We start from the raw sequence: 57,671 nt of genomic DNA, 5'->3' as shown, positions 1-57,671 counted from the left end.
CGCACGACGCGCTCGGCTGAGCCACGGCGCCGAGCCGCTCCGCCCCCACGAACAACGAAGCGGCCCGCCTGACTCAGCGTCAGACGGGCCGCTTCTCAGCGCTCAGGGTGCAGCGCTCTGTTCTCAGCACTCACGGCCGCGCCCCGCGCGGGGCCCGATCCGTGGCGCTGCAACCGGTCACACCGCGGTGGAGTCCTTCACTGCGGCGCGCTCGGTGGTGGCGGTCTCCATGTGGCGGAAGCCGGCGAGGGCTTCGCGACCCGGAGCCTTGGTCAGCAATGACACGACGACCGCAACGATGAGGCACAGCAGGAAGCCGGGCACGATCTCGTACAGCGGCTCCGGCAGTGCGCCCCAGAGGTTGGCGATGCCGTTGGTGGTCTGCTCCGCGTCGATGGCCTGGCTGCTCTTGCCCCACACGAAGGACACCACGGCGCCGGTCACCATGCCGGCGAGGGCACCGATGTTGGTCAGTCGCTTCCAGTAGAGGGAGAGCAGCACGATCGGGCCGAAGGCGGCACCGAAGCCGGCCCAGGCGAACGCCACGAGGCCGAGGATGGTGGACTCGGGGTCGCGGGCGATGTAGGCGCCGATGATGGCGATCACGAGCACGCCGATGCGGCCGAGCCACAGCTTCGCGTTCGCCGACAGCTTCACGCCGGTGCCCACGAGGTCCTCCACCAGGGCGGAGGAGGTGACCACGAGCTGCGAGGAGATGGTGGACATGATGGCTGCCAGGACGGCGGCGAGGACGATGCCGGCCAGCAGCGGGTGCATCATGATCTGGGCGAGGTCCAGCACCACGTTCTCCGGGTCGGAGAGGCTCATGTCCGGGTTCTGCTGGAAGTAGGCGATGCCGGCCATCGCGGTGGCGATGACGCCGAGCACACACAGGACCATCCAGCCGACACCGATGACGGTGCCCATGCGGGCGTCCTTGGAGGAGCGCAGCGCCATGAAGCGGATGATGATGTGCGGCTGGCCGAAGTAGCCGAGGCCCCACGCCGCGGAGGAGATGACGCCGATGACGGTGGCGCCGGTGACGAGGGAGCCGAAGTCCGGGTTCACCTGACCGACCGATTCGAACATCGCGCCGGGGCCGCCGACTGCGCCGATGGCGAGGGTCGGCACGATGAGGAGGGCGGCGAGCATGATCAGGCCCTGCACCATGTCAGTGTAGGTGGCGCCGAGGAAGCCGCCGAACATCGTGTACAGCAGGGTGATGCCGGCAACGAGGAGCATGCCGATCCAGTATTCGCCGCCGAAGGCGGAGACGAAGAACTTGCCGCCGGCTGCCATGCCGGAGGACACGTAGAAGGTGAAGAACACCAGGATGACGAGGCCGGAGGCGACGCGCAGGAGACGGGTCGTGTCGCCGAGGCGGTTGTCGAAGTAGCTGGGGATGGTGATGGAATCGCCGGCGACTTCGGTGAAGCGCCGCAGACGTGGGGCCACGAAGATCCAGTTGAGGGCGGCACCGGTGGTCAGACCGATCGCCATCCACCCTTCGACGAGGCCCGACATGTACAGCGCACCGGGCAGACCCATCATCAGCCAGCCGGACATGTCGGAGGCGCCGGCGGAGAGCGCGGCGGTGAAGGGGCTGAGGCTGCGGCCGCCGAGCATGTAGTCGTCGCCGCTTCGGGTCTTCCTGAAGGCGTAGAACCCGATGCCGATCATCGCGAGGAAGTACAATCCCACCGCGATGAGTTTGAACGTGAGGTCAGACACGAAGTCTCCTCTCGATTGGGGAGCGGGCCGTCTCGGCCCTCGTGAACGCATGTGACCCTATCGTGAAGACCGCCGCGCTTGTGCCGTGGGCCATTCGTGGGGAGCTTCGTCCCGTCCATGTGTCTCACATGCCGGAAGTCCGCAGGTCAGGGGCGGTGCGAGGGCGGGCATGACTCCGGGCACAGTGGACCGGGCTGCGTGGGTGATGGACCGCGGCGACGGGCCGACGGGTGCCGGCCCGCCGCCGGGCTCAGGGTCAGTGGGCGGGTCCCGTCGGCCCGTGGTGGCCGGCGCGGTCGGCGCGCTTCTGCTCGTCGGCGGCCTGGAACCACGCGTTCGAGCGCGGCAGGAACAGCAGGGCCAGCAGCACGAGCGTCAGCAGGGTGGTGAAGACCCCGGTGCCGGTCGCCGCCCCGGCCACGATCGGGTCGGTCTCCGTCGAGGAGGGGGTGGCGTCCATGATGATGCTGAACAGGGTGGTGGCGAGAAGCAGCCAGCGCGCCCAGTTCTGCTGTTCGCGGATCTTCAGCAGGGCGATCACGGAGACCACGCTGAGCAGAAGGGCCAGCGCGATGATCACAATGCCGACCAGCAGAAAGCCGATGCCGGCAGGGCCAGCGGCACCGATCGCCGGGAGGCCGAGGAGGAGAGCCGGCACACCGATCAGCATGACCAGCGCGGCAATGACGAGCCCGATGATCAGCAGGATCAGGTTGGTGACGTAGCTGATCGCGGCCTCCGTCGGCATGTGGCGGACGGCGAAGAGCTTCCCGAACCAGCCCGGCTCGGGGAGGAATTCGCGCAGGCTGCGCGGCAGGACGGGGAAGGTGAGACGGTAGCCGGAGAAGTCGAACGCGGACGACGGCTGGTCGGCAGGCTACTGGTTCGGCTGGGTGGGCGGCGGCTGGGCGGTCATGAGGAGCTCCTTTGCGCGGGCAGAGTCTCAGCTCATCCTCGCACTTTTCGGTAGTGTTCGAGGACTTCTGGCGCATGGTCAGCTTCCATCAGAGCGAGTGCCGGCCCTTGCCACACGGGCGGCTCCTGGGCGCCGGACAGCGCCCAGGCCGCCTGCCGCGCTGCGCCCAGCGCAACGTACTCTGCGGTCGCCGGCACGTGAATCGGCAATCCGAAGACCATCGGAGCCAGTTCCCGAACAGCGGCAGACTTCGACCCGCCGCCGATCAGAAGCAGACGATCGGCACTGCGTCCCGCCGCTGCTTCAACGAAGGAGACGGCATCCGCAAGGGAGCACAGCAGCCCCTCCACAACGGCGCGGGCAATGTCCTCACGGCGATGCTGACGGGTCAGTCCGTGCAGAGTGCCCGTCGCCGTCGGGCGGTTCGGTGCACGTTCACCGTCCAGATAAGGCACGAAGACCGCCCCGCGTGCACCAGGGACGGACCGCAGTGCAAGCTCGGACAGCTGGTCGTAATCGACTCCGAGCATCATGCATCCGAAGTCGAGAATCCGGGAGGCGTTCAGCGTGCAGGCGAGCGGCAGCCACCGTCCAGTCGCATCTGCGAAGCCGTTGACCGCACCGGTTTCGTCCCGTGCAACACTATCGGCGCGCATCGCCGCCACCCCCGACGTCCCGACGGAGACCGACATGTCGCCCTCAGCGAGCCCAAGGCCCAGTGCTGCCGCCATGTTGTCGCCGGTGCCGGGGGCGATCACAGCCCCGGTCGACGTCTCCCCCACGACCGCATTGGGGTGGTGCGCGATCGTTGGGCGGGCGAAGTCGCGCCCGAGTGCATGCACGGCCAGCTCCGGATCCCAGTCGTCCTGTTCGGGCGAGAAGTATCCCGTCCCTGACGCGTCACCACGATCAGTGAACCAGCCTCCGGCTGCGTCCAAATGGTGATTCAGCCAGTCATGAGGCAGTACCACGCGGGCGATGCGGGAGGCGTTTTCCGGCTCGTTGTCGCGCACCCACCGAAGCTTGGTACTCGTGATCGAGGCGACGTGCACCGACCCAGTTGCTCGGACTGCAGCAGCGGGCCCACCCAGTTCAGAGATGAGGTCGTCGGCTGCTCCGGCGCTGCGGGTGTCGTTCCACAGCAGCGCGTCGCGCACTGGCAGCCCCTGTGCGTTCAGCGCGACCATTCCATGCTGCTGGCCGCCGACGGCGACAGCATCTGCCCTGGGCATCAGCGGTCCGATGACTTCGTCCATGACAGCCGACCAGACCCGAGGATCGACCTCCGTGGAATCCGGATGGGCTGCACGGCGCTCCTCGATGACGTGGCCGCTGTCCGCGTCCACCAGGAGTGCCTTGGTGGACTGGGTCGATGAATCAATGCCGAGAACGAGTGCCATGACGGGCCTTTCTGAGACTGCGACTCCACAGTATCGATCGGGTGGAGGTGACCTTGCGGTTGCCGTGGATCCGCCTACACTGAGGCGACGGCAGGGGGCCGCTCTGCGGCATGGTGGAAGGGGAACAGTGCTCGAAACGCGGTACGACCTGCGGGCTCTGCTGCGAGCCGCAACGCTCTACTACGAGCACTCCCTCACCCAAGCGGACATCGCGAAGGACATGGGAGTCTCCCGTCCCCTGATCTCGAAGTACCTCGCTGAGGCGCGGCGCATCGGCCTGGTCCGCATCGAGATCGTGGACCCATTCGCCAGAGACAAGGCACCGCTTGAACTGAAGCTCGCGACCGTCCTCGGCCTCGCGCACGTCCGCATCTTCATGGGTGAGGACAGCGATCTGGAGATGCGGGGGCTCGCTGCTGAGCTCGCCGCCGAGCTGCGCGAACTGGCTCTGCCCCCAAAATCGGTTGTGCTGCTGTCCAGTGGGCAGACCATGTACTCCGTGGTGCTGACTGATCTGTTCCCAAAGCTGCCCGGAGTGACGCTCGTTCCCTCGGTCGGCGGACAGCGGGAGATGGAGCCCTGGTTCCAGACCAATGAGATCGTCGGCATGATGGCGCGCCGGACCGGCGCCACCGCGGTGCCGATCTACGCTCCGGCGATGCCGAGCCGTTCCCTCATGCGCACTCTTCTCAAGGAACCGGACTTCCAGGAGGTGCAGGCCCTGTGGGGCCGGGCAGATGCGGCGCTCCTCGCCATCGGCGCGCCGCTGCGCGCTCGTGATTCGGTCACCAGCGTGATCCCTGTGGAGAACCCCATGTTCGATCACGCTGTCGGTGATGTGAGCTTGAACTTCTTCGATCATGAGGGCCGCATCCTCGAGTTCCCAGGCAGTGACCATCTCGTCCATACCGGAGCCGACACGCTTCGCCGCGTCCCGAAGCGCATCGGCATCGCTCGAGGTGAGATCAAGGCGACCTCGATCCTTGCCGCGGCGCGCAACGGACTGATCAACTGTCTGATCACCGATGCCCGGACCGCTCGAGCGGTGATCGATGTGGCGGGCGACGACGCCTGACCGCACGGCGGAATCGAGTCGAGCTGAGCACGTTCCTCACACGATGGTGTTGCCGCCGTCGAGCAGCATATTGGTGCCGGTCACCATCGCAGCGTCCTTCCCGGCAAGGTAGGCGACCATCGCCGCCACTTCCTCGGGCTGTCCGAATCGGCCCACGGGGATCGCGGCCCGGGCTCGTTCGCCCTTCTCCCCGGCCCACGCCTTCTTTCCCAGCGGTGTCTCGATCACGGTCGGAGAGACGGCATTGACGGTGACGCCGCTGCGTGCCCACTCGGCGGCCAGCACCTTCACAAGGCTCACGATCGCCCCCTTGGAGGCTGCGTATGCGGCGTGGGAGTCCAGCGCGATCACGGCGGCCTGGCTCGCCATGCAGATGACGCGTCCGTAGCCTGCTTCGGTCATCACGCGCCCCGCGGCCTGGGCCATATAGAACGAAGCGTCTAGGTTCACGCGCATGGTCGTGGCCCACCTGTCAGGGGTGACGTCGAGAGCGCGGTCCAGGATCGCCACACCAGCGGAATTCACGAGGACATGCGGTGTGCCCATTTCGGAGACGACTCGGTCGACGACCTCGGTCGCGGCTGCCGGATCGGAGAGGTCCTTCTGGATTCCGGTGTGTCCGGCTCCAGGCAGGGAATTCGCCGCTTCCTCCACGGTGGAGGCGAGGTCGATCAGCGCGAGACGTGCGCCGCGAGCTGCGAAATGCTCCGCGATCGCGAGGCCGATACCACTGGCACCACCGGTGACGATGACGATCTGGTCGGCGAAGGTGTGGTCAGTCATTCTTCGGGTCCTCCTTGGCTTTGTCCCGCGCAAGGATCGCGCGCAGGGTTCGAGATGCACCGATCTGGTGCAGGGAGCGTAGGGTCTCGAGATAGGGCTCGGTGAAGCGCGGCTCGTCGGCCAGGCCGGCGAAGAAGTCCGGCTCCCGCAGGAACGCGAGTTCATCAGCGCCCAGCTGCGCCTGCGCATTCGCACGAACCCGTGACTCGGCGTTGTCGATGATCCTGATGGGCTGTCCGTTCTCGTCGGTGCCCTCGGCGTATCGCGCCCAGCTCGCGACGATGGCAGCCGACAGTTTCACCTGCCCGCCGCCGCGCAGGTTGTCCAGGATGACGGGAACAAGCCACTTGGGGATCCGATCAGAAGATTCCGCACAGAGCCGCGGCACTGTGTCTTTGACGGATGCATTGGTGAAGCGACGCAGAAGCTCCTGGGCGTAGACCTCCACATCGGTGTCCGGCAGTGCATCGAGGGTGGGCATGGCCTCCTCACGCATGTACCGCAGCAGGAAGTCGGCGATCAGCGGATCCGAGACGGCCTGATCCACCAGGTGGTAGCCAGCGAGGTGGCCGAAGTAGCAGAGCCCCTGATGGGAGGCGTTGAGCATACGAAGTTTGAGCTTCTCGTATGGGGTGACGTCATCCACCACCTGAACTCCCACGTGCTCGTAGGCCGGGCGGGGGCCGGTGAAACAGTCCTCGAGAACCCATTGGAGAAAATGCTCGGTGACGACGGGCCACTGGTCGTCGTACCCGAACCGATCCCTCACGTAGGCGACGTCGTCTTCGGTAGTGGCCGGGGTAATGCGGTCGACCATGGAGTTGGGGAAGGCGACGTTCGCACTGATCCATGCCCCGAGCTCCTCGTCCACAGCAGTTGCGTGGGCGGTGAACATCGCCTTTGCCAGATCGCCGTTGCCCTGAATGTTGTCACAACTCATCACCGTGAACGGGTCGACGCCGGCTGCACGACGCATTCGCAGCGCTTCGACAATCAGACCGAACACGGTCGATGGCTCGTGCGGATTCTCAATATCGGCCGCAACCGCGGGCTGCGCCAAGTCATATTCGCCAGTGACCTGATTGAAGTTGTAACCGCCCTCGGTGACGGTGAGGGAGACGATTCGAGTGGATGGATCGGCGAGCTTGCCAAGGGCTGCGCGGAGGTCCTCCGGCACCCAGATGTAGTCGATGATTGAGCCGATGATGCGAACGTCTTCGGTGCCGTCCGGGTGGCGGGTCAGCAGGGTGTAAAGGTAGTCCTGGTCGCGCAGAACATCGCGCATTCGACGATCTCCGGGCATCACACCCATACCGCAGATCGCGAAGTCCCGAGCTTCGCCGCGCTTGAGCAGGTCATCGAGGTACACGGCCTGATGGGCTCGATGGAATCCGCCGACTCCGAAGTGGACGATTCCAGCTATCAGCCCTAAGCGGTCATAGCCGGGAACCGTGATCGTGCGCGACGGGGTCACGGCGGTTCCCTCAGTGACGATCTCCGGCAGATTCTCAGTACACAGTCTCATCGTTGACATCCTTTTTCGAGAGAGGGTGTGCTCGGGTCGTTCGCACCCGGTGAGGGCATGGGAACATCTGTGGGGTCCAGGGTGGGTGTTCGTCGGCGGCCGACGGATTCCTGCGCGATAGCCAGAACCTCGAGGAATGCGGAGGCATCGAGAGCACTGCGGCCGATGAACAGCCCATCAATGCCGGGGATGCCGAGCAGGTCACGAGCGTTGGACGTGTTGACAGAGCCGCCGTAGATGACGGCAGCAACGCGCTCTCCTAGCGCACTGCGGAGCTCGCTGATCTGATCGGTGAGCTCGTCAACCGAGGGTTCGCGGCCCTGCTCACCGATCGCCCAGATCGGCTCATAGGCGATCACAACGCGTGACTGCTGTTTCGGACTGAGTCCGGCAAGAGCAGATTCCGCTTGATCGGTGATGACCACTCCGGAACGGCCCGAGCGCTGGGCAGCAGAGTCTTCTCCGATGCACACGAGCGGTATCAGCCGGTGGCGAAGTGCAGCAGCGGTTTTGAGGCGGATCTGTTCGTCGGTCTCGCCGAGGGCGCGCCGTTCGGAGTGTCCGATTTCGACGATGGAGGCTCCGGCGTCTGCGGCTTGCAGTGGGGAGATCTCGCCGGTGAATGCCCCGCAGTCCTCCCAGTGAGCGTTCTGAACGCCGAGGACGACCGGTGAGTCGGTGAGTTCCTCTCGGACGGCGTGCAGCGCTGTCACCGGTGGGATCACGAACGGCGTGAGACCTGAGAAGTCCGCATTGCGCAGGCCCGCAGCGAGCGTCATCGCCCAGGTCCGGGCGTCGGCGATGGTCTTGTTCATCTTCCAACTCGTGCCGATCAGCACCCGGCTCTCCCTTCGTCGGCGAGTAGCGGAACTCTCTGCTCAGAAGTCAACCACAGCCCGAGCGCGTAGTCGTAACATTTGTTACGGACAAGTGTCACCTGCCCGCTACTATGAATCCGGACACCGACGTTCCACCGCAGCCGGGACTGCGGCTGGCATCTGACATCAAAGGAGATCCACGAGATGACCACACCGGAAACGATGAAGGCCGTCGTCATGCACGGCCCCGAGGACTACCGCCTCGAGGAGATCGCGGTCCCCACGCCGGCAACCGATGAGCTTCTGATCAAGGTGGAGGCCACCGGCGTCTGCGCATCGGACCTGAAGTGCTACCACGGAGCAGCGAAGTTCTGGGGCGATGAGAACCGCGACCGTTGGGTGAGCAACGGTGTGACTCCCGGCCATGAGATCGCCGGCACCGTGATCGAAGGATCGGACGAAGCGCTGAGCCACCACCAGGTGAAGGTCGGCGACCGAATCGTGATCGAGCAGATCGTCCCCTGCGAGGAGTGCATGTACTGCCAGCGCGGCTGGTACTGGATGTGCGGTCCCCACGACATGCTGGGCTTTCGCGCCCATAACGGCGGCATGGCCGAATACATGATCGTGCCTCCCAACGCACGCCCTCACGTCATCGACTCCTCCATCCCCCCTCACCACGCTGCTTTCGCCGAGCCGCTGTCCTGCTCCCTGCACGCGGTGGAGCGGGCGAACCTGACCTTCGACGACGTCGTGGTCATCGCCGGTGCCGGACCGATCGGCCTCGGAGCGATCATCGGCGCTGCCCACAAGAGTCCCAAGCAGGTCATCGCACTCGACTTCGACAACGCCAAGCTCGAACTGGCGAAGAAGTGCGGGGCGGACCTCACCCTCAACCCGGGCGAGGTCGATGTGGTGGCAAAGATCAAGGAGCTCACCGGCGGCTACGGCGCCGATGTCTACATCGAGTGCACGGGCCACCCGTCGGCTGTGGGGCAGGGGCTCAACCTGCTGCGCAAGCTCGGTACCTACGTGGAGTACTCGGTCTTCGGCGAAGACGTGTCGGTGGACTGGTCGATCATCTCCGACGACAAGGAACTCGACGTCCTCGGTGCCCATCTCGGCCCGAACTGCTGGCCGCAGGCGATCAAGATCATCGAATCCGGCGTGCTGCCGCTTGATGAGATCTGCACCCACCAGTACGGCCTCGACGACGTGCAGACGGCCCTCGATCAGGTGGCGGACTCCGCCGGTGCCTCGATCAAGGTCTCGATCGTCCCCGGGCTCTGACGAGCCGCTTCCTCCCTTCTGACACGTCGACAGAAAGCTCCCTCATGACCGCAACACCAGTCCACCAGGAGACCTTCCTGGACCGAGTGGGGATCCCCCGCGTCCTCGCCCTCGGCTTCCTGGGCGTCCTGATCTTCATGACCGGCAACGGCATCGAGACCAGCTTCGTCTCCCCTCATATCGCTGAAGCATTCGGCAATCGCAGCCACATCGAGCTGGCCGCCGCCATCGTCACTTCGTACAGCCTGGCCACCCTGGTCGGCTCCTACCTGGCGGGTGTTCTCGCGGATCTGTGGGGGCCTCGCCGGGTCATGCTGCTCGGCACCGTGATCTGGGTGGTGTTCGAACTCGGGTTCCTGGGCAGTCTGCACCTCGCATCTGGGGCGCTGACGTTCCTGACCTACTTCTTCCGCGGGTTCGGCTTCCCCCTCTTCGCATTCGCGTTCCTCGTGTGGATCAACGCGGTGGTGGACAAGCGCCGCAACGGCGCCGCTGTGGGGTGGTTCTACGTGATGTTCACCGGCGGCATGCCCACGATCGGTTCGCTGGTGGCGATCCTGATGATCCCGTCGTTCGGCGGCGGCTACGCCGGCGAGACCTGGACCATGTTCGCCTCCACCTTCGTCGTGCTGGCAGGCTTTGCGCTCGCCTATTGGGGCGTGCGCGAACCGCATGGAGACATGCGTCTGGCTCCGGAGGGCACAGGCGCGGCCAAGGTTCTGTTCTCCGGGATCTCCCTCGCGTTCCATGACCGCCCGGTGTTCCTGTCCTTCTGGGTCCGGATCATCAACACCGCCCCGCAGTTCGGCATGCTGATCATCCTGCCGAACGTGATCGCCGACCAGCTCGGATGGGGGCAGTCCCGCTGGCTGCTCATGACCTCCATCGCGTTCGGGTCCAACGTTCTGTTCAACGCCTTCTTCGGCTGGGTGGGCGACCGTTTCGGCTGGGTGAAGACCGTCCGTTGGTTCGGTGTGCTCGGCTCGGCGATCGGCCTGCTGGCCTGGTGGTACGTCCCGCACATGGTGGAGCCCGGTACCACCAGCGGCTACGTCCTCTCGGTCCTGGCCAGCTGCCTTTTCGGCATCATGCTCGCCGGCTTCGTGCCGCTCGGCGCCATCATGCCGGCTCAGGCACCGGAGCACACCGGTGCGGCGATGGCGCTGTACACCACTGCTGCGGGCGGAGCCACGTTCCTCGGCGCTGCCGTTGTCGCCGTAGTCCTCCCCTTCGGAGGCAATGTCGGAGTTGTGTGGGCGTTCGTCCTGCTGTATTGCGCATCGTTCGTCATGACGTACTTCCTCGGTGTTGATCAGGAAGCCGCCATCGCCCGCCGCGATGCCGAGTTCGCTGCTGAAGCGGAGGCTGAGGCGGCCGGTGAGGATCCGATCGCGGCCCGCCAGCAACTCTCCTGATTCGTTCTTCCATCTGCTCGCCTTCAAGGAGGCCATCCGTTGACCTACGTCGTTCAAGAACCCAAAGAGTTTCCCCTGGACGCAGTGACCGGTCTGGTCGCTGCCCATCCCGCCGAACTTCTCCAGGTCCATGGCGGTGTCGTCCGCCGCCATCAGACCCCGAAGGGCCAGCCGGCCCTGGTGATCGGTGGTGGAAGCGGCCACTATCCGGCGTTTGCAGGCTGGGTGGGGCCGGGCCTCGGCCACGGTGCGCCGTGCGGCAACATCTTTGCCTCGCCTTCCAGCGAGCAGGTGTTCTCAGTCGCGAAGAATGCTGAGAACGGCGGAGGAGTCATCCTCGGTTTCGGCAACTACGCGGGCGACGTCCTCCACTTCGGTGTGGCTGCGGAGCAGCTGCGCGCCGAAGGCATCGACGTCCGCATTGTGAAGGTGTCGGATGACATTGCCTCCAACTCGCCGGAGAATCATCGTGACCGGCGGGGCATCGCCGGTGACCTGGTGGTGTTCAAGGCGGTCGGCGCAGCGATCCAGCGCGGCGCCGATATCGACGAAGCGGAGCGGATCGCCACCAAGGCGAACGACGCAACACGCTCCCTGGGCGTTGCATTCGATGGATGCACCCTTCCCGGCGCGGCCGATGCACTGTTCCATGTTCCAGAGGGACGCATGGCGATCGGTCTCGGCATCCACGGAGAACCGGGCATCGACGAGATCGAACGCCCCGATGCGAAGACCCTTGCCCGCATCCTCGTCGACGGAGCGACCAAGGAAATGCCTGAGGGGTGCGACGGCCGAAAGCGCGTCGCGGTTCTGCTGAACGGCCTCGGCCGAGTGAAGTACGAGGAACTGTTCGTTCTGTGGCGCTTCGTCAGCGAACTGCTGGCCGAGCGGGGCTTCGATGTGGTTCGCCCGGAGGTCGGCGAGCATGTCACCAGCCTGGACATGGCCGGGCTCTCCCTCACCCTGATGCATCTGGACGACGAGCTGGAGCAGCTGTGGCTGGATCCCGTCGACACTCCGGCTCTCCGTCGCGGCGGCGCAGTCGAGGGCCCCCTGGGCGAAGCGCGTGAGGAGGTCTTCCAGGTCGGAGAGCAAGTGATCCCTGAGGCATCGGAGGACTCCCGGGCGAGCGCTGGCCGTGTCGTCGACGTGCTCGACGCGCTCCAGGACCTGCTGGAGGACAAGGAGGAGGAGCTCGGCCGCATGGATGCGATCGCCGGCGACGGCGACCACGGCAGCGGCATGGTGATCGGCATTCGAGCCGCAGCAGCCGGTGCTCGGCGAGCGCGGGAACAGGGTGCCGGCGCGCGAACCGTTCTCGTGCAGGCAGGAGCTCGGTGGTCGGCTGATGGTGGAGGCACATCCGGCGCCTTGTGGGGAGCTTTCCTCACTGCTGCGGGGCGCCGGTTCTCCGACACCGAACCGATCACGGACGAGTTGATCGCACCGGCTCTTCTCGCTGGTGTGACCGCGGTGCGGGAGCTCGGCGGCGCTGAGCCCGGCGACAAGACGATGGTGGACGCCATGGTGCCGTTCGCATCGGCCCTCGAGGCGAAGCCGACCCCGGCGGGGGCTGCCATCACGGCGGCTGCGGAGGACGCCGCCTCCGCGGCCGAGGCCACGGCATCGATCACGGCGTCTCTGGGACGTGCCCGCTTCCTCAACGAGCGGTCGATCGGCACCCCGGATCCGGGCGCCGTTTCGTTTTCGATGATGGCTGCTCTGCTCGGCAGCCTCCTCAGCTCGAACTGACAGCTGGCTTCGGACCAGCAGCCCACAATCAACGATTTCGCGTATCAGGCGCGAGGAAAAGGAGACCACCATGGCACTGACACTCGTCATCGGCGGAGACAACGCCGGGGTTGACTACAAGAGCGCACTCAAAGCCCAGCTGGAGAAGGATCCGCGTGTAGCCCGCGTGATTGATGTGGGCGTGGACTCTGCGGACGACGGCACGTTCTACCCGAACATTGCGACTGCCGCTGCGGAGAAGGTCGCTGCGGGAGAAGCGGATCGCGCGCTCCTCTTCTGCGGCACCGGGCTGGGGGTCGCGATCGCTGCGAACAAGGTGAAGGGAGTGCGCGCCGTGACGGCTCATGACGTCTACTCGGTGCAGCGCTCTGTCCTGTCCAACAATGCACAGGTGCTCACGATGGGCCAGCGCGTGATCGGCCTGGAGCTCGCTCGCGAACTCGTCAACCAGTGGCTCGAGCTCACGTTTGATGAGACGTCGGCGTCGGCGGAGAAGGTGGACGCCATCACCCAGTATGAGAACTCCTGATCTCACCTGACATTGGGGACGGGGCACAGGCGCGGACCTGTGCCCCGTCCCCATTCTTCGTCAGCTCGCGGTCCCCTCCAGATCGATGCGCTGCGCACCGGTGTAGACGTTGAAGCGGCCGTTGTCGTCGTCGCGGCCGGCGCGGACGAACCCGGCGAGGGTCATGCCGAACCGTTCGGCCGTGTCGATCGCGAGGGAGGACGGTGCGGACACGCACGCCACGAACGAGATCCCGGCCATCGCGGCCTTCTGCACGATCTCGAACGACGCCCGAGAGGACACCAGCAGCACCCGGTTGCGGATCGGCATCTGCGAGTTCAGCAGGGACCAGCCGATGACCTTGTCGACCGCGTTGTGGCGCCCCACGTCCTCGCGGAGGACTTCGGCGGTGCCGTCGGGGGTGATGAGGGCAGCGGCGTGGACACCGCCGGTGCGCTGGAAGACCTTCTGCCCGTCGGAGAGCTGCGCCTGGGCGCGCAGCAGGTCCGCGGGCTTCACGGTGAAGTCGTCGGTGATGGAGTAGCGGGTCCTGTGGACCACGTCGTCGATGCTGATGGAGCCGCAGACGCCGCAGGCGCTGGAGGTGATGAAGGTCTTCTGCACCACGGGGAGGATGGTGCGCCCGTCGGCCCCCATCGGGGAGTCCGCTCCCCCACCGGCCGCAGTGGTGTCGGGGTGGCCGACGGGGCCGTGCCCACCCCGCGTCATCACGCCCGGTGCGGTGGTGAAGTCCATGACGTTGTACGTGTTGCGCTCGAAACCGGATTCGTCCTCCACCACGGCGCCGTCGCAGTAGCGGGCTTCCAGGATGTCCTCGCGGTGCTGGATGTACCCCTCGGCGTGGAGGAAGCCGTGGATGAGCTCGACATCGTGCCCGGGGGTGCGCATGGTCAGGGACAGCTTCTGGCCGTTGAGGCGGATGTCCAGGGGCTCTTCCACCGCGACCGTGTCCGGCTTCTCCGAGTGGTAGAGCTGGCCGTCCCGCAGCCGCACCGTCATCATGCGGCGGTTCGATGTCACGCGTCCCATGCCCACCAGCGTAGCCGTGCGGGCGCCGCTCGGGGCCCGGTCGGGCCGGGATTCCGCGGCGGGCTGAGAGTCAGTCGCGGTCCACGCGGATCCGCTCCGTCGGCATGGAGTCCTCGTTCGCGCCCGACGGCGACACCTGGTGGTGCGTGCGGAACGTCGCCTCCGCGCGGTGCACCGCCCGCGTCTCGTGCCGCGGCACGAGGCCGTCGAGGAACGCGAACTTCTCGGCGACATAGGCCGCTTCCAGGTCCCCGTCGGCGGAGGATTCGGCGAGGGTGCGCCACCAGTCGGTGAGGTCCGCCCAGCCGGGTGCCGCGAGCGCCCCGCCGTGCTGCTGGACGGCGATGGCGGAGCAGAGGGATGCGAAGCGGAGGCGCTGCATGAGCGGCCAGCCGGCGAGGTCGCCGAGGACGCTCGCGGCGGCGAACACGTCGCCGGCGCCCGTCGGGTCCACCGCCGGGACGGACAGGGCCGGGCAGTAGGCCTCCTCCCCGGTGTGGCCGTCGATGGCGTAGACGCCGCGGGCGCCGTCGGTGACGATGGCGAGCCCCACCTTCTCGGACAGTGCCCGCGCCGCGGCCGACGGGGACTCGGTCCGGGTGTACGCCATCGCCTCCACGGAGTTCGGGGTGAACGCGTAGCAGTGCTCCAGGGGGTCGAGGTCCTTCACGTCCCATGCGCCGGTGGAGTCGAAGCCGATGTCCGCCCACACTTTGGTGCCGCGCGCGGCGAGCTGCTCCCACCAGTGGTGCTCCCCGGCGAGGTCCACGAGGGCGGCTTTGGCGGATGGGGCGGCGAGGATCTGGGTGTCGAGCGATTCGGGCAGGTGGTGGCCGTGGGTGACCATGGCGCGGTCGTCATCGGTGGAGATGGCGACGGTGATGGGGCTGTGGAAGTCCGCGAACCGCTTCGAGGCGGACAGGTCGATGCCCTCCTGGTCGGCGAGGACGTCCCACATCCAGTCGGCCATGGCGTCGTCGCCGAAGCCGGCGGCGAGGCCCGTCCGCAGGCCGAGGCGGGCGGCGGCGGTGGCGAGGTTGGCGATGCCGCCGGGGCTGGAGCCGAGGCCTTCGCTCCACAGCTCCTCCCCCGGGTTCGGCATCCGGGACAGCCCGGAGAACACGAGGTCGTAGAACACGGTGCCGGACAGGATCACGTCCAGGGGGCGGTCGTCCGCGCTGCGGGTGGACGCGAGGGGGTCCCAGTTCCAGCAGGTGTCGCAGCGGCCGTCCGCTGACGGGGCGGGGGCAGCGAATGAGGCCGCCGACGGGCCCTGCTCATCCCCCGGTTCCGCCCCGCCAGACGGGTCAGTTGACGGCTCGGTCATGTCAGAAAGCTCCTTCCGTTGCCGCGGCAGCGACGGCTTCGTCCTTCACCAACGACGCTGCAGCCACCAGAGTCTGCACCGTGTCATCCAGGCGCACGGAGACCGTCTGCTTGCCGGCGCCGAGACCGTGGATGAGGGCGGTGCCCAGGGTGCGGCGCTTCTCTGGGTCCCAGAGGAATAGGCGCAGCTCGCCACCAGCACCTGCTTCACTAACAGTGAGTTCCACGGTTGCACGGTCCCTTCCAGCACCGGTCAGGTTCGTAAGCGCGATGGTCCCGGCGGGCAGGGGTGGCCGGCCCGCGAGGGGGACTCCGTCGGTCGCAGACTGGATGATCGATGTCGGCGAGAGTGTCGACTGCGCAGCAGTGCGCGGAATGATCGGTTCAACAGGGTTCGATTCGCCATTGGGCAGGCCCGGCAGAGTGAGAACGCCCCAACGGTAAGGGTCGGCCTGAACACCGGGGAAGGTGGACCAGCCGATCCGCGATTGGCCCGTGCGGTCAGTGGTATCGGAGTCGTACACGACCACGTTGAAGCCCATGGAGTCTGCACGAATCGCGTCCGGCAGAACCGTGAACGGAACCGTCACTTCGATCTCGTACCCGGTATACGGCTCCTTCACTCTGGCTGCGACTTCCACCCCGGGCGCAGTCTCCTTCAATGGGCCCTGGTGAGCGTCGCGGTCGCGGCCGGCCCCGAGCGGGTTGCCGTTCTCCGGATCATCGAGCTGAGGAACCACGGCAAGAATAAAGGTTGAGCCGGTGTGCTGAGCTGTTCCCTGCGGGTCGATCATGATCTCGATGGAGTCGGTGCGGAAGCGCTGCTTGTCGTCTTCGGCGACGAGAAGAGCGCCCTGCTTGTCGTCAGTGACGTCGACGTGAATGTGGAGGGCCTCGTCGTCGAACGACACCCAGGTGCTTCCTGATGCGTCCGCCTTCGTCACCTCTTCGCCTTCCCACAGCGTGCCGATGTCGATCGGATCGCCCGGGTATTCACCTTTGCTGCGCTTGCCGTCAACGGTGACCCCGCCGGTGCGCACTGCGGTCAGGTGCGGCACGAGGTAGAGGCCGTTCTCCAGTGCCGCGGTTGTAGAGGCAGTGCTGGTTGTGATGGTCACCGGGTAGACACCGCCGTCGGGGGCGCGGTTCGCGGTCGGCAGATCCGGGTTGGTGTTGGTGAGTGTAAGCGTCGCGGTGGTGGATTCACCGGCGGCGAGCGCGCGGACCTCATGTTGGGCGGGTTCGGCAGCGACGCCGTCGGGGAGGGTGAGCGCCACCTGGGCGTCCTGGACGGTGGCGGACCGGTTGGTGATGCGCAGCCCTGTCTCCTTGGAGAGGCCCGAGCCGAGGGCTCGACGAGTGGGGACGAGCGCATCGAGCTGCTGCATGTGCAGGGTCTTGGTCCAGTCGAGGAACTCGGCGATCTCAGGACGCGGTTCGAGGATCGCTTCGACGGCGCCTGCTACGCGCAGAGGGACGGTGTTCCACGCGGTGCCGCGGTTCTTGGTGGTGACGTTCACCCTGAGAGCGACAGCATCACCGGGAGTCGCGTCCTTGCTGGGAGTGACGGTGACACTGGCGGTGGCTGTGCGGCCCTTCGCGATCGTCGGGAATTGCGCGGGACCGCTGGAGGTCCAGCCGTCGGGCAGATCGATCGCAGCGCGGGCGTGTGGTACGGCGCGCTTGGGAGCGGACAGCGTGATGTCCACGGTGATGTCCTCACCGGGGACGGCGTAGAAGCTGCTGGCCGTGCATTCCAGAATGGTTCCGGCATCGAGACCGCCGTCAATGGGGAGCGTGGCTCCTCGCAGCAGAGCGTCACTGCCGGAGCGGGGGTCCGCGAGTGGGGTGCGGGAGTCGATGAGGGTGAACCAAGCGGTGGGAATCTTCGCCGGTTCCGTGGGGGTGGCAGGAATCGCGGCCCAGCCTTGAGTCTGATAGTCCCAGATCGACAGGTCGCCCAGCTCGCTCCAACGTTTGCCGTGCTTCTTCGATTCAGTACCGTTCCAAGCGCCGTAGACGACATCGGAGGCCACGGCGGGGTCAAACCCTTCGGCGATAGCGTCAGGCCCTGTGTCGCCCTTGCCCGTGGAGCCTGACCGGAGAATCCGCTTCGGCGCCCAGGGACGGAATCCTTCATCGAAGTGTTCGGGGAATACGTCATCACGGCCCGCCATCAGATAGGCCTCGACGGCGTACATGGCGGCACGTTGGTGGTTGCCGTGATTTCCCTCCACTGCCGAGGGGTTCATGGTGATGATGATGTCTGGGCGAGTGGCTCGGATGACGCGGACGATTCGGTTCAGAACGGCTTCACCACCCCATACGTCATACGACAACGGCGCGCTCATCGTGTAGAAGAAGTCGACGGCGTCGAGGTTGAACACGTGCTTGATCCCCGAGCGGCCGACTGCCCTCCTCTCTTCGAGTTCGCGCCGCAGCCCCAGGGAGGGCCCTTCTTCGAGTCCGACGGCATTTCCGCCGCCTTCACCGCGGGTAATGGTGATGACTCCGGCCTCCTGTCGGTGGTATTCGTTCCATTGACCGAAGGCGGGGAGAGTCCATGCTTCATCATCTGGGTGGGCCCCGATATAGAGAATGTCGAGGTCAACTGCGGTATCCCCAGCTGGGGTGAGGGCAGCTTCGGCCGGAGTCAGAAGACCCGGGTCAAGAGCAACACCGGCAGCCGCGAGTGAAAGGAGGCCGCCTCCGCGCAGGAGCCCACGGCGAGAAATTCCGGGGAGGTCCGAGGCAGGTTGCGGTTCAGTGGCGAACGGGGCGGAAGCGTTGTGGACGTATTCGGACATGGTGACTCCTTCGTCAGCGTCGCGGAATCCGGGCGCGGTTCTCCACACACGGAACGGTATGGAGTGTGGATCAGGTGGCGGCCGCCAGGCTGACGGCCGACGGGTTCCTACTTCACGCCTCCTTCCAGCATCCCCTTGATGAAGTAGCGCTGCAGGATGATGAACACGATCACCACGGGCAGCGCGATGATGACAGCGGCAGCGGCCAGCAGCTGCGTCTCCGCCGTGTACTGGCCCTTGAAGATGGACAGGGCGAGCGGTGCGGTGCGGAACGCCCCCGTCGGCGACATGACCAGGGGGATGAGGAATTCGTTCCATGTCCACATGAACACCAGCACGCTGAGGGTGGCAATGCCCTGCTTCGAGGCCGGCACGAGCACCCCGGTGAGGGTGCGCCAGGAGGTGGCACCGTCCATGGCGGCCGCGTCGATCAGCTCCGGTGGCATGGCGCGGAACTGGGCGCGCATCCAGAACGTGCCGAACGCGACCGACTGCGCGATCTGCGGGCCGGCCACGGCCAGGAGGGTGTCGGTGAGGCCGAGGGTGCGCAGGTCGAAGAACAGAGGGATGACGATCGCTTCGGCGGGGATCATCAGGCCCAGCAGGAAGAGGTAGAACAGGGCGGTGGAGCCGCGGAAGCGCATCGTGCCGAACGCGTACCCCGTCATGATGGACAGCACCAGCGACACACCCAGCACCACCACCGCCACGAGCAGCGAGGTCAGCAGGTAGCGGCCGAACCCGCCCGAACTCCACGCTTCGGCGAGGTTCCCGGCGCCGGTGGCGAGGACGCCCCCGTCGGCTGCCCCCTTCGAGGCGCTGCCGCCGCCGGTGCGGTGCTGGAACACGGTGGCCAGCACGGTGAGGATCGGGGTGAGCGCGATGACGGCGAACACCGTGAGGATGACGTAGTTGAGGGTGACCTCCGCTTTCGAGACCCGCATCAGTGCTTCTCCCCGATCCGGGAGATCACCACGTTGATGGCGAACACGATGACCGTCAGCACGATCGCGACGGCGCAGGCGGAGCCCACGTCCTTGAGTTCGAACGCGCGGCGGTACACCTCGTAGCTCGGCACCGTGGTGGTGTCACCGGGGCCGCCGGAGGTGGTCATGTAGATGAGGTCGAACGTCTTCAGCGCCGCGATCACGGTGAGGACGAGCGCGGTGGCGATCTCCGCGCGCACCGCCGGCAGGGTGACGGCGAAGAACTCCCGGATGGGGCCGGCGCCATCGAGGCGGGCCGCCTCGTACTGTTCGTTGGGGATGCGGGCCATGCCGGCGAGGAGCAGCAGCATCACCAGGCCGATCTCCAGCCAGGTGCCGATGAATCCGATCGCCACGAGGGCGGTGCCGGGTTCGCCGAGCCAGCCGCGGGTGAGCGAGTCGAGGCCGACGCCGCGCAGCACGGTGTTGAGGGTGCCGTCCGGGGCGTAGAACGCGCGCCAGGCCACGGCCACCACCACGAGTGCGATGACCTGCGGCAGGAAGATGACGGTGCGGAAGAAGCCGAGGCCCTTCACCTGCCCTCGCCGCAGGATCGCCGCGAGCACCAGGCCGATCAGCAGCGGGATGATCGCGTAGAAGACGATCAGCACCAGCGCGTTGCCGATGGCGGTGCGGAACACGGGATCGGCGGCGAGATCGGCGTAGTTGCCGAGGCCCACGAATTCGGAGGGGCCGAGCCCGGACCAGTCGTACAGGGAGTACTGGGCGGAGCGCACCAGCGGGAACAGGGCGAACGCCCCGTACACCGCCAGCGCGGGCAGCAGGAACAGGTAGGGCGTCCACGCGGACCGCGCCACCGCGGACGGCATCCGTCGGCCGCCCTGCCTGCCCTTCGTTCCGACGGCGGTGCTCATTTCGCTCCGGTGGTGAACTTCTCGTAGTCCGCCTGCATCGCTTCGGCGGCCTGCTCCGGGCTCTGCTGGCCGCCGATGACGCCCTGGACGGCGTTGCCGGCGGTGTCGCCGAAGCTGGGGGTGGCGTAGTCGAGGTACGGCAGGAGGGTCCCTTTCTCGGAGACTGCACCGAACGCTTCGAAGATGTCCTTGTTGACACCGGATTCGGGGGCGAGGTCGGCGGTGTTCAGGACCGGCATGTTGTCGTGCTCGGCGAGGACCTTCATCGCGTCGTCGCTGGTGATGAAGTCGATGTAGGCGGCGGCCGCGTCCGGCTGCTTCGCCTTCGCGGGCAAGGCGAAGGGGATGCCGGTGCCGCCGGTGGTGGCGGGGGCGCCGTCCACACCGGGGAACGGTGCGAGGAAGCCGAGGTCATCGCCCATGGGTTCGATCATGTCGGCGGCGAGCCAGGAGCCGCCGGGCAGGAAGGCGGCGCCGCCCTCGGTGAAGGACTTCCAGGCGGCGTCGTAGTCAAGACCGTTCGGTGAGGGACCGAACGCCTTCTGCTTGCCCCAGTCGGCGAGGGTGGTGAGGGCCTTCAGGTTGTCGTCGGTGGCCCAGTCGGCGCCGGCGTTGCCCATGCCGAGCTTCACGATGTCGTCGGCCTTCACGGAGGACGCCTGGAGGGGGCCGAACACGTGCAGGCCGGGCCATTTCTCGATGTTGCCGAGGATCATCGGCTGGTCGCCCGCGTCGCCGATCGTCTTCACGGCGGCGATGAACTCATCCCAGGTGGTGGGCGGCTTAACGCTGTGCTTCTCGAGCGCCTTCTTCGAGTAGAAGATGCCCACGATCTCTCCGACCTGGGCGAGGCCGTACAGGCCGCCGGAGCCGAACTCCTTGCCGTCCTCGGAGTAGGAGGACTTCGCGAGGACCGATTCGGGGTAGCGGTCCTTCCAGCCGTACTTCTCGGCGTACGGGTCGAGGTTGATGAGCTGGCCGGCCTTCACGAATTCGCCCATGGCGGAGCGGGCGTTGTTGACCTGGACAACATCGGGGACGTCGTTACCGGAGAGGGCGAGGGAGGTGGTCTTCTGCAGATCGTCGAACGACTGGGCGTTCCGCTTGATCGTGACGTTCGGGTACTTCTTCTGAAACGCCTCATTCAGCGCTTCGATCTGGGCCTTCTGGCCGCCGCGGACCTCCTGGTCCCACACCACGAGGGTGATGTCGCCGAGGGAGGCGACATCGGTGGAGATGTCCTCGGCCTTCTTCTTCTCGGGCTGGTCGCTGGAGCCAGGGGCGCAGGCGGCGAGGATCCCGGTGGCGCCGACGGCGGCCGCGCTGCCGATGAGGGCGCGGCGGCTCAGGCCGTGGCGGGAGGTGACGGGGCGGGTGGTTCGGGTGGGGGTCATGACGGCTCCTTTGCCTGGGTCTGCGGCGGCGCGTCCGCGTGGCCGCAGAGTGCTGGGGTGAATGCATTGTGACACTTCTCGTCACAAATTGCTCGCGATTGCAGGCTACTGACCGAGATTGATCGCTTGGTGCTACTCTTGTGCTCGTGCTCACAGAAGAACGTCACCAGCTCATCCTCGCGGCCGTGAAGGACGAGGGGGTCGCGCGCACCTTCGACCTTTGTCGCACCTTGGGGGTCTCCGAAGCTACTGTGCGCCGCGATCTCGAGCGCTTAGACCAGCTAGGGCTCATCGAGCGCGTCCGTGGGGGCGCGGTAGCTCCGCGCCGGCATGGTCGCCCCGAAGTCGATCACACTCCGTTCTCTCTCTCGAGCACCGCGGAAACCGCCCAGAAGCGCACCATCGCACAACTGGCAGCAGGCCGAGTGATCGATGGAGATGTAATCATCCTTGACATAGGCACCACTGTCGCCGCCATGTGCCCGCTTCTGCGCGAGCGCCGAATCACAGTAATCACCGCAAGTCTCGCCGTCATCCAGGAGCTAGCAGACTGCCCCAGCATCGACTTAATCATCCTCGGAGGCCACCATCGCCCCACCTACAGCTCGATGGTGGGCCCTCTGACCGAACATGCACTCTCTCAGCTGCGCGCGGGAACCGCCTTCATAGGCTGCTCCGGCATCGAAAGCAGTGGTGCCGTCCTCGACACTACGCCGAGCGAAGTGCCTATCAAGCGGCTGATGCTAGAAAACGCTCAGCAGGCATTCCTGCTGGCTGATGCAAAAAAGATGCCCGGGGAGGGTGTTATGGAGGTCGCGCCACTGTCGCGTTTCCGTGCCTTAGTCACCGATCAGACTCCTCATCACCTATCCAACTACTTCTCCTCGTTAGCCGACAATCTGACACCGGAGGTCATCGCCCCATGAAGCTCACGATCCTCGGCGGCGGCGGTTTCCGCGTCCCGCTGGTGTACCAGGCCCTCGCGGCCGACGACCTCATCACCGAGCTCGTCCTCTTCGACTCCTCCCCCGATCGCCTCGGCGTGATCGATTCCGTGCTGCGCGGCCTCGACCTTGCCCTGCCGTTCACGGCGACCACGGATCTCGATGAGGCGCTCACCGGTGCAGACTTCGTGTTCGCCGCCATCCGCGTGGGCGGTGCGGCGGGCCGCATCGTCGATGAGCGCGTGGCGCTGAACCTCGGCCTGTTGGGGCAGGAGACGATCGGCGCGGGCGGCCTCTCCTACGCACTGCGCACCATCTCCGTGATGACGCATGTGGCGCAGCGCATCGCGGCGCTCGCCCCTCAGGCGTGGACGATCAACTTCACGAACCCCGCCGGCATCGTGACAGAGGCGATGCGGGCGGTGCTGGGGGACCGTGTGGTGGGCATCTGCGACACCCCGATCGGCCTGGTCCGACGGGTGCAGCGCGTGGCCGAGGCCGCCGGTCTCGGCGGGCCGACGGGTGCCGGGGAGAGCGTCGGCGCGATCGACTATGTGGGGCTGAACCATCTGGGCTGGCTGCGGGGCCTCGAGGTGGGCGGCCGCGATGTTCTGCCCGCGATTCTGGAGCGCGATGACCTGCTCGATGAGATCGAGGAGGCCCGCACGGTCGGCTTCGACTGGGTACGCGCGCATCAGGTTCTGCCGAACGAGTACCTGTTCTACTACCTGTTCCATGAGGACGCGGTCCGGTCGATCACGGAGGCCCCGGCGACGCGCGGAGAGTTCCTCCTGGAACAGCAGGGCGAGTTCTACCGCACAGCGGAGGCCGCGGCGCAGGCCGGAAACAGCGGCCATGCGGGGGCGGAGCGCGCCGCGGAGGTGTGGGCGTCTGCCCTGCGGGAGCGAGAGGCGACCTATATGGCTGAGGCCCGTGACGAGGGTGAGGAGCGCCGCGAGGAGGACGTGGCCGGCGGCGGCTACCAGGAAGTGGCGCTGCGGCTGATGACGGCGATCGCACGGAACCGGCCAGAGCGGATGATCCTCGATGTGGGCAATGCGCCCACAGGTTCCGGCGAGCGCCTCGTCCCCCAGCTGCCGCACGATCTGGTGCTGGAAGTGCCGTGCGTGGTGGACGGCTCAGGTGTGCACCCGGAACCGCTGCGCTCCCCCGTGGCGCTGGACCAGCTCGGGCTGATGGCGCGGCAACGCGCCGCAGAGCGCCGCATCATGCGAGCAGCACTGACCGGCTCGAAACGCGAAGCGTGGCTCGGGTTCAGCGAACACCCGCTGATCGAGTCCCCGCAGCTGGGACGGCAGCTGCTGGACGACTACCTCGCCGAACACGCCGTGCTGCGGGAGATCCTCACCGAGGAGGACCATTCAGAATCTCGATAGATTCCCACCCTGGGGCTGCGCATCCAACCCGCCCCCGGAGCGTCAGCGATTGACGAGGGTGACCTCGAAGGCGTACAGGCTGGGGCGGTACAGGTGATACCCGTATTCCAGTGCGTGCCCGTTGTCCATGAAGCTCTTACGCTCCATGAACAGCAGCGGCGCGCCATCTTCCTCACCGAGAACCTCCGCCTCCTCAGCAGTAGCAGCGACTGCACCAATGCGTTCGTGGGCCACTGCTGTCTTCGCGCCCTTCTCACGGAGCGCGTCATACAGGCCGGTCGTGCTGAGCTCCGCATGCGACGGTGCATACTCCACGGGCAACACATTGCGCATCAATGCCAACGGCCGACCGTCGATTCTGCGCAGACGCGTCAGCTCCAGAACATGAGCGCCCTCCTCCAGCAGAAGCCGGGAAGCCGTCTGTCGATCCGCGGGAGCGATTCGATACTCGAGAACGTCCGTGGTCGGATTCTTACCGGACTCACGCAGATCGTCATACAGCGAAGTGAGGGCCATGGGACGATTCACGTGGCTCTCCACCACCTGGGTGCCCACCCCGCGCTTGCGAACGAGCATGCCCTTGTCCACGAGCTCCTGAATCCCCTGCCGAACCGTCGGGCGTGCAACACCGAGCCTGCGCGAGAGGGAGACTTCGTTCTCGATCCGGTCGCCGGGGGCGAGCTCGCCCCGATCAATGGCCCCTTGGATCGACTGGGCGAGCTGCAGATACAGCGGGATCGGTGAGCTCTTATCGATTTCGATGGGTACTTCCACCGGGACGAAGGGCGAATCGCTCATCGGCATCACATTCCTGCTCATGACTGGACATCCGTTGGCATCGACGAACCAATCTATCGGTTGCGGACATGACAAACGACGGGAGTGAGAGCCAGGCCCCACTCCCGTCGCCGATTCAGTTCACGGGTGATCGCGAACCGTCACCGGCACGAACCCGTCGGCCGACAGTGCCTTCTCCGCCGCTTCGCACGTGGCTGCGGTCAGATAGCCATCCCATGCAGTGGCGGAACGCTCTGCCACATTCCGGCCATTCTTCACCGCTGCGATCCATTCCCGAACCTCAGCGTCGTATGCATCGAGGAATCGCGGTCGGAAGTCTGGATGGACGCTACCGCCCCAGGAACCATCATGCTTCTGAGTGGTGACCCGTCCGATCTCCATACCGATGGTGGAGGTACCTTCGCTTCCCACCGCCTCGGTGCGGACCTCGTACCCGCCCTTAGTCGTCACATACAGCTCATCGGTCACGATGATTCCGGACTCCGTGCGGAACAGCAGGATCATCGGATCGTGCAGGCCCTGCGGAGCGTTCCGCGTGGAGCGCGGCATGATCGACTGCACTTCGACGACTTTTTCGTCCAGGAAGTAATGAAGGGCGTCAATCTCATGAACAGCCGAGTCATAGACCATCATCGAGTCCGTGAAGCTCGGGTGCGGGTCAGCATTGCGATGCTTCATGTTCAGCACCAGCAGGTCACCGAGCTCCCTGTTACGCAGGGCATCGTGCAGCTCCGCATACTCGCGGTCGAATCGGCGCATGAACCCAAGAGAAACGTACCGGCTGCCCGAAGCCTTCTCAGCCTCGACCACCCTGTAGGCATCGTCGGGGTTCATCGCCAGAGGCTTTTCGCACAGCACCGGCTTGCCGGCTTCGATGCAGGCGATGGTCTGCTCTGCGTGGAACTTACCCGGGGAGGCAATCAGGACAGCATCCACCTGATCTGAGACCACGACCTCTTCCCAACTCGGAAAGACTTCTGCCCCGGCCTCAGCTGCGACCTTTTCGGCTGTGTCCGCCATGAAGTCGTACACCGCCGTGACGCGGGCTCCTTTGATGCGCTCGGTGATGCGAGTGACGTGGTCATGGCCCATCACACCAACACCGATCACGCCGACCCGGACGTCCGTGAACTTGTCTGTTGTCATTGCGATTCTCCTTCGAGAGAGCTGTGTCGAGGTTTCAGCCGGCGAGGCGAGGATCCGCTTCGAGATCGTCCCAAGTGCCCCGCACCCATGCCTGATCCGGATGGTCCGTGATGTTCCACGCCCGCTCGCCCGGGCCGGCCATCACATTGAGGTAGAACATGTCGTAACCGGGGGCAGCGGCGCAGGGGCCGTGCCAGCCATGGGGAACGAGCACCGTGTCACCGCGGTAGACCTGCTCCCCGATGGTCAGCTCCTCATCCTCACGGGCGCTGGTGGTGTGGTGCAGCCCGAAACCGGGCCGACCCTCAGGGGAATCAGCGATTTCGAAGTAGTAGATCTCCTCGAGTTCGCTCTCCGTTTCCGTCTCCTCGTCATGCTTGTGGGCCGGGTAGGACGACCAGTTGCCGCCCGGGGTCACCACTTCGACCACGATCAGCTTGTCCATGGCGTCGAAGCTGCCGACGGCACCGAAGTTGCGCACCTGACGAGTCATCGAACCGGCCCCGCGGACCTCCAGGGGGATGTCCTCCTTGCGGATCACTGCAATTGGGTGCCCCGCGGACTTGTCCGGATCGACCGGCGCGGTCGCCAGGGCCAGCCGAGCCCCGTCGTCACTGGTGATGGTCAGCAGGCTGCCGACGGGGGCATACAGCACATCGGCCGCCCCTTCGAAGACATCTCGCCGACCGCGCAGATCGTAGGTGTCCTCGCCGATCCGGACCGAAGCGCTGCCGTTGAGGGGAACCACCATCACCTCGAGGCGGTCAGCGGAGAACTCCTCAGCGGCCCCAGCGTCCAGCTCGAGGACATGCAAGCCGGTGTGGTGCCAATCGCTGCGGCTGCGCGGGTCGATCACGGTTTCGAATCGACCCTGACGGGTGTCGTTGCGGCGGATAACAAGGTTGGAGCTGTCGGTCATGTGGGGTCATCTCCTCAAAGACTGTGGACAGTGGATCAGCGGTGGTCAGGACATCATCGACGCGGCCGTGGCGACCGCCCCGGCGACGTCACCATCGGGCGGATAGAGCAGCGAACGCCCCACAACGAGGCCCCGCACGTGCGGGATCGCGAGAGCACGCTGCCAGGACGAGTACACCTCATCGCGGTCCTGGCCGACGGGGTCCCCGCCGAGAATGAGCGCGGGAAGCGTGGTCGCCTCCATGACGCGCTCCATCTCGTCAACCGCGGGCAGCTTCAGCCACGTGTACGCGGAGGTCCGTCCGAGCCCCTGCGCAATATGGATCGACTTGATGACCGCGTCCGGGCTGAGGTCGTTGACGATCTTGCCGCCCCGCCGCTCCGACATGAAGGGCTCCACCATGGCGATCAGCTCCCTGTCAGCTAGGTCGCTGACGGCATCGGCGCAGATCTTCAGAGTGCTGGATGTTCGGTCATCTTCCAGGGCGATGCGGGTGAGCATCTTGCCGCCGTCGAAGCCGAATCCTTCGATGGAGGCGGCATCGTAGGCCGTCATGCGGTCCTCGATCTCCCATGATCCACCCTGGAGCCCTCCCCGGTTCATGGACGCAAAGACGACCTTGTCCTCCAGCGCCCCGAGCAGCAGCAGGTCCTCAAGCACATCCGGGGTGCCGAGCACACCGTGGACAGCCGGGTTGCTCAACGATGTGCGCAGGCGGTCCAGAAGATCCAGGCGGCTGTTCATCGCATAGGGGTCGCCGCTGGCTCCCAAGGCGCCGCGCGCGGGATGGTCGGCCGCGACGATCAGCATCTTGCCGTCGACCTCACGGACCGTGCGCCGCTTGCGCGCGGCGGCGAGCCGGGCAATGCGACCCGGATCGCTCACCCGCACCTCGGAGAGCTCGGCGTAGTCTGCACAGAAAGCGCTGCTCATGCGTCCAGCCCCACCTTCCTGCGGACATCGGCGAGCATGCCGGCAGCGTCCTTGCCCTGGTTGACATCGCCGCCGGCGATCATCGTGTCGATCTCCTCCGGGGTCGGCATCGCGGTTGAGCATTCCAGTCGCGTCGAGACGATCGCTCCTGCCGCATTCGACCGGGTGAGGATCTCTTCAACTCCCAGGTCGCGGACGAGCCCATCGCAGAGCGATCCGCCGAACGAGTCTCCGGCGCCGAGGCCGTTCACCACGTCGATCACGTTGGGCGGGACTTCAACCGATTCGTGTTTAGTCTTGCCCAGAACGCCCTTGGGGCCCTGCTTGACGATGGCGAGTTCCACGCCGAGGTCGAGGAGCGCGTCTGCCGCGCGGTGGGGATCGGTCTCGTCCACCGCGACTTCGCACTCCTCCCTGTTGCCGACGGCCACGGTGCAGTCGGTCAGGGCGAGCTGGAAGTAGGTCCGCGCCTGCTCAATCGTCTCCCAGAACATCGGGCGGTAGTCGAGATCGAAGACCGTGTGCTGACCGGCTCCGAGATCACGACGAGCCTTGAGTGCCTGGAAGTGGACCGACCTGCTGGGATCCTCGCTGAGACCCGTCCCGGAGATCCAGAAGACCTTCGCGTCCCTCACAGCGCTCAGGTCGATCTGGTCCTGATCCAGCTTCAGATCCGGCGCCGCTGGTTCCCGGTAGAAGTAGAGGGGGAAGTCGTCCGGCGGGAAGATTTCACAGAAAGTGACAGGCGTAGCGAGGGTGTCGTTGACCTGCACGAACTCGTCGCTGACTCCCAGTGCTCTCATCTCATTGCGGACGAACCGCCCGAAGGGATCCTTGCCGACAGCCGTCACAGCGGCAGCGCTGTGGCCATGGCGAGCCGCCGCCACTGCGACGTTGGTGGGACTGCCCCCGAGGAACTTGCCAAAGCTGGTCACATCCTCGAGGCCTTTGCCGATCTGAAGGGGATAGATGTCGACTCCGCTGCGTCCGATGGTGAGGACGTCGTAGTGCTCGCTCTTCTGATTGGACACCGGGTGCTCTCCTGTTCGCCGTTGACACGGCCATCCTAGTCAGACCGCGCTACTTTGTATGGACATTCGTCCCGATCTTTTCTCGAGCGTAGTGGGAAAGTGGTCCTGACACAAGATCAATGTCCTGACATTTGCTTGACATTGTCCGGTCTGATCGGAATACTCGAAGACAGCGGAGCATCGCAGCCCCACGACCTCTTAGGAGAAGACATGAACGCGCTCACCGGCGGCCCCCTGACTGTCATGACCTCGAACTTCGACACTGTTCTGTGGAACGACTCAGCCGACCCCGAGGAGCTCAGCACCTCGATCTCCTGGGGTGGCGTCGGAGCAACCTGTAACCCTGTGATCGCCTACACCGGCATCAAGAAGAACATCGCCAAGTGGGGCCCGCGTATCCAGGAGATCGCGAATGAGCACAAGGCCTGGAGCGAATCCGAGATCGGCTGGCAGGTCGTCAAGGAGATGTCCGTCGAGGCGGCGAAGCTCCTCGAACCCGCGTTCCGCGAGTCCAAGGGACGCAACGGTCGCCTCTCCGTCCAGACCGATCCCCGCCTTTCCCGCAGCACGGACGCGCTGGTCGAGCAGGCCGTGGAGTTCAGCAAGCTGGCGGAGAACATCATCGTGAAGGTTCCGGCCACCTCCGTGGGCATCCCGGCCATCGAGGAGGCGACCTACCGCGGTGTCGTCATGAACGTGACCGTGTCCTTCACCGTCCCGCAGGTGATGGCCGCAGCCGAAGCCATTGAGCGCGGCCTGAAGCGCCGTGAAGAAGAGGGCCTGTCCATCGAGGGCATGCACCCCGTGGTCACACTCATGGGCGGCCGTCTCGACGACTGGCTCAAGGACTGGGTCAAGGCCAACGACATCGTGCTGGACCCGGGCGTCCTCGAATGGGCAGGCGTTGCCGCCATGAAGCGCGCCTACCACCTGATGAAGGAGCGCGGTCTGCGTTCGCGCCTGCTGTCCGCCGCCTTCCGCAATCACATGCAGTGGTCCGAACTCATCGGCGGCGACCTGGTGGTCTCCCCTCCGTTCAAGTTTCAGGCCCAGTTCGCGAAGTCGGACATCGAAGCGGTGTCCCGCATCGCAGAGCCCGTGGACGAGCGCATCATGGAGACCCTGCGGACTCTCAGCGAGTTCAACCGCGCCTATGAGGAGGATGGGATGACCGTGGAGGAGTTCGACACCTTCGGCGCCACCCGCAAGACCCTCCGTCAGTTCTACAAGGCTGATGAGGATCTCGACACCTTGGTGCGCGACATCCTCATCCCCGCTCCGTGACCGCCCGAGTCACCGACCCACACAGCTGACAAGCGACTCAGCCAGAAAGGACTCCCGATGGCACAGCCCCGAACCGTGCGCCTGACAGTAGCGCAGGCGATCATCCGGTTCCTCTCCGTGCAGTACTCGGAGCGCGATGGACAGCGCCAGCGCCTCATTCCGGCCATTCACGGCATCTTCGGACATGGGAACGTCGCCGGACTCGGCCAGGCGATCCTGCAGAACCAGCTCGAACCCGCCGAGGGCGAGGAGCCGCTGGTGTACTACCAGGGTCGCAATGAGCAGAACATGGTGCACGCAGCCGTCGCCTACGCACGCACCAAGAACCGGCTGCAGGCCCATGCCGTGACGGCGTCGATCGGTCCGGGTTCGACCAACATGGTGACCGGAGCCGCTCTGGCCACCATCGACCGCATCCCGGTCCTGCTGTTCCCGTCGGACATCTTCTCCACCCGCCGAGTGGACCCCGTCCTGCAGCAGCTGGAGGACGAGCGCAGCCTGGACCTGAGCGTGAACGATGCGTTCCGCCCCGTCTCCCGCTTCTTCGACCGCATCAACCGCCCCGAGCAGGTGATGAGCTCGATGCTCAGCGCCATGCGCGTGCTCACCGACCCCGCCGAGACCGGCGCGGTCACCGTGAGCCTGCCCCAGGACGTCCAGGCGGAGGCCTACGACTTCCCCGTGGAGTTCTTCGAGCCCCGCACCTGGTACTCGGCCCGTCCGGTTCCTGAGCAGAGCGCCCTGGAGCGTGCAGCGGCCACCATCGCTTCCGCTGAGAAGCCAGTGATCATCGCCGGCGGCGGTGTCATCTACTCCGAAGCGACCGATGCCCTCGTGGCGTTCGCGGAGAAGACCGGTATCCCCGTGCTGGACACCCAGGCCGGCAAGGGGGCGATCTCGTTCGATCACCCCCTGTCCATCGGCGGAGTCGGCGCCACCGGCAACAATGCCGCGAACACCCTCGCGGCAGAGGCCGATGTCGTGATCGGTGTGGGAACCCGCTACACGGACTTCACGACCGGTTCCCGCACTGTCTTCCAGAACGAGGACCTCCGCTTTGTCAACATCAACGTGAAGGCGTTCGATGCGGCGAAGCACGCCGCCGACATGGTCGTTGCCGACGCCCGCACCGGTCTGGAGATGCTCACCGAGCAATGGGATCGGCTCACCGGCAGCTACCGCACCACGGACGACTACCGAGATCGTGCGGCCCAGCTGTGGAAGGAGTGGGAGGAGCTCGTCCAGCCCTGCTTCGATGAGCACCCCGACCAGGACCTGCCCGCTCAAACAGAGATCTTCGGCGCCCTCAACGACATGATGGGGGACGAGGACATCGTCATCAACGCAGCCGGCTCCATGCCGGGCGATCTGCAGGCCCTCTGGCGCGCCCGCACCCCCATCCAGTACCACCTGGAGTACGGCTACTCCTGCATGGGATACGAAATCCCCGCAGCCTTCGGATCCAAGCTGGCCCGCCCGGATTCCGAAGTCGTCGCCATCGTCGGCGACGGCACCTACCAGATGGCGCCGCAGGAGATCGCCACCATGGTGCAGGAGGACTGCAAGGTCATCCTCGTGATTCTCCAGAACCACGGGTGGTCCTCCATCGGCTCCCTCTCCGAATCGCACGGTTCCCAGCGCTTCGGCACCAAGTACCGCATGCGCGATGAGAAGACCGGGCAGCTCGATGGCGGCCTGCTGCCGATGGACATTGCGCAGAACCTCGCCTCCTACGGCATCGACGTGCAGGAAGTCAGCTCCGCCGCCGACTTCCGTGAGGCGTACCGCCGAGCTGAGGAGAATGAGCATCTGAACGCCATCGTGGTGAACACGAACCTGTACGGACCGAACCCTCCGGGCATCGGCTGGTGGGACGTGCCCGTCAGCCAGGTGTCCGAGCTGGAATCCACCGCACACGCCTACGAGACCTACACCGAGAAGTCGAGCAAGCAGCGCCACTACCTGTGAGCTGCGAAGGAGATCGAATCATGACTGCAACCGTCAAGCACGTGATCGCCGGTGAGGAGACCACCGCGAACACCACCGATACCCAGCCGATCGTCAACCCGGCGACCGGCGAGGAGATCGGCACCCTTGCCCTCGGCAACGCCGAGACCGTCGACACGGCTGTCAAGATCGCCGTGAAGGCGCAGAAGGAGTGGGCAAAGGTGTCGCTGGCCAAGCGCACCCAGCTGATGTACTCCATGCGCGACCTCGTCATCAAGCACACCGACGAGATCGCCCAGATCATCTCCGCTGAGCACGGCAAGACCGTGGACGATGCCAAGGGCGAGATCGCTCGCGGCCTGGAGACCCTGGAGTTCGCTACCTCCATTACCCAGGAGACCCGAGGCGACTTCTCCAACAACGTCTCCACCGGTGTCGACATCCACACGATCCGTCAGCCGCTGGGCGTCGTCGCGGGTATCACCCCGTTCAACTTCCCGGCGATGGTCCCGTTCTGGATGCACCCGATCGCGATCGCCACCGGCAACGCCTTCATCCTGAAGCCGTCGGAGCGCGACCCCTCCGCGTCCAACTTCTTCGCCCGTCTCTACAAAGAGGCCGGACTGCCGGACGGCGTCTTTCAGGTTGTGCACGGAGGTAAGGAGACGGTGGAGTCCCTCTGCACCCACCCCGACGTCTCGGCCGTGTCCTTCGTGGGTTCGACCCCGATCGCGAAGCATGTCCACGACCTCGCGTCCGCGCATGGCAAGCGAGTCCAGGCGCTGGGCGGTGCCAACAACCACGCGGTTGTGATGCCGGACGCGAACATCGAGTTCGCCGCCGCTCAGATCGCCTCCGGCGCCTTCGGTGCTGCGGGCGAGCGCTGCATGGCGGTGCCGGTCGCCGTTGCAGTCGGTGACTCCGCTGAACCTCTGATCGCCGCACTGAAGACCGAAGCCGAGAAGATCAAGGTCGGCATCGGCACGGACCCGGAGACCGGTATGGGCCCGGTCATCACCGCTGACGCGAGGAAGCGCGTGGAGGACTGGACCACCGAGGCTGAGAAGGCCGGCGCCACCGTGGTCGTCGACGGCCGCGACTTCACTGTCGAGGGCTGCGAGAACGGATTCTGGGTGGGCCCCACGCTCCTCACCGACGTTCCGCTGGACCAGAAGGCGTACTGCGACGAGGTGTTCGGACCGATGCTCGTGGTCGTCAAGGTCAACAACTTCGATGAGGCCCTCGAGCTCGTCAACTCCTCTGAGTTCGGCAACGGAACCGCCATCTTCACCGCATCCGGTCACTATGCACGCCGCTACCAGGAGGAGGTCCAGGTCGGCATGATCGGCATCAACGTTCCGATTCCGACCCCGGTGGGCTATTACTCCTTCGGCGGTTGGAAGAACTCCATCTTCGGCGAGTACCACGCTCATGGCCCCGAGGCAGTCCGCTTCTACACCCGCATGAAAGCGATCACCGAGCGCTGGCCGCATCAGGACGAGGCTGTCGAGGCGTCCATGAGCTTCCCGACGCACGACTGATCCGCCCGCCGGGCCCGATCCGCTGATCAGCCGGCTGAACTACGAGGAGGCCGAGGGATTCCACGTCAGTGAGCATCCGTCGGCCTCCTCCCCCTTTCCCGCGTCTCTCATTTCCCGCACCAGCGCGGTGTCGTTCGTCCCCATACGACCGGACGCCCATATGCTCGCCCAATTCATCCACTGAGGAATCCCCATGGTGAAGATCCTTCTCGACCCGTCGATGTATCACCCACATCTCTCCGTCCCGGACGAGCTGCGCAAGGCAGCCGACCTCGGCTTCCAGTACATCGAACTGTCGCCGCGCGCCGACGTCCACGAATGGCACCACTACCCCAAGGTCAACCGCGCCTGGATCGATGAGGTCAATCGGGCACAGAAAGAGACCGGGGTGCGCATCCACTCGCTCAACCCTGTCTTCAACTGGGCCCACCCCGACGAACTGCAGCGTCAGCACCAGGTCCGAAATTGGAAGCGACTGCTGGAGATTGCGGATGCCCTTGAGGTGCCTCTCATCGCCACCGAGCTGTCCGGGGACCCGAACCAGCCCGTGGCGTCCGAAGGCCAGTTCTACAAGTCGATGGAGGAACTGATCCCCACCTTCGAGAAGTACGGCCTCGAGTGTGCGATCGAGCCGCACCCCTATGACTTCTATGAGACGAACTCCCGCGGTGTCGACATCGTACGCGGAGTGGACCGCGACTGGTGCACCTACCAGTTCTGCTTCCCGCACGCTTTCCACCTGTCCGAGGGCGCGGGAGATGTCCCCGGCATGCTCGACTACGCCGGCGACACCCTGGGCCATATCCACCTGGCCGACGTCTTCAACCACCTGGCGAACGTCGGCAATCGCTACATCGTGAACCCGCCCGGTGCTGACGCCCGAGTGCACCAGCACAACGAGATCGGCAACGGAGACATCGACTGGGACACCTCATTCGAGCATCTTCGTTCGATCAGCTACGACAAGGCGATCAGCGTGTGCGTCTTCGGTTGGGAAGAGGACGCGGATGCGGCCAACGTCCGCATGCGCGAGCGCATCGCGAAGGAACTCGGCTCGAACTGAGCCGACCGACAAGACAGGGAGAAACCCGAATGGCACGTGAAGTCGGCATCGGAGTGGTCAGCCTCGGATGGATGGGGCGCCTGCACACCAGCTCCTACCAACGCCTGGCGACTCGCTTCCCCGAGCTGGCGATCAAGCCCAGGCTCGTCGTCGCTGCTGACCCGCTAATCGAAAATCAGCAGGCCGCGGTGGAACAGTACGGATTCGAAAAAGCCGTGAGTTCGATCGACGAGGTCCTCGCCGATCCGGACGTCGAGGTCGTCTCGATCTGCTCCCCGAATTTCCTGCATCGCGACTTCGCCCTCAAAGCAGCAGCCGCCGGCAAGCCGTTCTGGATTGAGAAACCGATGGGTGTCAGCGACGAGGAGTCCGTAGAGATCTACCGCGCGGCGAGCGAGGCGGGCATCGCCACTGCGGTGGGCTTCAACTATCGGCACGCCCCCGCAGTGGAGCATCTGAAGGCTCTGGTCGCCTCTGGCCGCCTCGGACGCATCACCAACGTCCGCAACTGGCTCATCGCCGACTACGCCTCCTCGGAGGACGGCCCCCTGACCTGGCGGTACTCGACCGAGCGAGCCGGCGCGGGCGTGCTTGGCGATCTGCTCTCTCACGGGATTGATCTGGTGTCGTACGTGACCGGTCAGCAATTCTCCTCGGTCACAGCCATGACTGAGATCTTCATTCCTGAACGCCCCATCCCGACGAAGATGGGTGTGGGCCACGGAGGGTACGAGATCGGCGACGAGGTCGGTGCGGTGGAGAACCAGGACTACGTCGCCGCCCTCGCACGTCTCGACGGCGGCGCCGTGGCCACTCTGGAGTCCTCTCGCGTAGCCCGCGGCGACCGGTCCGATTACGCCATCGAAGTCTTCGGCACCGAAGGCTCGGCCCGGTGGAGCTTCTTCCGCATGAACGAGTTCGAAGTCCAGATCGGCGATGGCGGACTCGAGCACGGCTACACGACGGTCCTGGCATCTGGCGGGCACGGCGACTACGAGCGCTTCCAGCCGGGCCCCGGCATCCCGATGAGCTTCGATGACCTCAAGACGATCGAGGCAAAGCAGTTCCTGTCCGATGCGGTGCTCGGCACCACAGAAGCCCCCTCAGCTCGCGACGGTTTCCGCGCTGCAACGGTGGTTGAGGCTATGGTCCGCTCCGCAGCGTCGGGTCGTTGGGAAGACGTGCCCGTGGTCGACTGACGCGGTTGAGCACGGAAGCTGTTGTTCGGCGTCCGTCTCCAAGCGCCCCCGAGCGGTCCAGAGCCCCGGCTCTGTCAGCCGACGGGGGCGCGCCGTCTCTTCGGGCTCCTCACCCATAGAATCGGCAATATGACCGCACCGATCCGCCCGACCCAGTCCGACGTCGCCCGCGAGGCCGGTGTCTCCCGGGCGCTGGTCTCACTGGTGGTCAGAGGCGAGCCTCATGTGCGGCCGGATAAGCGCGCCGCGGTGCAGGAGGCGATCGACCGCCTCGGCTATCGCCCGCACGGTGCCGCGGCCCACCTCGCCGGCAAACGCACCCAGACGATAGGTGTGCTCGTCCCCAATCTGGTCAACCCCTGGTTCGGCATGATGATCACCTCGCTGCAGACCGCAGCTGAGGGGGCGGGGTTGCATGTGGTGTTCTCCGCGGGCACAGCCGGGGCTACGAACGCCAGATCTCCTCGTGAGGACGAGGCTGAGCGTGCCCGCGAGATGCTCTCGGGCCGAGCCGATGCACTGATCCTCATCAGCCCACGTCTCCCCCACGAGGAGCTCGAGTCCCTCGGCAGCACCGCTCCAGTGTGTGTCATCGGTCGGCATCTTCAGTCCGACCGCGTCAGCTCGGTGCAGTCCGACCCGGTCAGAGGCGGAGCACTTGCTGCAGAGCACCTCATTTCCCGGGGTGCGTCCTCACTCGCCTACCTGGCGCCGCTCAGCCCTGACGCCGAAGAGGTCGCAGTCCACCGAGCCGACGGGTTCACCTCGACCGCCCGGCGGGCCCGGGTCCCGGTGCGCCGGCAGGACGTACCGATCGCCGCCGACCCCGAAGAGCTGGCCGAGCGCATGGCAGCACTCGTGCGGTCGGGCGTGGACGGAGCAGCCGTCCACAACGACCAGTTGGCCCTCGCTGTGCTCACCACCCCAGCGGCCGACGCGCTCCGCGGACTGGTCGGGTACGACGCAACTCCGCTCACCGCATTCCCGTCCATCGCTCTGACCAGCATCGATCAGCGCAGCGATGTCCTCGCCACGGGTGCGATAGAGGCGATCGACGGCCTCAGCCTGGGACGCCCGGCGCAGCACCGAACAGTCGCACCGAGTCTGCGAACCGGCCGAACCTGACCTCTTCTGACGTGGCGCGCATCCGGATATTGCCGCCCTATTGCCTAGACAAACCTTCACCTCTATGCTGAAAGCACATGTTTAGCGCGCGCTAAAAATTGCCGCGATCATGTCACCACCACGGCACGCCGCCGTGCCCCGACGAGACGAGGTCCCATGAACACCAAGCAGACCACCTCAGGACAGCAGCCCATCTCGGTGGCCGTCATCGGAGCCGGGATGGCCGGCCGAACGCACGCCAACGCCTATTGCCAGGCCTCGACGGTGTTCGGTCTCGACCTCCCCCCGATCCGCCTGCACACCATTGCCGATATCCACCTCCCAGCCGCTGAGGATGCGGCGAAGCGCTACGGATACGAGAACGCCACTGCCGATTGGCGTCAGGTCATCGATGACCCGGAGATCGACGCGGTCTCGATCGTGGTCGGCAATGCCCTGCACCGCCCGATCGCCGAGGCTGCGCTGGCCGCCGGCAAGCACGTCCTCTGCGAAAAGCCGCTCTCCGACACGATCGCCGATGCGCGTGCGATGGCCGAGCTGGAGAAGACCACCGACCTCGTCACCGCCGTGGGCTACTGCTACCGCCGCAACCCCGGAATCGCCGCTCTGATCGACACCGTTCAGCACGGCCGCATCGGGAAGGTTGCTCAGATCACCGCCGAATACCTCTGCGACTACGGGGCCGACCCTCTCGTACCGATGTCGTGGCGCTACCAGGGGCCTCAGGGCTCCGGCGCCCTGGGTGACCTCGGCGTGCACCTGCTGGACACCCTGGAGCAGATCGCCGGCAGGATCATCCGGGTGGGAGGCGCATCGTTCGCCAACACCGTCACTGAGCGCCCGGTTGCGACTGCCAATGTCGCCGGTGGCCGTGGCGTCACCGGCAGCGATGACGCTCCGAAGGAGCCGGTGGAGAACGAGGACACCGCTGTCTTCACCGCCGACTTCGCCTCGGGCGCACGCGGCATGATCTCCACGTCCCGTGTTGCGTTCGGCCTGGCCAATGGTCTGAAGATCTCCGTGGCCGGACCCAGCGGGCGCGCAGGCTTCGACATGGCGCAGCCCGCCGCATTCTGGATGCATGACCCCCAGCCCGAATACGGCACCAACGGGCCGAGGAACATCCTGGTCGGCCCGAAGCACCGGTACGTGACAGCGGGCTCCGCCATGGACTTCGAGGGAGTCGGCTTCAGCCAGGTTGATCAGTTCATCTTCCAGAACCGGGCGTTCCTTGAGCAGATCGTCGCTCAGCGAACCGGAGAGCCCTTCCCGAACGCTCTGCCGACGTGCCCGACCTTCGCCGACGGCGTGCACACCATGCTCGTCCTCGATGCCGTCGCGCGGTCTGCAGCCGCAGGCGGAACGACCGTCGAGGTTGAGCAGAACTGATTTCTGCGAACCACCCCGCCGAGACACGCCTGAGCTATCCACCTCAGGCCCCGTCGACCCTCCCCCACCCACGCTCACGGAAAGGACTCCACCATGAAGTACGGCGCCTACACCGCCTGCCTGCATGACCGACCGCTCGCCGATGCTCTGACGAATCTTCGCGATCTCGGCCTGACCTCCATTGAGGTCAATGCCGGCGGCTTCATCCCGTCACCGCACTGTCATGTCGACCTGCTGCTCGCATCCCAGCAGGCGCGCACCGAGTACCTCGACCTCATTGCGTCCTACGGCATCGAGCTCACCGGACTCAACGTCAACGGCAATCCCCTGTCCCCCATGCCGCAGGTGGGCCCGAAGCACGCCGATGATCTGCGCCGAGCAGTCGAACTAGCCGGTCGACTGGGGGGTGAACCGAGTCGTCGCCATGAGCGGCCTCCCCGGTACCGACCCGACTGCGAAGTATCCCGCGTGGGTGGTGAATGCCTGGAACGGCATCGACTTCGACGTGCTGGACTACCAGTGGTCAGTGGCGGTCCCCTTTTGGAAGGAGATCGATGCCCTCACCCAGAAGTGGGGCGTGACGATCGCGATCGAACTGCATCCGCAGAACCTGGTGTTCAACACCTCAACCTTCCTCAAGCTGATCGAACTGACGGGCGCCACGAACATCGGCGTGGAAATGGACACCTCCCACCTGATGTGGCAGGGCATGGACGTCGTCGAAGTCATCCGCACCCTCGGCTCCCATGTTGTGCATGCCGCCGCGAAGGACATCACCATGGGAGACCGGGGCCTGAAGCTCAACGGCGTGCTGGACGTTGACTTCACCCGGGTGCCCGCCGACGCCGAGGGCCGCACCCCCACCGGGTTCGGCACATGGTGCAATGCATGGCCCGAGGACTACGCCTGGCGCTTCGTGGCAGTCGGCCAGGGGCACGACGTCGACTACTGGGTGGATGTGCTCCGAGCCCTGCGCGAAGTCGACCCGACCATGGCAGTGAACATCGAGCATGAGGATGCTCAGTTCGGCCGGCTCGAAGGGCTGAGCATATCCGCTCAGACCCTGTTGGCTGCGGCTGCGCAGCTCGACTGACGGATCGTGGAACCAGCGGCCCACACCAGGTCTTTTGTCCTGACATGAGTCGCTGTTGTCGATAGAATGTGGTGACATGGATCGGTTGAGGTGACGTGCCGAGATCCGGTCCGCGATGAAGCCGAGCCGCCTGGAAAGGGACACCATGACCAACGAACTCAAGCTGGCTGCAGCCCCGATTTCGTGGGGCGTCTGCGAAACACCCGGCTGGGGGAAGCAGCTGGACCCCGAACGCGTCCTCACCGACATGAAAGATCTCGGGATCACCCACACCGAATTCGGACCTGCCGGCTTCCTCCCGGAGGACGCCATCGAACGGGCCGAGTTCCTCTCGGAGCGCGGCATGACCGCCATCGGCGGCTTCTACCCCGCAGTGATGCATCGTGACGACCACGATCCCCTCCCCGCCCTGAGGGAGGAGCTCGAAGCCTACCGAGCCGCCGGAGCCGAGATCCTCGTCCTCTCGCTGGACAACGGGACATCGTCGTACGACGACAAACGCGAACTCACCGACGAGGAATGGGCGCTGACCGCCCGCCGCCTGAATGAAGCGCACGAGCTCGCGGCCTCCTACGGTGTGCGCGCCGTGGTCCACCAGCACGTGGGCACACTGTGCGAATCCCCTGTCGCCGTTGAGCGCCTGATCAACGACACCGAGATCGAACTCTGCCTGGACACCGGGCACATGTTGGCCGGCGGCAACGACCCGCTCGCGTTCGTCGGCGAACACGCCGACCGCGTGGGCCACGTGCATCTGAAGGACGTCGACTCCGCTCAGGCGACGAAGGTCCTGAACGGGGACATCGCCTACTCCGACGCCGTGGCCGACGGCATGTACCGCCCCCTCGGCACGGGCGACGCCCAGATCGGGGCCATCATCCGCACCCTGCGCGAAGCGGGATACGACGGCTGGTACGTCATGGAGCAGGACTATCGCATCCTCGACGACAGCCAGATCGAACAGGCAGTCCGCGACGTCCAGGACTCGACCGCGTTCGTCCGTTCAATCTGACCCCACCACGACGCACGAGGGCCTGTCTGCCGGCATCCGTCGGCCTGCCGAATCGAACACCACCGGGCAGAGCCGCCCGTTCCCATGACAACCGCCAAGGAGCATCATGACAGAATACACCGCACCTCGAATCGGCATCGCCCCTGACTCATGGGGTGTCTGGCACGCGGACCACCCCTCTCAGCCCAGCGCCGAGCAGTACCTGCGCGAGGTTCAGGAAGTGGGCTACCGCTGGACTGAAATCGGACCGTGGGGGTTCCTCGGCACAGACCCCAAGAAGCTGAAGGACGACTTCGACGCGCACAACCTCCTCTGCTCCGGGGGAACGGTCTTCACCGCACTCCACCGCTCCGAGGACGCCGTTGCCGAATGCTGGGACGAGGTCTCCGAGATCGCATCGGCAATCCGCGAAGTCGGCGCTGAGCACCTCATCGTACTGCCCGAGATGTGGCAGCGCGACGACAAGGGCCACGTCCAGGGGGAGCGCGCCTTCTCCGCTGACGGCTGGGCTCGCTTCACGAAGAACCACGACGAACTGGGACGGCGCCTCCTCGAGGAATACGGAGTCAAGCAGGTCTTCCATTCCCATGCGGAATCACAGATCGGCTCGTGGGGTGAGGTGACCCGTCTGCTGGAGAACACCGATCCGCGCTTCACCAACCTGTGCCTGGACACGGGGCACTTCGCCTATTACCTCGGCGACAGCCTCTCCCTGATCCAGGCCCATCCTGAGCGCATCGGCTACCTCCACATCAAACAGGTGGAACCGAACCTGCTCGCCGATGTGCTGAAGAACGACATCTCCTTCGAGCAGGCCGTCGCCGACGGGATCATGTGCAACGCCGGTGAGGGCATCCCCGAGTTCGGTCCGATCGTCGCCGAAGCGGCGAAGACCACCCCGGACATCTTCGCGATCGTGGAGCAGGACCTGTTCCCGCTCCCGTCGCTCGACATCCCGAAGCCGATCGCTGCAGCAACTCTGCAGTACATCAAGGATCAGGGCGTGGCCATCACACTGAGGTGAGACCGGAACAGCTCAATCCACGGAGTGGCAGGTCATTGCCTGCCACTCCGTGTTCTGTTGCGGCAGCGCCCATCAAGCACGGCATTCGCCACCCAGCTTGCTGTCACGCCGGTTGAGTGCGCCATCGCGACTCTGAGCGGCGATCACAAAGCTTCGCGGCGAACGCTACGCCAACAACACTCCGCATCCGGGCCACGACCGGCGTTCCCCGCTCCGCGACTGATCGCGGCCGGGGATGAAGGTCCCGGTTCCACCGCCTCCCTCACCCAGAACTCATCCCCTCCCACAAGCGGTGTGACCGATCTCCACCGAGACCCTTGACACAGTCGCCATCAATGACAGACTATGTTCACACAATCGCTTGCTAGGTACTGACAAAGGAGCCAGCATGTCAAGCACGACAGCAGAGCCGGCGCATAAGCTCCCACCGCTGACCCCAGGCCCACACTCCCGCCGTCTGGGTCAGGTAGCCATCATCGCCACTTTGGGCGGCCTTCTCTTCGGCTACGACACGGGTGTCATCAACGGCGCGCTGTTGCCGATGACCGAGGAGCTCGGCCTGACTCCCTTCACCGAAGGCGCTGTGACATCGTCGCTCCTCTTCGGCGCCGCAGCCGGAGCGATCCTCGGCGGACGCATTTCGGATGCCATCGGCCGACGCCCCACCATCATCGGGCTGTCCGTCCTCTTCTTCATCGGTGCCGTTCTCTGCGCCATCACGCCAGGCCTCACCATTCTGCTGATCGGCCGCATCATGCTGGGTCTCGGCGTGGGCGGCGCATCCACGGTCGTCCCCGTCTTCCTTGCAGAACTCGCCCCCTATGAGATCCGCGGTGCTCTCGCCGGCCGCAACGAATTCATGATCGTGACGGGTCAGCTCGCAGCATTTGTCGTGAACGCAATCCTGGGCAACACGCTCGGCCACCTCGATCACGTCTGGCGAATCATGCTGGCTGTTGCAGCGATTCCGGCGATGGCCCTCTTCATCGGCATGCTTCGAGTCCCCGAATCTCCGCGCTGGCTCCTCTCAAAGGGACGCCACGATGAGGCACTCGCCATCCTCGCCACCCTGCGCTCCAAGGAACGCGCTGACGCCGAGCACGCCGAGATCGCCAGCACACTCCGCTATGAAGAAAGCGCGGCCGCCAAGCTGACTCCTAGCGCCGCCCTCAAGCAGGGTTGGTTCGTCAAGATCCTCCTGATCGGAATCGCCGTTGCAGTCTTCCAGCAGCTGACGGGCATCAATTCAGTCATGTACTACGGCCAGATCCTGCTGACCGAATCCGGCTTCGGGCGTCAGGCTGCACTGATCGGCAACATCGCGCCTGGCATCATCGCCGTCGTTGGCGCTGTCATCGCTCTGTGGATGATGGACAAGGTCAACCGACGCATCACGATCATCACCGGCTACACCTTGGTCGCCATTTCCCACATTTTGATCGCGATCTTCTCCAACGTCATCGCGCCGGAGAACCCGATCCGCCCCTTCGTCATGCTGACGCTCATCGTCATCTTCGTGGGTTCCATGCAGACCTTCCTCAACGTTGCCACCTGGGTGTGGCTGTCAGAGATCTTCCCCCTGAAAGTCCGCGCCTTCGGCATGGGATTCTCGGTCTTGTGCATGTGGCTGTCGAACGCCGCCCTGTCGTTCGCCTTCCCTTCACTCCTCGCGGGGCTCGGTCTCACAGGGCTGTTCATCGGCTTCGCAGCAGTCAACCTCGTTGCTGTCGTGGTCATGACCAAGTTCCTGCCTGATACGCATGGCCGGACCTTGGAACAGGTGGAGGAAGCCGTCATCGACGGCACCATCTATCCGGGCAAGGGGGCTGTCGCAGCGTCGGCACAGTCCTGACACTGACCTCCTGATCAGATCGAGCCTCATCGGCCCACCGTGCACCGGCTGCGAGTCATCTCCGCAGCCGGTGCTTTTCACTCATCGCACACGAGAAAGGCCCACCGTGTTCTCCCACCTTCTTTCTGGTCACTCGATCCTCGTCAGCGGCGCAACCCAAGGAGTCGGACGGGCCATCGCCCTGGCCGCGGCGCGTCAGGGAGCGGACAGGATCACGATCACCGGCCGCAACAGCGAGCGCGGAGGCACCGTGGTCAGCGAGCTGGAAGAGCTCGGCGCTCGCGCCGTCTTCATCGAAACGGACCTCGAGAATGTCGACTCCGCCCGCGCATCGGTGAGTCGCGCTATTGAAGAGTTCGGCACCCTCGACCATGTCGTCAACGCCGCCGGCATCACGACTCGCGGATCGGTTCTGAATACAGACCAGGACCTGTTCGATCGGCACATGGCCATCAACGTCCGCGCCCCGTTCTTCATCATGCAGGAGGCCATCAAGCATCTGAAGGAACGCGGAGCCTCCGGCTCGATCGTCTCGATCATCACCACCAGCTCCAAGGGTGGGACACCCATCCTCGCGCCGTACGCCATCTCCAAGGCGGCGCTCGCAGCGGCCACGAAGAACGCGGCCCACGCCCATCGCTGGGATCGCATTCGCATCAACGGGATCAATATCGGGTGGACCGACACACCGGGTGAGGATGCGATTCAGCGCCGGTTCCATGACGCCGATGACACCTGGCGGGAACAGGCCTATGCATCGCAGCCGATGGGCAAGCTAGGGCAGCCCAATGAGATCGCGGACTTCGTTGTGTTCCTCCTGTCGGAGCGCAGCGGGGTCGTCACGGGATCGATCATCGACTGGGATCAGACGGTGTGGGGCTGCGAAGACGCCTGAGGCGACTCCCTCTTCTGCACACAGCACAAGGGCCTCCCCGTACCAGGAGAGGCCCTTGTCTTCGGAAATGCCAGATCAGTCCAGTGCGCCGGTGAGAAACTGTGCTTCGCCGTTCCCGAAGGACCAGTCCGCATCACCGTTCTCCACGATCGACACCACAACATCGCTCGGCTCGATACCCGCGCGTTCTTTCAGGTTGGCCGTCAGCAGCTCATAGAGTCGAACCTTGCCAGCCTGCGACCGCTGACGGCTCGTGTAACGGAACACGACCACATCATCCGTGCGCTCGATGCCGAGACCGGTGTCCTGAATGCTGAGCTCGAAGGGCTCATGCTGAGTGAGGACAACGTACCGATCACGGTCGGGGACGTCGAAGGCCTCGACCATGGCGTCATGAGCCGCCTGAATGATGGTTTTCAGCTGATCTTCGCTGCGACCGCGCAGCACATCAATGTTGACCAGAGGCATGGCATCTCCTTCATCAATCACGTCGTGGGAAAGAACCACACCTGAACTCTGTCACGAGTTCACTCCTTTGTCTAGACATATTACGTGCGCAAGAGGTTGTGTGCACCCAGGAGGACCCCTCATCCTCAGGGGTGAGTTTCACCAAACTCCTACCATCGCACAGTTTGTCCAGTCATAATGGTGCTGTGTCTCAGCTCGACCCGAAAGGACACCCCATGAGCGTCAGTAGCAGCATTGCCAGGCTTGACCTACGTGAGTTTGACATCCGGACCGCGTCTGATTATTCCGCCGACGGAGCTGTCGTGGTCGGCGTGTCGAACCGGTCCGGCTCCCCCGTTGCAGTTGCGTGGGCGTGGGATCTTGCGCAGCGGCTCAACGTTCCTCTTGTCGCTGTCCGGGCTTATCGCCGCCCCGGGGCTGCATCCAGCGCCTTTATGGGCACGCGCAGTCTCCTGAAGCGAACGCCGCAGCGAATCGCGGAGGAAACGAACGCTGCGCTGATCAAGCATGTGGTCGAGTCCATCGGCGACGAAGCTGGCCACAAGGTTGTGTACCGAGTCGTCGAAGGCGATCGCCGCCAGGTGCTCGTGGACTCCTCGCGCAATGCCGCACTTCTGGTGATCGATTCCCCTCCGCAGCGCCGCGTTTCCGCTGACCCAAGCTTCCGCCAATCGTTGCTGCTGAGCGCGAAGTGCCCTGTGGTTTCCATGCCGCCGCGAGTCGCCGGATACTGACAATCGCGCCCCTGCTGGGGCCAGGTGGGCGCCATCCCGGGAACTCCTGGGGTGGCGCCCACCTCATGATGGACACAATAAGAGACGTACCTTCCATCGGTGGCAGCAGCCCTGATCACATACCGATGTGGGCGTATCCGGCACGAGTTTGCGAGCGTCCCACCAGCGGGTGACGACTGGTGGAACACCTGCTGACACAGCCCCAGATAGGGCCGACGGGTGCTGGAGAGTGGATGGGCCCCTCCCCCGAGCTCCGAAGGAGTCCCCTCATGTCCCAGCCTCTCGCCCGACGCTCCATGATCGTCGGCGTCACCACCGCTGCCGCCACCGCCCTCGGTGCCGCCGCCACGACGGGCGCCCTCGCCGCACCCGCACCGGCACGCGGCCGCGCCCTCATCGGCCGCGCGAAGAAGCACCAGCTGCATGTGATGACGTTCAACATCCGCCTGGAGCGCGCGAATGACACGAAGCCGGGCGAGGCCGACCACTGGCCGGACCGCCGCACCACCCTGATCGAACTGCTGAAGCGCGAACAGCCAACCATCCTCGGTGTGCAGGAGGCGAAGTACGGTCAGCTGTCCGCCGTGGAGGAGGCGCTGCCGCGGCACCGCATGATCGGCTACGGCCGCAAGGGCGGCTCCAAGGACGAGTACTCGGCGATCTTCTACGACTCCTCCCGCCTTGAGGTGCTCGCCTGGGACCAGTTCTGGCTGTCCGACACCCCGACCGTGATCGGCTCCGCCACCTGGGGCAACACCGTCACCCGCATTGTGGTGCACGCCCGCTTGCGCGATCTCGCCACCGGCACGGAGTTCGCCATGATCAACACGCACTTCGACCACGAGAGCGAACCGGCGCGCATCAAGAGCGCCCAGGCGATGATCGACCTGTTCCAGGGCGGCCAGCTCGACGGCCTGCCGACCCTCGTCACCGGCGACTTCAACTCCCACGCTGAGGACTCCGGTGCCTACACCACCCTCGTCACCGACGGCCCCACCGAGGACACCTGGCTCACCGCCCAGCAGCAGCTCACCCCCGCCTACGGCACCTTCCCGAACTACAAGGAACCCGTGGACGGCGGCCCCCGCATCGACTGGGTCCTCGCCACACCCGACATCACTGTGCGCGCGGCCGCCATCAACACGAGCCGTGCGAAGGACGGCCGCTGGCCGTCGGACCACGTGCCGGTGCAGGCCCTCGTGGAGCTGCCGCGCGCCTGACCCTCGCGGCACCCGCGCCCGAGCGCTCCTCGGGCGCATGCGCAAGCGCTCGCAGCGTGCACATCGGGTGCGGGCGGGTGGAACGGACCGCTTCTGCCCACCCGCACTCGCCCACATCCGGCCCCGTCGGCCCCGTCGGCCCCGCTCGGCTCCTAGAGTGGATCCATGACCCCGCCGACCCCCTCCCCCGCGTCCGCCTCCGAGCCCGCACCCGCGCGCCTGACCCGCGCCGAGAAGATCGACGCCGCCACCCCCGCGAACCGCAACCGCGTGGTGGACCTGCTGCGCGCCCTCGCGATCACGGTGGTGGTGCTGGGGCACTGGACGATCATCGCGGTGGATGCCGACGGCGGTCTCCAGCCCCACGGGGTGCTCGACGGTGCCCGCTGGACCCACCCGCTGACCTGGGTGTTCCAGGTGATGCCGATCTTCTTCCTCGTGGGCGGCTACTCCAACGCCCTGTCGTGGCGCTCCGCGCGGCGCAAGGGCACCACCTACGCCTCCTGGCTGCGGGCCCGTCTGCGGCGGCTCGGCATCCCCCTCGTCCCCGTCCTCATCACGTGGCTGGTGATCTGCGCGGTCGCGCTCGCCGCCGGCGCCGATGCGGAAACGGTGCGCCTCGCCTCGCAGATGGCGCTGATCCCCACCTGGTTCCTCGCCTCCTACCTGCTGGTGATCATGGTGGCGCCGCCGCTGCTGGTGGTGTGGGAGCGCATCGGCTGGTGGTCCGTGCTCATCGGCATCGCCCTCGCCGGTGCGGTCGACTTCGCCTCCATCGCCCTGCACGTCCCGGTGGTGGGCTTCGCGAACTACCTGCTGGTGTGGGCGGCGTTCCACCAGATCGGCTTCGCCTGGCTGGACGGCCACCTCACCGGTGCGGGCCGACGGGTCCTGCTCGCAGCCATCGGCGCCGCCGGTCTCGCGGTGCTCGTGGGCCTCGGCCCCTACCCGGTCTCGATGATCACCGCGGGCGGGGACGCGATCTCCAACTCCAACCCCACCCGCGTCACCATGGCGTTCCTCGGCCTGCTGCAGGCGGGGCTCGTGCTCCTGCTCGAGAAGCCGCTCGCGCAGCTGATGACGCGGCCGCGGCTGTGGATGGCCGCCGTGGTGGTGAACATGCGGATCATGTCGTGGTTCCTGTGGCACCTGACGGCGATGGTCGGCACCGCCCACCTCCTGCTCGCCCTCGCTGGCCGCTTCCCGGCACTGCGGGTGCTGCTGCCCGAGCCGCTCAGCGGCCCCTGGTGGGCGAGCCGTCCCCTCTGGTGCCTCACCCTGATCGGTGTGACACTGCTGTTCGTCGCCGTGATGGGCAGGTTCGAGACTGTCCCCGCGGACGAGCGGCCATCACCACCGGTGTGGCAGCCGATCCTGGCAGCAGTGCTGACGGTGGCAGGCCTGGCCGTGCTGGCATCCGTCGGCATGGTCACCACCACCGGGCACGGCCTCGGCGCCCTCGCCTGGTGGTGGGCGGCGCTGCCGATCATCGGCATCGCCGGCTGCGGCATCATCGACTGGGGTCGCGGCCGCCGCTGACCGCACTGGCGGCGCGGCCGCGACCTGCACCAGACTGGGCACCCACCGGCCCACGGCACTCCTTCCCGCCCCCCGACGAAAGGTGACCCGATGACGCGCTCCCCCGCCTCCCCCACAGCCCCGGTGGTGTTCGGCATCGACATCGGCACCAGCAGCACCAAGGGCGTCCTCGTCACCCCGACCGGTGAGATCATCGCCCAGGCCGTCCGCGAGCACGAGGTGCAGCGGCCCGCCCCCGGGCATGTCGAGATGGACGCGGAGACCTGGTGGCAGGAGCTGCGGGACATCGCCGCCGAACTCATCGACCCCCAGGCGCATGACGTGCTCGCCGTCGGAGTCTCCGGCATGGGGCCCTGCACTGTTCTCGCGGACGCCGACGGCACCCCGACCCGCCCCGCGATCCTCTACGGCGTGGACACCCGCTCCACCGACCAGATCGCCGCGCTGAACGACCGGTTCGGCAGCGACGAGATCCTCCGCCTCGGCGGCAGCCGCCTCTCCACCCAGGCCGCCGGCCCGAAGATCCAGTGGGTGCGGGACAACGAACCCGACGTGTTCGAACGCTCCACCCGACTGTTCATGGCCGCCTCCTTCCTCGCGCACCGCCTGACCGGCGCGTACGTCCTGGACCACCACAGCGCCAGCCAGGCAACACCGCTGTACCGCGCCGATCAGCAGCAGTGGAGCAGGGAGCACTGGGACCAGGTCGCGCCCGGCATCGAGCAACCGCGCCTGCTGTGGGCCGGGGAGAGGGCCGGTGAGGTCACGGCAGCAGCAGCCGAGCAGGTTCCGGGACTGTGGGAGGGCACTCCTGTGATCGCCGGCAGCATCGACGCCTGGACCGAAGCCGTCAGCGTGGGCGGGCACCACCCGGGCGACCTCTTCCTCATGTACGGCACCACGTTCTTCCTCATCGCCACTGCCGACCGTCCGATGCGGTCGGAGACGATGTGGGGCACCGCCGGGGCGTTCTGCGACACGTGGAACCTCGCGGGCGGTATGGCCACCTCCGGGGCCATCACGAACTGGCTGCGCGACCTCGTCAGCACCGGCGAGGACCGGGCCGACTGGGCGCAGCTGATCGCCGAAGCCGAAGCGTCACCGCCCGGTGCCCACGGCCTCCTGCTGCTGCCGTACTTCGCTGGCGAGCGCACCCCCATCCAGGACCCGGAGGCGCGCGGCGTGCTCGCCGGGCTGACCGTTTCCCACACCCGCGGCGACGTGTACCGCGCTGTCCTCGAAGCCACCGCGTTCGCGGTCCGGCACAACCTGGAGGCGCTGCGGGAGGCCGGGATCGAGGTGACGCGGGTCGTGGCGGCGGGCGGCGGCACACAGGGCGGCCTGTGGACCCAGATCGTCTCCGACGTCACCGGCCTCACCCAGGTCATCCCCACCACCACGATCGGCGCGTCCTACGGCGCGGCGTTCCTCGCCGTGCAGATGCTCGCCGACTCCCCTCACGCCCCGGTGGCGCCGCCGAGGATCGAGGACTGGAACCCGCCGGCCCGCATCGAGGAACCGAACCCCGGGGCGCACCGGCACTATTCGCAGATGTACGAGCTGTACCTCGAACTGCACCGCTCCACCGAGGTCATCCAGCACAGCCTCGCCGCGCTGCAGGCGCTCAGCGACCGCTGACGGGCAGCACCCGTCGGACGGGCGGCACCCGTCGGCCCGGCTGGGCCACTCAGCCCCGGCGCCGGCCGACGGGCCCGCTCAGCAACAGGTGAGGCTCAGAGCAGCCCCTGCTTCTTCAGCCACTTCTCCGCCACGACCGACGCCTTCGCCCCCGAATCCACGCTGTCCGTGTTCAGGGCGATCAGCTCATCGGTGGTGAGCTTCGCGATCACGCCCTCCACCGCCTTCTTGTGCGCGTCCTCCAGGGCGCTCTTCGCCAGCGGCACCACGTTCTGCGGCAGGATCAGGCTCTTCGGGTCCTCCAGCGTCACGAAGCCGTTCTTCTTGATCGCCGGGTCCGCGGAGTAGATGTCGGCGAGCTGCACATCGCCGTCCAGCAGTGCCTTCACGGTGAGGGGGCCGCCGGAGTCCTCCACGCCCACCACGGACACGTCCACGCCGTACACCTTCTTCAGACCCTTCGGCCCGTACGGGCGCGCCTCGAACTCACTGTTCGCGGCGACCTTCAGATCCTTGATGCCGGCGAGGTCGCCCAGCTGCTTGAGCGAATGCTCCTTCGCGAACTCAGCGGTCGTGTTGATGGAGTCCTGATCGGCGGCCTCCGCGAACGCCAGCGCCTCCCAGCCCTTCGGCATGGACTCACCGAGTGCCTTGTGGATCTCCTCCGCCGTTTTCGCGGTCGCGTCCTTCTGGAAGTACTGCAGGGTGTTGCCGAGGTACTCCGGGAACAGGTCGATCTTCCCCGCCTCGATCTCGGACATGTACACCTCGCGCTGACCGATCCGGTACTGGCGGTCCACGGTGCCGCCCGACTTCTCGATCACGAGGGCGAACAGTTCGGCGATCACCTCGTTGGAGTAGTAGTCCTGGCTGCCGATGCGCACAGCCTTGCCGACCTTCTGATCACCGCCGCCGGAGTCACCGGAGGAGTCCTTGTCCTTCAGGGGGTCGCTGCCGGCGCCACAGGCGGCGAGGGCAGCAGCAGCGGTTCCTGCGAGGGCGGCGGCGCCGAGGCCGCGGCGGGTGAAGCGAGGTTCCATGATCAGGGGTCCTTTCGAGGGGGGACGGGTGGTGGAGACAGTGACGGGCGGGTGGACAGGAGCCGACGGGTTCAGCGGCGGCGTCAGGCGGTGCGGGCGATGCCCTTGGGTCGGGCGGCGCGCTGGACCAGCGCGAGGATGACATCGCACAGGATCGCCAGCACGATCACCAGCAGGCTTCCGGCGAGCATGACCGGGTAGTCCTCGGTCTTCATGCCGAGGAAGATCAGCTTCCCCAGGCCTCCGTTGCCCACATACGCGGCGAGCATTGCGGTGGCGAGCACCTGCATGAACGCGGAGCGCAGACCGCCGATGATCAGTTCGATGCCGAGGGGGACCTCCACCTGGGTGAGGATCTGCATCTCCGTCATCCCCTGTGCGCGGGCCCCATCGATCGTGGAGCGCGGCACGGATTCGAGACCGGAGTAGGCGCCGGCGAGGATCGACGGCACTGCCAGCACCACCAGTGCGATCACCGGCGCCACCAGGCCGATGCCGGCCAGCAGCGCGAACAGGGTGAGCAGGCCGAGGGTGGGCAGCGCGCGGGTGAGGCCCGTGGCGAGCACCGCCGCGGACCTCAGGCGCCCCGTGTGCCCCACGTAGAGGCCGATCGGCAGGGCGATCGCCGCCGCGATCGCGAGGGTGATGATTGTGTACATCAGGTGCTGCCCGATGAGCTGCAGCCAGCCCGTCGGTCCCGTGACGTTGATCGGGTCGGTGAGCCACGTGAGGGTCTCGGTGATCATGCGCGCACCCCCGCCCCGCGGGTCCACGGCATCAGCACGCGGCCGATCAGCACGATCAGCTGGTCCAGCAGCACCGCCAGCAGAGCCGTGATCACGATGCCCGCCACGATCGACGGCATGATGTTCCGCTCGAAGCCCTGCGTGAACAGTGATCCGAGACTGGGAACACCGAGCACAGCGCCGACGGTCGCCAGCGACACCGTGGACACCGCCACCACCCGCAGGCCCGCCACCAGCGCCGGCCCGGCCAGGGGCAGCTCCACGGCGAGGAATCGGTGCATCGGGGCGAAGCCCTGCGCCGTTGCGGACTGCAGCACGTCCCGGTCCACGGCGGTGAACGCGTCGGCCGCCACCGGCACCATGAGCGCCAGGCCGTACAGGGTGAGGGCGATGATGACGTTGGTGGCGCTGCGCAGTTCGATGCCGGTGATCAGCGGCATGATGATGAACAGCGGCAGGGACGGGATCGCGTACAGCAGCGCGGACCCCAGCGTGATCGGGGTGCGCAGCGGCCGGAACCGCACGGCCAGGCGCGCCAGCGGCAGCGCCAGCAGGAACGCCAGCAGGATCGGCGGCAGCGACAGCACCAGGTGGTCGACGAACCGCTCCATGATCGTGGAGGCGTTGGCGCTGATCCAGCTCATCCGCGCAGCACCCCAGCCGGTTTGCCGTCCGCATCGAACAGGAGGGTGCGGCCGTTGACGGTCTTCGCGGTCAGTTCGCGTTCGTGGGAGCCGCCGCCCACGAAGTCCGCGGTGAACGCGTCCGCCGGGTTCGTCAGCAGCTCCTCCGGCGGTCCCGCCTGCGCGATCTGGCCCCCGGTGCGCAGCAGCACCACGGAGTCGCCGATCAGCATCGCTTCGTCGATGTCGTGGGTGACGAAGATGATCGTCTTCGCCAGCTCCGACTGGATGCGGGTCATCTCGTGCTGCAGTTCGCGCCGCACGATCGGGTCCACCGCACCGAACGGCTCATCCATCAGCAGGATGTTCGGGTCCGGGGCGAGCGCCCGGGCCACACCCACACGCTGCTGCTGCCCGCCGGACAGCTGCGCCGGGTAGCGCTCCGCCAGCGACGTATCCAGCCCCACCAGTTCCATCATCTCCAGTGCCCGCGAGCGCGCCTGGCGGCGGTCCATGCCGTTGAGCAGGAGGACCGTGGCGATGTTGTGCTGCACGGTGCGGTGCGGCAGCAGGCCGGAGGCCTGCATGACGTAGCCGATGCGGCGGCGCAGCTTCACCGGGTCCATGGCGGCGACGTCCTCGCCGTCCACGAGGACGCTCCCGCTGGTCGGATCGACCATGCGGTTCACCATGCGCAGCAGGGTGGTCTTGCCGGACCCGGAGGTGCCGACGAACGCGCACGCTGTGCGGGAGTCGATCCGGTGGGAGAACTCCCTGACGGCGACAGTGCCGTCGGGGTACTCCTTGGTGACGTTGTCGAACGAGATCATGCCTCTCCTCACAGCGGGTGCCCACCAGGCTACGCGGCCCGACTCGCGGCTGTCCGCAGGTTCTTCTTCATCGACTACCCTCCTTGCGTGCCCTCGAGAACCCCACGATCCGACGCCCCCGTCGGCCAGCAGTCCCCGGCGCCCAACCCGGGCGCGCACCCGTCGGCCTCCCCCGACGCCGCGCCCGCGCCCGCGGCCACCCGCGCTGCCCGACTGCGGCAGGCGCTGAAGTTCCTGACCGTGGGCGGGCTCGTGTTCTTCATCGACGCCGCCCTCTACAACGTCCTCGTGTTCTGGGATCCCGCGCACGGCTTCGGCGCGGGATCGCGCGGCGTCCTGAACCACGTGCCGCTCGTTGCGAAGACCGTGACGATCGCGTTCGCCTCGGTCCTCACCTACCTCGGCAACCGCCTGTGGACGTTCAACGACCGGCCCGCGCCCCGCACCTGGCGCTCCATCGTGGTGTTCGCCCTGGTCAACGTGGCGGCGTCCGGTCTGCAGCTGGGGTGCCTCGGCTTCTCCCGGTACGTGCTGGGGCTGGATTCGGCACTGGCGGACAACATCTCCGGCACGTTCATCGGGCAGATCGTCTCCACGGCGTTCCGGTACGTCATGTACGGGCGGGTCGTGTTCCCGAAGCGCTGACCCGCTCCGGCGGGACCCGCGGCCCCCGGAGAGGGGCCGCCCGGCGCGTAGACTGAGCCGCACCCCCACAGAAACGGAGTCGTCATGACTGCCACTGACGAGACCACGTCCCCATCCTTCTCCCCACGCGTGGCGATCCAGAAGATCGGCACCAGCCTGTCCACCATGGTGATGCCGAACCTGCCGGCTCTGATCGCATGGGGCATCATCACCGCGCTGTTCATGCCGGCCGGATACCTGCCGCACGAGGGCCTCGCGGGCCTGATCGGCCCCATGATCCACTACCTGCTGCCGCTGATGATCGCGAACACCGGCGGCCGCATGGTGTACGGCGAGCGCGGCGGCGTGGTCGCCGTCATCGCCACCATGGGCGTCATCACCGGCTCCGACTACCTGATCGACCAGATCAACGCCGCCGACCCGGGCGGTGAGCCGCTCGGGCAGATCCACATGTTCATCGGCGCGATGATGATGGCGCCGCTGGCGGCGTGGGTGATGAAGAAGCTGGACCGCCTGTGGGAGGAGCGGATCCCGGCGGGCTTCGAAATGCTGGTGAACCTGTTCAGCGCCGGCATCGTCGGCTTCCTGCTGGCCCTCGCGGGCTTCTTCGGCCTCGCCCCGATCGTCAACTGGCTGATGGCGCTGCTGTCCGACGGCGTCGCCTGGCTGATCAATGCGGGCCTGCTGCCGCTGGTGTCGATCCTGATCGAACCGGCGAAGATCTTCTTCCTCAACAACGCCATCAACCACGGTGTGCTGACGCCGCTGGGCACCGGTGAGTCGTCGCAGACCGGCAAGTCGATCCTGTTCCTGCTGGAGGCGAACCCCGGTCCGGGCCTCGGCATCCTGCTGGCGTTCACGTTCTTCGGGGCGCGCGCCGCGAAGGCCTCCGCACCGGGCGCCGCCGTGATCCACTTCCTCGGCGGTGTGCACGAGATCTACTTCCCGTACGTGCTGATGCGCCCGCAGCTGATCCTCGCGGTCATCGCCGGCGGCATGTCCGGTGTGCTGGTGAACGTCATGCTCGGCACGGGCCTGGTGGCGCCGGCGGCGCCCGGGTCGGTGCTGGCGATCATGGCGCAGTCCGCGCGCGGCGACCACGTGAAGATCCTGCTGTCGATCCTGGTGGCGACCGCGGTGTCGTTCGCGATCGCGTCGCTGCTGCTGAAGCTGTCGCGCCGCACCGATGACGACCTCGCCGGCGCGACCGCGAAGATGGAGTCGATGAAGGGGAAGAAGTCGTCGGTCGCCGGTGCGCTCACGGGGGCCGACGGGTCCACCGCTGCCGCCGGTGCCGCCGGCGCGGCCGGGGCCGGCGCTGCAGGCGGTCGCGGCATCGCCGAGTCCGATCAGGAGCTGCGTGCGATCGCCGCCGACCACCCGGACGACATCCGCCGCATCGTGTTCGCGTGCGACGCCGGCATGGGCTCCTCCGCCATGGGCGCGTCGGTGCTGCGCAAGAAGGTCCGCGCCGCCGGGTTCAAGGACGTGGAGGTGGTCAACCGCGCCATCTCGAACCTGACCGACGAATGGGACCTCGTGGTCACGCACCGCGACCTCGCTCAGCGCGCCTACGCTCCCACCGCGGGCGCGATCCACGTGGCGGTGGACAACTTCATGAACTCCCCGCGCTACGAAGAGATCGTGGACCTGCTGAAGCGCCGGGAGGCCGGCGAGGCCGACCCGGAACCCGTCGGCCCCGCACCCGCCGACGCGCCCGCCGCCGCACCCGCAGAGGCATCTGCCGCGCCCGCCGCGGAGCAGGCCGCCCCGGCCGACGGATCCACAGCGGTTGGCGAAGTCGACCAGAGCGCCGATGCCGCGGGCAGCACCGAGGAGAGCGCCGGCGAGCCGATCATGGCGGCGCGCTCCATCACCCTGCACGGCACCGCCACCACCGCCGAAGAGGCGATCACCGAATCGGGCCGCCTGCTGGTGGAGGCCGGCGCGGTCGACCCCGACTACGTCGACGCCATGCACGAGCGGGAGAAGTCCGTGTCCACGTTCATGGGCAACGGCCTGGCGATCCCGCACGGCACCAACGAGGCGAAGAAGTCCATCCGCCGCTCCGCGATGAGCCTGATCCGCTACGACCAGCCCGTCGACTGGAACGGCCAGGAGGTCGAGTTTGCGGTCGCGATCGCCGGCCAAGGCGATGAGCACCTGACCCTGTTGCAGAACGTGGCGATGGTGTTCAGCGACCCGGCCCAGGTGGAGCGCCTGCGCACCGCCGAGACCGAGGAGGAGATCCTCGCGATCTTCGGGACCGACTGAGCCGTCGGCGCAGCCGGCACCGATGGGCGGGCGCGGACCGGGACCTGAGCCTGAGTCGGCGCCCGCCCATCCCCCATACACTGGACGTGGCGCCCGTAGGGCCGCCGCGCGAGAGACGACGCGCCCCGCGACGGGGCGGGATTGAGGCAGACATGAAGAGAACCGTCCACTTCGGAGCGGGCAACATCGGCCGCGGATTCGTGGGGCTGCTGCTGCACCAGGCCGGGTACCACGTCGTCTTCGCCGACGTCGCCGACGCCCTCATCGACTCCCTCAACGAACACCCCAGCTACACCGTCCGCACCGTCGGCACCGGCTCCGGCGAGTTCACGGTCGACGGCTACAGCGCCGTCAACTCCGCGAAGGACCCCGAGAAGCTCACCGAGGAGATCGCCGGCGCCGAGATCATCACCACCGCGGTCGGCGCCCCGATCCTGAAGTTCGTCGCGCCCGCGATCGCCGCCGGCATCGCCGCCCGGCCCGCCGGCTCCCCCCGCGTCGCCGTCATGGCCTGTGAGAACGCCATCAACGCCACCGACATCCTCGAGACGGAGGTCCGGAAGAACTACGCGGGCGACGACCTCGACGAACGCGCCTTCTTCGCCAACACCGCCGTGGACCGCATCGTCCCGAACCAGCCGGAGGGCTCCGGCCTCGACGTCACGGTCGAGGTGTTCCACGAATGGGCGGTGGAGCGCGGCCCGTTCGGCGGCGACGTCCCCGACATCCCCGGCATCACCTGGGTGGACGACCTCGAACCGTACATCGAGCGCAAGCTGTTCACCGTCAACACGGGCCATGCCTGCACCGCGTGGTACGGCTGGAGCGAAGGCTACAGCGTCATCTCCGACGCCATCGCCGACCGCGCCGTCAGCGCCCACGTGCTGTCCGTGCTGAACGAGACCGCGGCGCTGCTGGTCGCCAAGCACGGCTTCGCGATCGAAACGCAGCAGGCGTACATCGAGAAGATCCTGGACCGCTTTGCGAACCCGCACCTGGAGGACTCCTCGGAGCGCGTCGGCCGCTCCCCGATGCGCAAGCTCAGCCGCCACGACCGCATCATCGGCCCGGCGGCGGAGCTCGCGGAGCGCGGCTTCGACCACGGCAGCCTGCTGGACGCATTCCGTGCAGCGCTGCGCTTCACCCCCGATTCGGGTGACGCAGAGGTGCAGCAGCTGCAGGATCTGCTGAACAGCGGCCGGGAAGCCGGTGATCTCGTCCAGGAGATCACCGGGGTTGAGCCGGGGCACCCGCTGTTCGCGTCGCTGGAGCGGATCGTGGCGGAGGAGCAGGACCGCCGCGCCTGAATCGAGGTTCGCGCTCAGCGTCCCCAGACCGTTGCCCGATAGAATCAGGGCACTGATCTTCAACACAGGAAAGAGGGAGAACTCCCATGGCAGAACGTACCGTGAAAGTCGCGTCCGCGTCGGGCCTGCATGCGCGCCCGGCAGCGATCTTCTCGAAGGCCGCCGGCGAGCAGCCCGCCAAGGTCACCATTGAGAAGGCCGGCGGCTCCGCCATCGACGCCTCCTCGATCCTCATGCTCATGACCCTCGGCGCCGGCCACGGCGACGAGGTGACCCTCCGCGCTGAGGGCGACGGCGCCGAGGAATCGGTCAACGCCCTCGCCGAGCTGCTCGAGAAGGACCTCGACGCCGAAGGCTGAGCCTA

At 66.3% G+C, this 57,671-nt stretch carries 49 protein-coding genes and 1 pseudogene (1 of these 50 running past the window's edge); 28 read left to right on the top strand and 22 right to left on the bottom strand.

The features are described 5' to 3' along the window. Positions 1 to 20, top strand: the end of a protein-coding gene (locus tag FHX50_RS09340; RefSeq protein WP_183376898.1) for a transaldolase family protein. The gene continues 637 nt to the left of window position 1, outside the view; only the last 20 of its 657 coding nucleotides appear in the window; the start codon falls outside the window, past its left edge; the stop codon is at positions 18 to 20. Between the two features lie 157 nt (positions 21 to 177). On the opposite strand, the gene putP is transcribed toward FHX50_RS09340, so the two are convergent. From putP to xylB, 3 genes are all read right to left on the bottom strand, one after another. Continuing rightward, complete coding sequence (gene putP / locus FHX50_RS09335) at positions 178 to 1,731, bottom strand: sodium/proline symporter PutP (protein WP_343064086.1); 1,554 nt, start codon at positions 1,729 to 1,731, stop codon at positions 178 to 180. 256 nt (positions 1,732 to 1,987) lie between these two features. Beyond that, the gene (locus FHX50_RS09330; RefSeq protein ID WP_183376894.1) at positions 1,988 to 2,479 is read right to left on the bottom strand and encodes a hypothetical protein; all 492 of its coding nucleotides are present in this window, start codon (positions 2,477 to 2,479) and stop codon (positions 1,988 to 1,990) included. A gap of 200 nt (positions 2,480 to 2,679) precedes the next feature. Next, on the bottom strand, positions 2,680 to 4,047 hold the full coding sequence (xylB, locus tag FHX50_RS09325; RefSeq protein ID WP_183376892.1) for a xylulokinase: 1,368 nt from the start codon (positions 4,045 to 4,047) through the stop codon (positions 2,680 to 2,682). A 127-nt stretch (positions 4,048 to 4,174) separates the two neighbouring features. Here xylB and FHX50_RS09320 point away from each other — a divergent pair, with 127 nt between their 5' ends. Next, on the top strand, positions 4,175 to 5,122 hold the full coding sequence (locus FHX50_RS09320) for a sugar-binding domain-containing protein (protein ID WP_183376890.1): 948 nt from the start codon (positions 4,175 to 4,177) through the stop codon (positions 5,120 to 5,122). Positions 5,123 to 5,158: 36 nt separating this feature from the next. Here FHX50_RS09320 and FHX50_RS09315 read toward each other — a convergent pair whose 3' ends face one another. From FHX50_RS09315 to FHX50_RS09305, 3 genes are read right to left on the bottom strand one after another with little or no spacing between them, the layout of a single operon-like run. Further along, positions 5,159 to 5,905, bottom strand: a complete 747-nt coding sequence (locus tag FHX50_RS09315) for a GolD/DthD family dehydrogenase (protein WP_183376888.1) — start codon at positions 5,903 to 5,905, stop codon at positions 5,159 to 5,161. Further along, entirely contained in the window at positions 5,898 to 7,439 is a 1,542-nt protein-coding gene (locus FHX50_RS09310) for a mannitol dehydrogenase family protein (RefSeq protein WP_183376886.1), read from the bottom strand. The genes FHX50_RS09315 and FHX50_RS09310 overlap by 8 nt, the downstream gene beginning before the upstream one ends. Then, positions 7,427 to 8,269 carry a triose-phosphate isomerase gene (locus tag FHX50_RS09305; protein ID WP_343064084.1) on the bottom strand — a complete coding sequence of 281 codons (843 nt, stop codon included), beginning with the start codon at positions 8,267 to 8,269 and terminating at the stop codon, positions 7,427 to 7,429. The genes FHX50_RS09310 and FHX50_RS09305 overlap by 13 nt, the downstream gene beginning before the upstream one ends. Before the next feature lie 183 nt (positions 8,270 to 8,452). Here FHX50_RS09305 and FHX50_RS09300 point away from each other — a divergent pair, with 183 nt between their 5' ends. From FHX50_RS09300 to FHX50_RS09285, 4 genes are all read left to right on the top strand, one after another. Next, positions 8,453 to 9,538, top strand: coding sequence for a zinc-binding dehydrogenase (locus tag FHX50_RS09300; RefSeq protein ID WP_183376881.1), 1,086 nt, complete (start codon positions 8,453 to 8,455; stop codon positions 9,536 to 9,538). 44 nt (positions 9,539 to 9,582) lie between these two features. Then, a complete protein-coding gene (locus FHX50_RS09295) occupies positions 9,583 to 10,953 on the top strand; it encodes an MFS transporter (protein ID WP_183376879.1) in 1,371 nt (456 codons plus the stop codon). A 39-nt stretch (positions 10,954 to 10,992) separates the two neighbouring features. Next, on the top strand, positions 10,993 to 12,705 hold the full coding sequence (locus FHX50_RS09290; RefSeq protein ID WP_183376877.1) for a dihydroxyacetone kinase family protein: 1,713 nt from the start codon (positions 10,993 to 10,995) through the stop codon (positions 12,703 to 12,705). Positions 12,706 to 12,775: 70 nt separating this feature from the next. After that, complete coding sequence (locus FHX50_RS09285; protein WP_183376875.1) at positions 12,776 to 13,234, top strand: ribose-5-phosphate isomerase; 459 nt, start codon at positions 12,776 to 12,778, stop codon at positions 13,232 to 13,234. Between the two features lie 60 nt (positions 13,235 to 13,294). Here the strand turns inward: FHX50_RS09285 and fdhD are convergent, their stop codons facing one another. The 6 genes from fdhD to FHX50_RS09255 form a co-directional block, all read right to left on the bottom strand. Next, positions 13,295 to 14,263, bottom strand: a complete 969-nt coding sequence (fdhD, locus tag FHX50_RS09280; RefSeq protein WP_183376873.1) for a formate dehydrogenase accessory sulfurtransferase FdhD — start codon at positions 14,261 to 14,263, stop codon at positions 13,295 to 13,297. 70 nt (positions 14,264 to 14,333) lie between these two features. After that, positions 14,334 to 15,590, bottom strand: coding sequence for a carbohydrate kinase family protein (locus tag FHX50_RS09275; protein WP_183376871.1), 1,257 nt, complete (start codon positions 15,588 to 15,590; stop codon positions 14,334 to 14,336). A gap of 1 nt (position 15,591) precedes the next feature. Then, a complete protein-coding gene (locus FHX50_RS09270; RefSeq protein ID WP_183376869.1) occupies positions 15,592 to 18,396 on the bottom strand; it encodes a sugar-binding protein in 2,805 nt (934 codons plus the stop codon). 107 nt (positions 18,397 to 18,503) lie between these two features. Beyond that, positions 18,504 to 19,340, bottom strand: a complete 837-nt coding sequence (locus tag FHX50_RS09265) for a carbohydrate ABC transporter permease (protein ID WP_183376867.1) — start codon at positions 19,338 to 19,340, stop codon at positions 18,504 to 18,506. Beyond that, a complete protein-coding gene (locus FHX50_RS09260) occupies positions 19,340 to 20,257 on the bottom strand; it encodes a carbohydrate ABC transporter permease (RefSeq protein WP_415829945.1) in 918 nt (305 codons plus the stop codon). Before FHX50_RS09260 ends, FHX50_RS09265 begins: the two co-directional genes overlap by 1 nt. Beyond that, positions 20,254 to 21,651 carry a sugar ABC transporter substrate-binding protein gene (locus FHX50_RS09255; RefSeq protein ID WP_183376865.1) on the bottom strand — a complete coding sequence of 466 codons (1,398 nt, stop codon included), beginning with the start codon at positions 21,649 to 21,651 and terminating at the stop codon, positions 20,254 to 20,256. Before FHX50_RS09255 ends, FHX50_RS09260 begins: the two co-directional genes overlap by 4 nt. Before the next feature lie 146 nt (positions 21,652 to 21,797). Here FHX50_RS09255 and FHX50_RS09250 point away from each other — a divergent pair, with 146 nt between their 5' ends. After that, positions 21,798 to 22,577, top strand: coding sequence for a DeoR/GlpR family DNA-binding transcription regulator (locus tag FHX50_RS09250; RefSeq protein ID WP_183376856.1), 780 nt, complete (start codon positions 21,798 to 21,800; stop codon positions 22,575 to 22,577). After that, on the top strand, positions 22,574 to 23,992 hold the full coding sequence (locus FHX50_RS09245; protein WP_183376853.1) for a family 4 glycosyl hydrolase: 1,419 nt from the start codon (positions 22,574 to 22,576) through the stop codon (positions 23,990 to 23,992). The genes FHX50_RS09250 and FHX50_RS09245 overlap by 4 nt, the downstream gene beginning before the upstream one ends. Positions 23,993 to 24,034: 42 nt before the next feature. Here the strand turns inward: FHX50_RS09245 and FHX50_RS09240 are convergent, their stop codons facing one another. The 5 genes from FHX50_RS09240 to iolC form a co-directional block, all read right to left on the bottom strand. Beyond that, positions 24,035 to 24,790: a GntR family transcriptional regulator gene (locus tag FHX50_RS09240; protein WP_221187316.1), complete on the bottom strand. Its 756-nt coding sequence runs from the start codon at positions 24,788 to 24,790 to the stop codon at positions 24,035 to 24,037. Positions 24,791 to 24,910: 120 nt separating this feature from the next. Next, positions 24,911 to 25,936 (bottom strand): Gfo/Idh/MocA family protein, encoded by a 1,026-nt coding sequence (locus FHX50_RS09235; RefSeq protein ID WP_183376851.1) that lies wholly within the window; start codon positions 25,934 to 25,936, stop codon positions 24,911 to 24,913. A gap of 34 nt (positions 25,937 to 25,970) precedes the next feature. Further along, entirely contained in the window at positions 25,971 to 26,855 is an 885-nt protein-coding gene (gene iolB / locus FHX50_RS09230; RefSeq protein ID WP_183376849.1) for a 5-deoxy-glucuronate isomerase, read from the bottom strand. A 45-nt stretch (positions 26,856 to 26,900) separates the two neighbouring features. Beyond that, the gene (locus FHX50_RS09225; RefSeq protein ID WP_183376847.1) at positions 26,901 to 27,788 is read right to left on the bottom strand and encodes a Cgl0159 family (beta/alpha)8-fold protein; all 888 of its coding nucleotides are present in this window, start codon (positions 27,786 to 27,788) and stop codon (positions 26,901 to 26,903) included. Further along, the gene (iolC, locus tag FHX50_RS09220) at positions 27,785 to 28,819 is read right to left on the bottom strand and encodes a 5-dehydro-2-deoxygluconokinase (protein ID WP_183376845.1); all 1,035 of its coding nucleotides are present in this window, start codon (positions 28,817 to 28,819) and stop codon (positions 27,785 to 27,787) included. The genes FHX50_RS09225 and iolC overlap by 4 nt, the downstream gene beginning before the upstream one ends. Before the next feature lie 210 nt (positions 28,820 to 29,029). Between iolC and FHX50_RS09215 the strand changes: the two genes are divergently transcribed. The 12 genes and pseudogenes from FHX50_RS09215 to FHX50_RS09160 all read left to right on the top strand — a co-directional run bounded on the left by FHX50_RS09215 (position 29,030) and on the right by FHX50_RS09160 (position 44,243). Then, positions 29,030 to 30,103 (top strand): transaldolase family protein, encoded by a 1,074-nt coding sequence (locus FHX50_RS09215; protein ID WP_183376843.1) that lies wholly within the window; start codon positions 29,030 to 29,032, stop codon positions 30,101 to 30,103. 57 nt (positions 30,104 to 30,160) lie between these two features. Beyond that, positions 30,161 to 32,071, top strand: a complete 1,911-nt coding sequence (gene iolD / locus FHX50_RS09210) for a 3D-(3,5/4)-trihydroxycyclohexane-1,2-dione acylhydrolase (decyclizing) (RefSeq protein ID WP_183376841.1) — start codon at positions 30,161 to 30,163, stop codon at positions 32,069 to 32,071. Positions 32,072 to 32,091: 20 nt separating this feature from the next. Continuing rightward, positions 32,092 to 33,591 (top strand): CoA-acylating methylmalonate-semialdehyde dehydrogenase, encoded by a 1,500-nt coding sequence (locus FHX50_RS09205; RefSeq protein ID WP_183376839.1) that lies wholly within the window; start codon positions 32,092 to 32,094, stop codon positions 33,589 to 33,591. A 193-nt stretch (positions 33,592 to 33,784) separates the two neighbouring features. Further along, entirely contained in the window at positions 33,785 to 34,654 is an 870-nt protein-coding gene (locus FHX50_RS09200; RefSeq protein WP_183376837.1) for a sugar phosphate isomerase/epimerase family protein, read from the top strand. Between the two features lie 29 nt (positions 34,655 to 34,683). Next, complete coding sequence (locus FHX50_RS09195; RefSeq protein ID WP_183376835.1) at positions 34,684 to 35,853, top strand: Gfo/Idh/MocA family protein; 1,170 nt, start codon at positions 34,684 to 34,686, stop codon at positions 35,851 to 35,853. Between the two features lie 129 nt (positions 35,854 to 35,982). After that, on the top strand, positions 35,983 to 36,978 hold the full coding sequence (locus FHX50_RS09190; RefSeq protein WP_183376833.1) for a LacI family DNA-binding transcriptional regulator: 996 nt from the start codon (positions 35,983 to 35,985) through the stop codon (positions 36,976 to 36,978). Between the two features lie 156 nt (positions 36,979 to 37,134). Continuing rightward, entirely contained in the window at positions 37,135 to 38,367 is a 1,233-nt protein-coding gene (locus tag FHX50_RS09185; RefSeq protein ID WP_183376831.1) for a Gfo/Idh/MocA family protein, read from the top strand. 93 nt (positions 38,368 to 38,460) lie between these two features. Next, a pseudogene (locus FHX50_RS09180) lies at positions 38,461 to 39,460 on the top strand (sugar phosphate isomerase/epimerase family protein). Between the two features lie 145 nt (positions 39,461 to 39,605). Further along, positions 39,606 to 40,472, top strand: a complete 867-nt coding sequence (locus FHX50_RS09175; protein WP_221187315.1) for a TIM barrel protein — start codon at positions 39,606 to 39,608, stop codon at positions 40,470 to 40,472. A gap of 106 nt (positions 40,473 to 40,578) precedes the next feature. Beyond that, entirely contained in the window at positions 40,579 to 41,496 is a 918-nt protein-coding gene (locus FHX50_RS09170; protein WP_183376827.1) for a sugar phosphate isomerase/epimerase family protein, read from the top strand. 388 nt (positions 41,497 to 41,884) lie between these two features. Then, entirely contained in the window at positions 41,885 to 43,348 is a 1,464-nt protein-coding gene (locus FHX50_RS09165; RefSeq protein WP_183376928.1) for a sugar porter family MFS transporter, read from the top strand. A gap of 106 nt (positions 43,349 to 43,454) precedes the next feature. Beyond that, entirely contained in the window at positions 43,455 to 44,243 is a 789-nt protein-coding gene (locus tag FHX50_RS09160) for an SDR family oxidoreductase (protein WP_259923667.1), read from the top strand. Positions 44,244 to 44,318: 75 nt separating this feature from the next. Here the strand turns inward: FHX50_RS09160 and FHX50_RS09155 are convergent, their stop codons facing one another. Beyond that, the gene (locus tag FHX50_RS09155; RefSeq protein WP_221187314.1) at positions 44,319 to 44,750 is read right to left on the bottom strand and encodes a tautomerase family protein; all 432 of its coding nucleotides are present in this window, start codon (positions 44,748 to 44,750) and stop codon (positions 44,319 to 44,321) included. Between the two features lie 176 nt (positions 44,751 to 44,926). Here FHX50_RS09155 and FHX50_RS09150 point away from each other — a divergent pair, with 176 nt between their 5' ends. The 4 genes from FHX50_RS09150 (at position 44,927) to FHX50_RS09135 (ending at position 49,842) form a co-directional block, all read left to right on the top strand. Then, positions 44,927 to 45,445, top strand: a complete 519-nt coding sequence (locus FHX50_RS09150; RefSeq protein ID WP_183376823.1) for a universal stress protein — start codon at positions 44,927 to 44,929, stop codon at positions 45,443 to 45,445. A 269-nt stretch (positions 45,446 to 45,714) separates the two neighbouring features. Then, positions 45,715 to 46,665 carry an endonuclease/exonuclease/phosphatase family protein gene (locus FHX50_RS09145; RefSeq protein WP_183376821.1) on the top strand — a complete coding sequence of 317 codons (951 nt, stop codon included), beginning with the start codon at positions 45,715 to 45,717 and terminating at the stop codon, positions 46,663 to 46,665. A gap of 165 nt (positions 46,666 to 46,830) precedes the next feature. Then, positions 46,831 to 48,204: an acyltransferase family protein gene (locus tag FHX50_RS09140; RefSeq protein ID WP_183376819.1), complete on the top strand. Its 1,374-nt coding sequence runs from the start codon at positions 46,831 to 46,833 to the stop codon at positions 48,202 to 48,204. A gap of 90 nt (positions 48,205 to 48,294) precedes the next feature. Continuing rightward, complete coding sequence (locus FHX50_RS09135; RefSeq protein ID WP_183376817.1) at positions 48,295 to 49,842, top strand: FGGY-family carbohydrate kinase; 1,548 nt, start codon at positions 48,295 to 48,297, stop codon at positions 49,840 to 49,842. Positions 49,843 to 49,937: 95 nt separating this feature from the next. On the opposite strand, the gene FHX50_RS09130 is transcribed toward FHX50_RS09135, so the two are convergent. From FHX50_RS09130 to FHX50_RS09115, 4 genes are all read right to left on the bottom strand, one after another. Then, positions 49,938 to 50,882: an ABC transporter substrate-binding protein gene (locus FHX50_RS09130; protein WP_183376815.1), complete on the bottom strand. Its 945-nt coding sequence runs from the start codon at positions 50,880 to 50,882 to the stop codon at positions 49,938 to 49,940. An 83-nt stretch (positions 50,883 to 50,965) separates the two neighbouring features. Next, on the bottom strand, positions 50,966 to 51,628 hold the full coding sequence (locus FHX50_RS09125) for an ABC transporter permease (RefSeq protein ID WP_183376813.1): 663 nt from the start codon (positions 51,626 to 51,628) through the stop codon (positions 50,966 to 50,968). Continuing rightward, positions 51,625 to 52,272: an ABC transporter permease gene (locus FHX50_RS09120; RefSeq protein ID WP_183376811.1), complete on the bottom strand. Its 648-nt coding sequence runs from the start codon at positions 52,270 to 52,272 to the stop codon at positions 51,625 to 51,627. The genes FHX50_RS09125 and FHX50_RS09120 overlap by 4 nt, the downstream gene beginning before the upstream one ends. Next, entirely contained in the window at positions 52,269 to 53,081 is an 813-nt protein-coding gene (locus FHX50_RS09115) for an ABC transporter ATP-binding protein (protein ID WP_183376810.1), read from the bottom strand. The genes FHX50_RS09120 and FHX50_RS09115 overlap by 4 nt, the downstream gene beginning before the upstream one ends. An 87-nt stretch (positions 53,082 to 53,168) precedes the next feature. Here FHX50_RS09115 and FHX50_RS09110 point away from each other — a divergent pair, with 87 nt between their 5' ends. From FHX50_RS09110 to FHX50_RS09095, 4 genes are all read left to right on the top strand, one after another. Further along, positions 53,169 to 53,726, top strand: coding sequence for a GtrA family protein (locus FHX50_RS09110; RefSeq protein WP_343064083.1), 558 nt, complete (start codon positions 53,169 to 53,171; stop codon positions 53,724 to 53,726). Between the two features lie 84 nt (positions 53,727 to 53,810). Then, positions 53,811 to 56,000, top strand: a complete 2,190-nt coding sequence (locus FHX50_RS09105; protein WP_183376809.1) for a PTS sugar transporter subunit IIA — start codon at positions 53,811 to 53,813, stop codon at positions 55,998 to 56,000. A gap of 152 nt (positions 56,001 to 56,152) precedes the next feature. Further along, positions 56,153 to 57,307, top strand: coding sequence for a mannitol-1-phosphate 5-dehydrogenase (locus FHX50_RS09100; RefSeq protein ID WP_183376808.1), 1,155 nt, complete (start codon positions 56,153 to 56,155; stop codon positions 57,305 to 57,307). An 86-nt stretch (positions 57,308 to 57,393) separates the two neighbouring features. After that, positions 57,394 to 57,666 carry an HPr family phosphocarrier protein gene (locus tag FHX50_RS09095; RefSeq protein ID WP_183376807.1) on the top strand — a complete coding sequence of 91 codons (273 nt, stop codon included), beginning with the start codon at positions 57,394 to 57,396 and terminating at the stop codon, positions 57,664 to 57,666. The last annotated feature ends 5 nt before the right edge of the window (positions 57,667 to 57,671 follow it).

It is taken from the genome of Helcobacillus massiliensis, assembly GCF_014191425.1.
Lineage (GTDB): Bacteria > Actinomycetota > Actinomycetes > Actinomycetales > Dermabacteraceae > Helcobacillus > Helcobacillus massiliensis.
Note: the sequence above shows the minus strand (reverse complement) of the source record. Positions and strands in the feature narration are given on the sequence as shown.

What these genes read in the sequence shown, in the direction of transcription:
- FHX50_RS09330 (WP_183376894.1), bottom strand. Translation starts at nt 2,479, where the DNA reads ATGCCGACGGAGGCCGCGATCAGCTACGTCACCAACCTGATCCTGCTG.
- xylB (WP_183376892.1), bottom strand. Translation starts at nt 4,047, where the DNA reads ATGGCACTCGTTCTCGGCATTGATTCATCGACCCAGTCCACCAAGGCA.
- FHX50_RS09315 (WP_183376888.1), bottom strand. Translation starts at nt 5,905, where the DNA reads ATGACTGACCACACCTTCGCCGACCAGATCGTCATCGTCACCGGTGGT.
- FHX50_RS09310 (WP_183376886.1), bottom strand. Translation starts at nt 7,439, where the DNA reads ATGTCAACGATGAGACTGTGTACTGAGAATCTGCCGGAGATCGTCACT.
- FHX50_RS09300 (WP_183376881.1), top strand. Translation starts at nt 8,453, where the DNA reads ATGACCACACCGGAAACGATGAAGGCCGTCGTCATGCACGGCCCCGAG.
- FHX50_RS09295 (WP_183376879.1), top strand. Translation starts at nt 9,583, where the DNA reads ATGACCGCAACACCAGTCCACCAGGAGACCTTCCTGGACCGAGTGGGG.
- FHX50_RS09285 (WP_183376875.1), top strand. Translation starts at nt 12,776, where the DNA reads ATGGCACTGACACTCGTCATCGGCGGAGACAACGCCGGGGTTGACTAC.
- fdhD (WP_183376873.1), bottom strand. Translation starts at nt 14,263, where the DNA reads ATGGGACGCGTGACATCGAACCGCCGCATGATGACGGTGCGGCTGCGG.
- FHX50_RS09275 (WP_183376871.1), bottom strand. Translation starts at nt 15,590, where the DNA reads ATGACCGAGCCGTCAACTGACCCGTCTGGCGGGGCGGAACCGGGGGAT.
- FHX50_RS09270 (WP_183376869.1), bottom strand. Translation starts at nt 18,396, where the DNA reads ATGTCCGAATACGTCCACAACGCTTCCGCCCCGTTCGCCACTGAACCG.
- FHX50_RS09265 (WP_183376867.1), bottom strand. Translation starts at nt 19,340, where the DNA reads ATGCGGGTCTCGAAAGCGGAGGTCACCCTCAACTACGTCATCCTCACG.
- FHX50_RS09260 (WP_415829945.1), bottom strand. Translation starts at nt 20,257, where the DNA reads ATGAGCACCGCCGTCGGAACGAAGGGCAGGCAGGGCGGCCGACGGATG.
- FHX50_RS09255 (WP_183376865.1), bottom strand. Translation starts at nt 21,651, where the DNA reads ATGACCCCCACCCGAACCACCCGCCCCGTCACCTCCCGCCACGGCCTG.
- FHX50_RS09245 (WP_183376853.1), top strand. Translation starts at nt 22,574, where the DNA reads ATGAAGCTCACGATCCTCGGCGGCGGCGGTTTCCGCGTCCCGCTGGTG.
- FHX50_RS09240 (WP_221187316.1), bottom strand. Translation starts at nt 24,790, where the DNA reads ATGAGCGATTCGCCCTTCGTCCCGGTGGAAGTACCCATCGAAATCGAT.
- FHX50_RS09235 (WP_183376851.1), bottom strand. Translation starts at nt 25,936, where the DNA reads ATGACAACAGACAAGTTCACGGACGTCCGGGTCGGCGTGATCGGTGTT.
- iolB (WP_183376849.1), bottom strand. Translation starts at nt 26,855, where the DNA reads ATGACCGACAGCTCCAACCTTGTTATCCGCCGCAACGACACCCGTCAG.
- FHX50_RS09225 (WP_183376847.1), bottom strand. Translation starts at nt 27,788, where the DNA reads ATGAGCAGCGCTTTCTGTGCAGACTACGCCGAGCTCTCCGAGGTGCGG.
- FHX50_RS09215 (WP_183376843.1), top strand. Translation starts at nt 29,030, where the DNA reads ATGAACGCGCTCACCGGCGGCCCCCTGACTGTCATGACCTCGAACTTC.
- iolD (WP_183376841.1), top strand. Translation starts at nt 30,161, where the DNA reads ATGGCACAGCCCCGAACCGTGCGCCTGACAGTAGCGCAGGCGATCATC.
- FHX50_RS09205 (WP_183376839.1), top strand. Translation starts at nt 32,092, where the DNA reads ATGACTGCAACCGTCAAGCACGTGATCGCCGGTGAGGAGACCACCGCG.
- FHX50_RS09200 (WP_183376837.1), top strand. Translation starts at nt 33,785, where the DNA reads ATGGTGAAGATCCTTCTCGACCCGTCGATGTATCACCCACATCTCTCC.
- FHX50_RS09195 (WP_183376835.1), top strand. Translation starts at nt 34,684, where the DNA reads ATGGCACGTGAAGTCGGCATCGGAGTGGTCAGCCTCGGATGGATGGGG.
- FHX50_RS09190 (WP_183376833.1), top strand. Translation starts at nt 35,983, where the DNA reads ATGACCGCACCGATCCGCCCGACCCAGTCCGACGTCGCCCGCGAGGCC.
- FHX50_RS09185 (WP_183376831.1), top strand. Translation starts at nt 37,135, where the DNA reads ATGAACACCAAGCAGACCACCTCAGGACAGCAGCCCATCTCGGTGGCC.
- FHX50_RS09175 (WP_221187315.1), top strand. Translation starts at nt 39,606, where the DNA reads ATGACCAACGAACTCAAGCTGGCTGCAGCCCCGATTTCGTGGGGCGTC.
- FHX50_RS09170 (WP_183376827.1), top strand. Translation starts at nt 40,579, where the DNA reads ATGACAGAATACACCGCACCTCGAATCGGCATCGCCCCTGACTCATGG.
- FHX50_RS09165 (WP_183376928.1), top strand. Translation starts at nt 41,885, where the DNA reads ATGTCAAGCACGACAGCAGAGCCGGCGCATAAGCTCCCACCGCTGACC.
- FHX50_RS09150 (WP_183376823.1), top strand. Translation starts at nt 44,927, where the DNA reads ATGAGCGTCAGTAGCAGCATTGCCAGGCTTGACCTACGTGAGTTTGAC.
- FHX50_RS09145 (WP_183376821.1), top strand. Translation starts at nt 45,715, where the DNA reads ATGTCCCAGCCTCTCGCCCGACGCTCCATGATCGTCGGCGTCACCACC.
- FHX50_RS09140 (WP_183376819.1), top strand. Translation starts at nt 46,831, where the DNA reads ATGACCCCGCCGACCCCCTCCCCCGCGTCCGCCTCCGAGCCCGCACCC.
- FHX50_RS09135 (WP_183376817.1), top strand. Translation starts at nt 48,295, where the DNA reads ATGACGCGCTCCCCCGCCTCCCCCACAGCCCCGGTGGTGTTCGGCATC.
- FHX50_RS09130 (WP_183376815.1), bottom strand. Translation starts at nt 50,882, where the DNA reads ATGGAACCTCGCTTCACCCGCCGCGGCCTCGGCGCCGCCGCCCTCGCA.
- FHX50_RS09125 (WP_183376813.1), bottom strand. Translation starts at nt 51,628, where the DNA reads ATGATCACCGAGACCCTCACGTGGCTCACCGACCCGATCAACGTCACG.
- FHX50_RS09120 (WP_183376811.1), bottom strand. Translation starts at nt 52,272, where the DNA reads ATGAGCTGGATCAGCGCCAACGCCTCCACGATCATGGAGCGGTTCGTC.
- FHX50_RS09115 (WP_183376810.1), bottom strand. Translation starts at nt 53,081, where the DNA reads ATGATCTCGTTCGACAACGTCACCAAGGAGTACCCCGACGGCACTGTC.
- FHX50_RS09105 (WP_183376809.1), top strand. Translation starts at nt 53,811, where the DNA reads ATGACTGCCACTGACGAGACCACGTCCCCATCCTTCTCCCCACGCGTG.
- FHX50_RS09100 (WP_183376808.1), top strand. Translation starts at nt 56,153, where the DNA reads ATGAAGAGAACCGTCCACTTCGGAGCGGGCAACATCGGCCGCGGATTC.
- FHX50_RS09095 (WP_183376807.1), top strand. Translation starts at nt 57,394, where the DNA reads ATGGCAGAACGTACCGTGAAAGTCGCGTCCGCGTCGGGCCTGCATGCG.